The following is a 55079-nucleotide window of genomic DNA, read 5'->3' as shown; positions in this document are numbered from 1 at the left end:
TGTCGCGGTGCTCCGCACGAATTTGCAGGCGGCCCGCGACCGTTTCGAGATCGGCGACCTGACGCGGACGGACGTGGCCCAGTCGGAAGCGCGGCTGGCGCTCGCCGAAGGCGACCTGCGCGGTGTCGAGGCCAATCTGATCGCCAGTCGCGAGGCCTATGCCAGGCTGGTCGGCGAAGCACCCGTGGATCTTGAAGCGCCGCCGCCGCTGCCGGGCTTGCCGGCGTCGCCTGAAGACGCCGTGGCTATTGCGCTCGCGACCAACCCCGATATCGAGGCTGCGAACCAGCTGGTTAATGCCAGCCGCGCCGATATTGGCGTGGCGCGTGCCAGCCGGCTGCCTTCGCTCGAAGCGACGACGCAAGGCGGCTATAACAATAACCTCAATTCGATCCCGGCGGCGAACACCACGTCAGACAATGTTACGACGAGCCTGACGGCGGGCGTCACGCTGACCATTCCGCTGTTTCAGGGCGGACGCCCGGCGGCACAGGTGCGGCAGGCGCAGTCGCGTACCAGCCAGGCGATTGAAAACTATGTCGAGGTTGAACGCGGGGTGATTGCACAAACGCGCGGTGCCTTCGCCGCCTGGCAAGCGAACCAGCAGATTATTGCTGCAACCCAGCAGGCGGTCAGCGCCAACGCGCTGTCGCTGGAAGGGGTCCGCGCCGAAAATAGCGTCGGCACCCGCTCCATCCTCGATATCTTGAACGCAGAACAAGAGCTCTTGTCGACGCAGGTCCAACTCGTCAGCGCGCAGCGCAACGCCTATGTTGCGGCCTTCAGCTTGCTGGCCGCCATGGGTAAGGCCGAGGCGCGCGACCTGGGTCTGGGTGGCGGCACGCTTTATGACCCAGAGGTCAACTATCGCCGGGTGCGCGGGCAGATTTTCGACTGGAATGACGACCCCGCGCCGAAGCAGGTGGCCACTGACACGCGGGGTGTGGCTGCTGCCAACGCCGACGCGCCCTAGGCTGCTGACCTTGGGCGACCCGTCCCGTGCCGGGACAATAAGGCTTGGCAACTTCCGCTTCACGGCGATAGAAGGCCCTTTCCGGCAAGGGCCGGGCTAGAAGGGGACCCGCTGTGGGCGATATGTCGCGCGAACCATCGATGGAAGATATCTTGTCCTCGATCCGCAAAGTGATTGCGCGCGACGATACGCCGCCGCGCATGGTCAATGGCGGCAACGGCCAGCACGACGATGACGATCCCGATGTGCTGGAGCTGAGCGATGAATCGGATGACGTGCCCGATTCGGTGGCCCCTGGTGCTGACCTAGTTGCCGCCGCCGCCGCCGATGCGGCGCGTCGCTCGCTCGACGCGTTGAGCGCCGTTGTGCAGCCGGTCGAAGCGCCTGCCGTTGTGTCGGCTCCAGCCGCTGGCGGAAGCCGCACGCTCGATGATGTCGTGACCGAGGCGCTGCGGCCGCTGCTCAAGCAATGGCTTGATGCCAATTTGCCGCCGCTGGTTGAAGCCATGGTGGCGAAGGAAATCGCCCGGATTACCGGGCGGCGGCTCTAGCTTACCCAGCTTTCCAGCAGGAATCGGGCAATCGCCAGCGCGGGCGGAGCCATGAAGGGCGCGTCGGGCGCGCCGGCAAGCGCAGCCGCCACATCATCGCGCGTTACCCACATTGCCGCTTCTAATTCAGTCGTGTCGAGCGTCAGCGCCGGGTCATCGACCAGCGCCATGCAACCGATCATTAGCGACGAGGGAAAAGGCCAGGGCTGGCTGGCGGCGTAGCTTACGCTGTGCGCGCGTACGCCAGCTTCTTCCCAAAGCTCGCGCGTCACCGCCTCTTCAAGCGATTCGCCCGGTTCCACAAACCCGGCGAGCGCGGAAAAGAAGCGCGGCGGGAATTGTGGCTGGCGGGCGACCAATGCGCGGTCCCCGCACAGCGCGAGCATAATGACCACGGGATCGACGCGCGGAAAATGTTCGGCGCCGCAATCACCGCATTTGCGCCCCCAGCCACCACGAAACAGTGCTGTTCGTGCACCGCATACCGCACAGTGCCGGTGCCGAGCATGCCAGTCGACCAAGCTGCGTGCCGCACCATAGAGCGCCGCCTCGTCGCGGCTCAGCAGCGGCAAAAGGCGCATGACGGTGCGCGAGCGTGCATCAATTTTTGTACCCGCCACCGGCTCGGCGACGAAGTGCGGAACGCCCGCCGCATCGATTCCAAGCAGCATCAGCCGTTCGGGTTCGGTCAGCCCGGCCGCCTCCCACGTTAAGCCAACGCCGTCGCCCGGAACGAAATCAATGCCGTCAAGCACCAGCGCGCGCGCGCGCGGATGGCGGCGCGCTGTGGCCAGCCGTTCGGGATCGGTGCGGAGCTGGTCGGCGCGGTCCAGTGCCCCGCCAGTAAAGCCCAGCGGCCTCACGCCGCGCCAAGGTCTTGCAGGATAACTTCACCAATCCGCCGCTGGAAATCCAATGTATCCGACGGGATGTATTGGGCATAACCGGCGCCGCGCACACCGCGCAGCGGGTTTACGAACGCCAGCGTCCCGGCGGCTCCACCCCAGCCGAAAATGCCGGGACCGCCCGGATTGCCCGGCAGCGACACACGCCCGCCCGCGCCGAAGCCTTGGCCGTCGACGAACGTGCCCTTCCGTTCGATGCTGTCGTCAATCAGGTTCGACATGGCGAGCATTGCGGCCTTTTCGCTCATTAGCCGGGTCGATCCGATGGCGCCCTTGCCGGCCAGCATCATCAGAAAACGGTCGAAATCGCGCGCACTCGACACAAGTCCAGCGCCGCCAAAGGGAAATTCGGGCTTGTCGAGATAAATGCTGCTCGCCGCCGGATCGATGGGCACCAGCGCCCCGCCAAAGGGCGCATAATTGGTGGTCAGCCTCCTGACCTCGCTGGCAGGTACCTGGAAAAAGGTGCTGGTCATGCCCAGCGGGCCAAACATCTCTTCGGCCAAGAAGGCATCGAACGGCCGACCGCTTGCCACTTCGATAACGCGCCCGAGCAGATCGAGCGACACCGAATAGCTCCACTGCGTGCCGGGTTCGTAAACCAGAGGCATTTTTGCCAGCCGGTCGGCAAATTCGGCAAGGCTGGGTGCGATGGGGGCGTTGTCAACGCCGGGCAGGGGCAAGCGCGTCACTTTGCCCGGCAGCAGACCATTTTTGATATAGGCATCCTTGATCGGTCCCTTCTGGATGATCGAATAGCCAAGCCCGGCGGTGTGGGTCAGCAAATGACGCACCGTGATCGCTGTCTTCGCAGGCCGCACGTCGGTTAGCGAGCCATCGGGTGTTACTTGCACCTGCATCTTGGCAAAAGCGGGCAGCAGGTCGGCAATCGGCTGGTCGAGGCCCAGTTTGCCCCGGTCGATCAACATCATTGCCGCGATGCCGGTGACCGGCTTGGTCATGGAATAGATGCGCCACAGGCTGTCGGCATCGACCGGCACCGGCCCGCCCAGCGCAGTCGCGCCGGCCGCAACATATTGCGGCGCTGCCAGCCCGCGCCCGATACTGGCCAGGGTTCCAGCGAGCTGTTTGCGCTCGACAAAGCCGCTGATGAACGCCCGCGTTGCTGGAAATGCAGGACCGCTATCCACCAGCGCTAAAGCAGGCCGCGTTGTGGCGGCTACGCCGCTCGCGAGTGCCAGCCCGCCAAGCATTGCCCGGCGCGAAACCATCATGTTCATTCTACTTCCTTCCGCATCGCATCCACCGCTTTGCGATAGAGCGTCGGCAGACCTGCTGCGTCAAGCGCATTCAGCGGCCACCATTCGCCTTCGGCACCAAGTGGGGGTTCAGGTCGCCGCACGACGGCCAGTTCCAGATCGAAATGTGTAAAGCTGTGCCGCACCCGTACAGCAGCGTCATCGGCGCCGCTCACCGCGCGCCAGTTGTCGCCAGGCAGACCGCGCATCCCTCCCAGCATGCCTTTGTCGGCGCGGCGCTCCAACCAGATCGCGCCATCGCCTTCAATCCACCAGGCAGTGCCATGACGCTGAGGTTTGGCCTTTTTAGCCAGTTTGACGGGCAACGATTCGGCGATCCCGGCAGCCTTGGCTTTGCATACCTTGGCCAAAGGGCAATCGGCGCAGCGCGGTGCGCCTACCGTGCAAATGGTCGCCCCCAGATCCATCAATGCTTGCGCAAAATCGCCCGGCCGGGACAAAGGGACCAGCGGCGCGAGCGCTGCACGGATTGCTGTTTTCGCCTTTGGCAGCGGCTCATCAATGGCAGCTTGGCGCGCCATGACCCGCTCGATGTTGGCATCGACCACCACGGCGGCGCGGCCAAAGGCAATCGCTGCCACGGCTGCTGCTGTGTAATCTCCAATCCCGGGCAATTCGCGCAGAACCGATTCATCTTCGGGGAAGCGCCCTCCATGGCGCGCTACCACCGCCCGCGCGCAGGCGAGCAAGTTGCGAGCGCGCGCATAATAGCCTAGCCCCGCCCATGCCGCCATCACTTCGGCATCATCGGCTGCCGCCAAGTCGAAAACCGTCGGCCAGCGCGCGGTGAAGCGTTGCCAGTAGCCCGTCACCGCGGCGACCGTGGTTTGTTGCAGCATTACCTCGGCCAGCCACACGCGATAGGGATCGGGTACGGCGTCGTTGCCGGGTGGTATCCGCCACGGCAGGTCGCGCGCATGCGCATCATACCAGCGCAGCAGCCGAAACGCGAAATCATCGTTCCTCTGGACGGTCACCCCCGCGCTATGGCATGGCTAGCTTCATGGCGAAAGCGGTGAACACTGGCGATAACAAACGACCGGCTGGCGGCCGAAAAGCTGCGCCTGTGGAACGCCAACGTGGCGGCCCGGCGCGCGCCATCGCCGACCTGGTCCCTGCAATCGGCGGCGCTGCATTCCGCAAATTTGGCTTCATCCAGGCATCGCTGGTGACGCGCTGGCGCGACATTGTCGGCGACCGGCTGGCCGACGTTACCGAACCCGCGATGATCCGCTTTCCGGTGGGACAAAAGGCGGGCGGCACGCTGCACCTGACCATATCGGGCGCGCACGCGCCGATGCTGCAGCATGTCGAGCCCGATCTTATTGCGGCGGTTAACCGCTTCTTCGGCTATGCCGCCATCGCAAGGGTGAAGATGACGCAGGGTCAGGTGTCGCCCGCGCCGCGTCCGGTTCAGCCCGCAGTCATCTCACGCCCGGTACCCGCCGAACTCGGCGATTCGCTGCGCGCCGTGACGGACCCCGAACTGCGCACCGTGCTCGAACGCATGGCGGCGGGACTTGGTGAGCGCCCGCGCCTGCCGAAAATCAGTTGAGACCAACCATGACCTTTGATCCCGCCCGCCGCACTTTGCTTGCCGCGCTTGCCGCGACGCCGCTGGTTGCAGCGACGAAGGCGGCACCGCGCCTGTCGGCCAAAATGACCGAAACGGGAATCGGCGCCTATCTCGCTGGCAACCCTGATGCACGGCTGCGGCTGGTGCAATATTTCAGTTTTACCTGCGGCGCTTGCGGGGCCTTCGCGGCTGCTGGCGATGCGCCGCTAAAGGCCGGCTATATCGACAAGGGTCTGGTGGCGTTCGAATATCGCAATCTGGTACGCGATCCGCTCGATATGACGGCCGCGCTGCTGGCGCGGGCGAGCGGTCCGGCTGGATTCCCCGGACATTATCGGGCGATCATGGCGGGGCAGTCGCAATGGCTGTTGGGGGCGACGAAGCTGCCGGAAACGGTTCGCCAGAAATGGTTCGAAGGCAGCGTGGCCGAGCGCGCCGCCCGCATTGCCCGCGACAGCGGGCTGGGGGCATTGATGCGCGCGCGCGGGTTGACCGCCGTTCAGATTGAAGCGGCGCTCAACAGCGAGGTTGCCCAAGCCGCGGTCACATCCATGACCAATTTGGCGCGCGGCGCCGACCGTATCCATTCCACCCCCGGATTTGTGCTGCAGGGCAAATCGCTCGACCATGTGCACGACTGGGCAGCGCTGAAATCGCAACTCGACCAGGCGCTGCGCCCCGCCTAAAGAGCGGCCAACACCGACTAATCCGCACAAAGGAACCTTAGCAATGGCATTTCGCTTGGCTCGCAACTTCGCCCTGACTTCGTTTATGGTGCTCGCCCTTTCGGCATGCAGCGGTGGCGGCACCGGTGACGCCACGGCCGAACAACCGGTCGCGGCTAAGGTTGCGGCCCCGGCGGGTAAGGTTTGGTCGGATGTGGCGGTGCGCACCGCCGATGGTGGTCTGTTGATCGGCAATGCCGATGCACCGATCAAAATCATTGAGTTTGCCTCGCTGACCTGTGGGGCCTGCGCCCAGTTTTCAGCCGATTCGGGTGAGGAGTTGAAAAAGGAATTTATCGACAGCGGACGGGTTTCGTTCGAGCTGCGCCATTTCCTGCGTAATCCCATCGACTTGCTTGCCGCCTCGATTGTCCAGTGCGCCCCCGTGGATCGCCAATATGCCCTTTCGGCTAATATTTTGGCGACCCAGTCAGAGCTGTTTGCGGGTGCCGAAGCCGGCGGTCAGGCGGCGCAGACGGCCATGGCCAACGAAGCCGACCCAACCCGCTTTGCCAAAGCGTCGGAAGCGTTGGGCATCAGCGCCATGTTCCAGTCGCGCGGCATGGCCGCTGACCAGGTTCAAGCCTGTCTCGCTACCCCCGCCAATGCCGAAAAGCTGGTCGCGGACAACAACAAGTGGAACGAGGCTTTCCAGATCAGCGGCACGCCCACCTTTGTTATCAATGGCCAGGTTGCCGATGGCGTTGTTGGCTGGCCGTCCTTGCGCGACCGGCTGCGCGCCATGGGTGCGCGCTAAGGGGCGCCGCAGCCCCTTGTGCCGCCGATTGCTGCGCGGCATGACGAGCCAAGGGGTTTGCTTTGGCGCAATGTGATTCTTCTGTGACAGGCACGGCGCGCGGCGGGGTTATGCCGTGCAGATAAAGCGCCTGCGCCTTACTGGTTTCAAATCCTTCGTCGAACCCACCGAATTGCGCATTGAGCCTGGGCTGACCGGCGTTGTCGGCCCCAACGGCTGCGGCAAATCCAACCTGCTCGAAGCCATTCGCTGGGTGATGGGCGAAAGCTCACCCAAATCGATGCGCGGCGGCGGCATGGAAGATGTGATTTTTGCGGGCACCGCGTCGCGCCCGCCGCGCGACTTTGCCGAAGTCGCGCTGGTGGCGGAGGTGGCGGGTGAACAACTTGCGACAGTGCTGGGCGGCGAACGCGGCGGCGAGCTGGAAGTGGTGCGCCGTATCGAACGCGGAGCGGGGTCGGCCTATCGCGCCAATAGCCGTGATGTGCGCGCGAAAGATGTCGCGCTGATCTTTGCCGACGCTGCCACCGGCGCGCACAGCCCGGCGCTGGTGAGCCAGGGCAAGATCGCGTCGGTGATCGCCGCCAAACCCGCCGAGCGGCGCGCGATGCTGGAGGAGGCAGCGGGCATCGCCGGGCTGCATGTCCGCCGCAAGGACGCCGAGCAAAAACTGCGGGCCACCGAGGCCAATCTGACGCGCCTGTCCGAATTGACCGCCGACATGGAGTTGCGCGCCGGGGCGCTCCGGCGGCAGGCGCGCGCTGCCGAGCGTTATCGCAAATTGTCCGATGATATCCGCACTGCCGAAGCGCGGCTGATTTTTGCCCGCTGGCGCGATGCTGCGGCTGCAGCAGATATAGCGCGAGCCGAGGCAGTGGCGGCCGAGGCGGCCGTGCGCGACGCCCAGCTTGCCGCCGAAGCTGGAGAGGAAGCGCAGCGCAGCGCCGCTGGCGCTCTTGCCGCTGCGCGCGCGGCGGCGCAGGCAGAGCGCGAGGCGCTCGGGGCACTTGCCACCGAACTTGCGCGCATAACCGGCGAAGAACAGGCCGCGCGCCAGCGGCTGACTGATTTGCAAGCGCAGGCGCAGCGGGTGGCCGATGACCGGGCGCGCGAGGGCGAGCTGGCGCGTGACGCGCATGACGCGCTGACCCGGCTCGACGCAGATAGCAAGACGCTGGCGGCAGAGCTTGCGTCCCATCAAGCCGGGCGTGCAGCGCTCGAAGTTGCCGATCTGGCCGCGCAGGCGGCGCTGCGCGATGCTGAAGTGGCGCTGGCGCAAACGCGCGCCGCCGCTGCCAGCGAAGCTGCCGAGCGCCGCGTCGCGCAATCGGCGCGTGACAGTGCCGCCGCCGCCAAAGCGCGCGCCGAAGCCGAAGGCGTGCGCGTCGCAGCCGATTTGGCCGCGCTTGGCGACATTGCCGCCCTCGAAGGCGAGGTCGCCGCCGCCAATGCCAAAGTTTGCGAGCAGGAACAGCATATTGCCGCGGCCGAAGCGGCGCTCGCCGATGCCGATGCTACGCGCGCTGCTGCCGAAACGGCGCTCGCCACCGCCGATATTGACCTTGCGGAGGCACGGGCCGCGCTGGCAGCCCTTGACGGCGAAGTGGCAAGCCTGACCCGCGCCCTATCGTCCAGCAATGGCGGCGGCGCCCGTGCGCTTGATCAAATGCGCGCTGCACCCGGCTTTGAGGTCGCGCTCGCCGCTGCCTTGGGTGATGATCTCGATGCAGAAATTGGCACAGCGGTGACGCGTGGCTGGCGCGGTAGTCTGGCAGAGGCAGGGGATCCGGCCCCGCCAGCCGGTACCACCACGCTTGCCGATCATGTCACCGCACCACCAGCGCTGTTGCGGCGATTGCAGCAAATTCTGGTGGCCGATAGCGACTCCGGCCAGCCGCTCAGCGTCGGCCAGCGACTCGTCACGCGCGCAGGAGCGTTGCGGCGCTGGGACGGCTTTGTGTCGAGCGGTGACGGTGCCGTGGCCGCCGAGCGATTGGCGCGCCAGAATCGTCTGGACGAATTGGCAGCGCAGCGCCCCAACGTCGAAGGTGAATTGCAGCGGCTCAGTGTGGACCGCGAGCGCGTGGCACGCCAGTCAGCCGCCGCTCGCGAAGCGATCGCCACCGCCCGCGCCGCGCTGGCCGCCGCTGACGACGGCCGCCGAAGTGCACTGCGAACATTGGATGCCGCGCGCGGTGCGGTCGAACGTCATACCGCCGCCAGCGCGCTACATTTGCGGCGCCGGACTGAATTGGCCGACGTGCTTCGCGCCGCGAGCGAAGCGCTGACCGAAGCCGAAGCGCGTCTGGGAATGCTTCCCGCCCAGTCGGTCGCCGATGAGGCCCAGCGCATTGCGGAGGATCGGGCGGATCGCGCCCGCGCCGATGCGTCGACGGCACGGTCTGCAATCGCCGATCACGACAGCCAGTTGGCCACCTTCAAGGCGCGGCAAGCTGTCGCCGCCAGCGAAATCAAAAGCTGGAAGGATCGGGCGGGCGAGGCGGCGCGCCGTGTGAGCGACATGGACAAGCGGGCGGCTGCGCTTGGCAAGGAAATCGACCTGCTGACCGACGCGCCCGGTCAGTTGTCCGCCCAGCGCGACGCCTTGGAAGCACGCCGTGCGGCTCAACAGGCGGCTACTCTGGCTGCGGAAACAGCCGAAGGCAGTGCCACGCGCGCAGTCGAGGCTGCTGATGCTGCCCTAGCTGTTCACCGCGAGGCGCTGGCATCGGCGCGCGAGAATCGTGCCGGTGCGGCGGCCCGCGCCGAGAACGCTGAGCTGCGCCGTATGGAAATGGGACGCCTATCTGGCGAGCGTTTTGAATGTCCGCCGCCCGTCCTGCCCGAACGCGCGGGTTTTGATGGTGCTCTGGTCGGCAGCGCCGCGGATGAATCGGCGCAGCACGACCGGTTGATCGCCGATCGCGAGCGGCTGGGTCCGGTCAATCTAGTCGCCGCCGATGAACTCGCCGAGCTTGAGGCCGAACAGGCGCGCAGCGCGGCTGAAATCGAGGAATTGAGTCAAGCCGTTAACCGGTTGCGGGGGTCCATAGGCAATCTCAATCGCGAAGGCAGGGTCCGGCTGCTCAGCGCGTTCGAGGCGGTTAACGGCCACTTCGAGCGATTGTTCGGCACCTTGTTCGGTGGCGGGCAGGCGCATCTGGAATTGGTCGATGCCGACGACCCGCTGGAGGCGGGGCTGGAGATTATGGCGCAGCCTCCGGGCAAGCGGCTCGGCACCCTGACTCTGCTGTCGGGTGGCGAACAGGCGCTGACTGCCGTTGCGCTGATCTTTGCATTATTCCTGACCAACCCCGCGCCGATTTGCGTGCTCGACGAGGTCGATGCGCCGCTGGACGATGCCAATATCGAGCGCTTCTGCGACCTGCTCGACCGCATGGTGCGCGAAACCGACACCCGTTATCTGATCGTCACACACAACGCCGTCACCATGGCGCGCATGCACCGCCTGTTCGGCGTGACGATGGTCGAGCAGGGGGTGTCGCGGCTCGTGTCGGTTGATCTGGGCGGCGCTGAAGAACTGCTCGCGGCGGAATAGTCAGGCCGAGCTGCCGACTACCAGCATCGCTGCAAACACCAGCAAGCCGGCAAAGCGGTTGCTGCGGAATTTGGCCAGGGCATCATGCCCATCGGCCGGGTCCAGCGTCACCACTTGGCCAGCGAAGTGGATGGCGGTGGGAAGCAGCGCGACTAGCACCAGTGGATCGGGGCGTAGCTGCCACAGCGCGAGCCCCCAGCCGCCAAGTGCTGCCGAATAGCAAAGCGCGATCCCGCCGCGCACGGCGCGACCCAACGCGCGTGCGCTAGACCGGATACCGACGAGCGCGTCATCCTCGACGTCCTGAAGCGCATAGATGGTGTCATAGCCGACCACCCAGGCAATGGTGCCCAGATAGAGCCACAAAAGCGGCACCCCGCCACTTTCCGCTATCGCCACCCAGCCGACCAGCGCGCCCCAACTGAAAACGAGCCCCAGCCACAGCTGCGGCCACCAGGTGATCCGCTTCATGAAGGGATAGGCGGCAACCGGTAACAGGCTGCCCAGCGCCACCATTTGCGCGGCAAGCGGCAATTGCAGAAGCACGATGAGACCAATCAAGCACAGCGCCGCCATCCACAGCGCTGCAGCGCTGCGCGATACCGCGCCGCTGGCGATTGGCCGCATCGCTGTCCGCGCTACCCGCGCGTCAAGGTCGCGATCGATGATATCATTATAGACGCACCCTGCGCCGCGCATGGCGATCGCGCCCAGCAACATCCAGACGACCAAATCCCATCGCTGCGGCAAACCGCCCGCCAGCGCCATGCCGAAGCAGCACGGCCAGAATAGCAACCACCAGCCAATCGGCCGATCGAAGCGGGCGAGCAAAGCATAGGGCCGCACCGAATCTGGCAGCAGTGCGACGAGCCCGCGATGCTGGCTGTCAGGCGGTGGGGCGGCGGCAGCGGTCATAAAATGCCGCTGGCACTCCACGCCCTGACTTTGCAAGCGCTAAATGATCAGGTGCAGGTCCGCACGGGCGCAGCCGGCGACGGGTTATAGATTTGGCTGAGGTCGCGCGATTCGCGCACCGTGAAGGCTGCGGTCGAGCGAATGGTTTGTGAGCCGAGCCATGACCCGAACAGCAGCGGCTGATAGGTATAATAGACTTCGACAAACATCACGGCGCTGCCCGCCGCGGCCTTCACCTCGCGGCCCGCTGGGCCCATGCCGGGAAAGGCCGTGCCGGTCGCGCCATTGCCCGCGACGCCATAGGATGAAGGGCTGGACGGGCGGTTGCCATAGCACCGCTGCCAACGGATCCACTGGCCACCCTCGGCGTTGGTTTCGAGGCTGGACAGGATCATCCGTCCGTTGGCGAGAAAATTGAGATCGCCGCTCTGTAACTGGACACCGGTGAACACCTCGTTGATGTCGACTTCGCGCACCTGCGGGGTGACAAGATTGCTGCCCGACGCGATGCGCGCTGCACCGTCGGCGGCGCTAAGCGCAATCTGGCTGATACGCGTGTTGGCCAGCGTCAAACTGGCGATTTCCATTCCGCCAAAGCCCAATAACATCAGAAAGGGCATGGTGTAGGCCAGCTCAACAAAAACCACGCCGCGATTGTCGCGGACGCTTGCCAGCAGGCAGCGCAATGCAGAGATACGAGACCGGATCATGTGCAAATCTCGGTATTGTTGATGTCGTTGGTGTTGAACGGTTGGTTCCGCAAAACGGTTGAAGCCGTGATGGTGGATTCCTGTGGCTGGCCCATAAATTTCCACCCAGGGAATATGCGGTTGATGCGCATTTGCGCCGTGTAGAGCACCACTTCGTCACCGCCGCCCTGGCCGCCCTTGCCCCGATCGGCATCCCAGCTGCCACTGCCATTGGTGTCGGTGAAGCATTCGCCGGGGTCGCGGGTGCCGTTGTTGTTGCTGTCGGTCAGCGGCTCGGGTTTGCTGACGCCGCTGAAATTGTCATAGGCCAGACGCGTATAAGTCAGCGTGGCATCTTGAAACACGGTTTTGACGTTCTCGGAAACCGCTGCGTCGATCGCGACTTGTGAAGCATTGTTCCCTTCCAGCGCCGAATCGCGTGCCGCCCGGTTAACCGCGCCCGACAGCACCGATTTGGCATAAAGCTGCATCGAAAAGTCGTAGATGCCAAATAGCAAGAGAAAGAACACAGGGCAGGTAATCGCAAATTCGACTGCCGAAATAGCCCGCTTATCGCCGATAAGGCGTGCTAGTAGGGGGCGAAGCCGCGACATCATTGCGAAATCCGCAGTTTGGAAATCTGCCGCGCGATGGCCTGGAACTGGGTGTTGAGCGTAGCGGCGTTCGAGGCCGTGAAGGCCTTGTCATTGCCGCTGGCACAAGTGACCAGGGATGCCGTTGCCGTCGTATCGAAATCGATGGTCCAGATCGTAATGCCCTTGGCTTTGGCGGCCGCGCAGATTTGCAGGAAGCGATTTGTGTGACGAGCGTTGCCGTCGCTGTCGCTGGTCGAACCGATCCGCTGCATGGTGTTTTCATGCCCCTGGAAGCTCAGGTTGCCGCGACCAGTGACGATTTCACCGTCGGTCATGAAGATCAGGTGGCGCTGAATGGTGCGGCCATTGGGGGCCACCTGATTTTCGCTGGCGAACAGGCCGTCGGGCGAAATCAGACGCGCCCCCCAAGTCATCCCCGCATCGTGATAGGTGTTGCCGTTGGCGGTGAGCGACTGGATATAGCTGTTGAATGTCGAGCGGTCTGCCGACGTCATGGTCGTCAGCTTCGACGCCGCAACCGGGCAGCTGTTCCAGCCCCAGCTATTGCGATCCGATGTGGTCAGTTCCGAAGCCGTGCCACTGCGGGTGAACGCCAGGTCCCCCATTTGCAACCGCCACTGCGTATCTGCGTCGGCGGTGGGCACCAGGTCGATGTCCATGTCAAGAGCATCCGAAGGCGCCGCCGCGTTGCTGGCAAACGGCTCGGTCTTGCGCTCGATGATGCAACCGCTCCACGAAGCGCTCAAATCGGCGCCTTTGTCGCCAACATCGTAAGTGACGCTGCCACCGCTCTTGGCGGAGGAGACATCAAACACCCGGTCCTCATAACGATAACGCGAAAAGACCGGGATGGGCGGCTGCGTAACCGTCGAAGGTGTCGTGCGGGTGAAGGTGCCTGTGCGCCGCTGACGCCGACATTGGCCGCCAGTCCAGACGTGCTGGTAGTTGAAGAACTGGAAGTTCTGCCGGTCTTCATAGGTCGTAACGCGATTGCCGTCGGCGTCGATATACTGCCCGGTCTGCGTTCGCGTGACCCCCCCCGATGAAGTGGGCGGCGTGTCCGCAGGATTGGGTGTTTCCGGGCAGGTTGTGCTGTCTTTGCCGCTCGGATGCGGGCTATTGTTTGACCAACTTCCCCAAGTTACCGGCCCGTCAAACGGGGTCCCATAGGTGGTAACACCTGTGCCCCATGTAGTGGTATAGACGGGAGTGCGCGAAGGCAGTGTTACTTCATCGGCCAGCCAGCTGCTGTTGGCCGCGGTCAGCACGCTTCCTATATTCACGTTTAAATTATAGGGTACGACGCCAAAACGAATGCGCCCGTCGCCTACCGCTGCACTGGTCAGCGTGTCAAAGAAGTTCATCGTTGCATTCTTGAGTGCGTCGAGGCGCGAGATGGTATCGCCGCCGTTGACACTTGCCATCGATCCTGTGACGTCGAGCACGAGCATCACGTCGACGTTCGACACTTCCAGCTTGGCGGTGCATTCTACCGACAAGTTAAACTCGGTCTGGCCCATCAGCCGCGTGAGTGTTGTGGGCACCTTGGCCGATGCTGTGCCCTTTACGTTCGACGGACCATCCTGCACCGAATTGAAAGCGATGTTCGTCGAACCGTAGAGCCCGGTGTCATAGTTGATGTTGAACATCTTGGTGGCTTCGGCCTTGTTCGCGGTCGTATAGGTCCCGCCCACCATCATGCGGCGTCCGGCCAGAACGCCGGCATCGCAGGCCTGCTGCAGCCGCAGATCCGCCATATATGCTCGGCCAATATCAATTCCCGAGCCAACGATGAGGATGATTGGCACAGTGGACGCTGCAACCATAACAAGGGTGATGCCGCGCTCGTCACGGGCAAAGCGCGTTATCGCGTCACGCAAGCGCCGCTTAACATTGTTCTTGTTCGCCACCGGACTGCTCCCCTGCCGCGCGCAAGGCGGCATTGCGGATGAAATGATGGCGGAGATAGCGCTGCAAAGGTTACCAATTCCCTAAACCCACAAGTGCTTGTCCCGTTTCGGGGCAGGGCAGGTTTCCGGGCTTTAGAGCCTAGTGCCGGAAGTGGCGCATGCCTGTGAACAGCATGGCAATGCCCGCTGCGTCGGCAGCGGCAATGACTTCATCATCGCGGATCGACCCGCCCGGCTGGATGACGCAGGTTGCCCCGGCCTCGATTGCAGCCAGCAATCCGTCAGCGAAGGGGAAAAAGGCATCACTGGCAACCGCGCTGCCGACGGTGCGAGGGGTCGCCCAGCCGTGACTCTCGGCAGCCTCGCGCGCCTTGGCCGCGGCAATGCGCGCGCTGTCGCGACGGTTCATCTGGCCGGCGCCTATGCCTGCCGTTGCGCCGTCCTTGGCATAGACGATGGCGTTGGATTTGACATGCTTGGCGACGGTCCAGGCGAACAAGGCGTCGGCGAGCTCGCTTTCGGTGGCCGCGCGGGCGGTCACGCGTTTGAGGTCGGCCGGGTTGATGCGGCCATTGTCGCGACTCTGCGCCAGCCATCCGCCGGCGATGGTCTTCATCATGATGCCGCCGCGCGCCGGATCGGGCAGGTCGCCAGTCAGCAGCAGGCGCAGATTCTTCTTTTTGGCAAACACCGCCAGCGCGTCGGCGTCGGCGTCGGGCGCGACGACCACTTCGGTAAAGATGCCGCTGATTGCTTCCGCCGTTGCGCCATCAAGCGCACGGTTGACCGCGATGATGCCGCCGAATGCCGACACATCGTCGCACTTCAGCGCGGCATCATAGGCCGCAGCGATGGTCGCAGCGCTGGCGACGCCGCACGGGTTGGCGTGTTTGACGATGACGCAGCTGGGGTCGGCGTCGCGAAATTCAGCAACCAGTTCCAATGCCGCGTCGGCGTCGTTGATATTGTTGTAAGAGAGCTCCTTGCCCTGGACTTGGCGTGCCTGCGCAATGCCGCGCGCGGCGGGGCCGACCGGCAGATAAAGCGCGGCACGCTGGTGCGGGTTTTCGCCATAGCGCAGCTCGCTTGCCAGCTTGGTGGTGACGGGCAGGGTAGCCGGGAAAAACTGACCCTGGTCGGCAAAGGCGAACCACTGCGCAATCATGCTGTCATAGGCGGCGGTGTGGGCAAAGGCGGTGGCTGCAAGGCGCTTGCGTAAGGTGAGGCTGGTCGCGCCATTATTTGCGTCCAGCTCGGCGATCAGCGCGCCATAATCCTGCGGCTCGGTAACAATGGCGACAAAGGCGTGGTTTTTTGCTGCGGAGCGGACCATGGCTGGGCCGCCGATATCGATATTCTCGATAATGGCGTCGCGGTCTGCCCCCGCCGCCACGGTCTGGGCAAAAGGATAGAGATTGACCACGACCAGATCGATGGCGCCGATACCGTGCATAGCCATTGCTTCGGTATGTGCGGCGTCGTCGCGTACTGCCAAAATGCCGCCATGCACTCCAGGGTGCAGCGTCTTCACCCGCCCATCCATCATTTCGGGAAAGCCAGTGAGGTCGGCGACATCGCGCACCTCATGACCGGCATCACGAAGCGCGCGTGCAGTCCCGCCGGTCGATACCAGTTCCACTCCGTGACGCACCAGCGCGGCGGCCAATTCGGCAAGCTCCGCCTTGTCGCTGACCGACAATAGTGCGCGGCGGATAGGAATCAGGTCGGTCATGGAGGGGATTCTCGCGCTGTGGGATTGTTGCCGCGCGCTCTAGGTTGACCCTTCCCAAAGGGCAAGCGCGTCAACCGATGTGTTTCAAGATCCAGCCAATACTCGCTCCGCCGGCTGGGCTGGTGCCCGAGACAACCAGTTGTTCGATCGGGTGCGGGCGCCCGTCGCCATCGACCCACAAGCTGTCTTCGATCGCAACTTCGCCGTCGGAACAGCGGAATTGCCATAGTGGTCCCCCAGCAATGCGCAGCAGTGCGCCCTGCTTGTCCGCCGTCAGGCTGGCGCTGATGCCCAGACCCAAGTGAAAGCGCAGCGCAAAGCCGATGCTGCCGCGGCGCCGTGCGCGCGGGGCGGGGAGCAGCACATCCTCGCCGCGCAGCTCACGCCCTGAAGGCAGCAAGATCAGGCTGCGGCGATGGATCAAACCGTGCCGCCGCGCATAGCCGTCGTGGCTCATTTCCAGGCGACTGCCCGCCTCATTCTCGCGCCGGTCAATCTCGACCTCGGTAACCCCTTTGCCCAGCGTGCCGTTGGGCAGGATTGCGGTCGAATTGGTGTCGGCGAGTACCAGCGTCGAATGCGCGGCAGTGGTGCGCAGGCCCCGCGCCAGAGCGACCGGAATGGTCGCCCCGGCCAATCCTGCACCGCCGCAATTGACGACGATGCGCGTGGGCCCATCGGACAGTTCGAACGCCAGCGTCGATGCGCAGCCAGCGTCGGTGACGCGCGCCACCGGCGGTGGGGCGGCATCGGCGAGCAGGATGAGCTTGCCTGCGGTCAGGCGCTGATAGCCCCAGTCGCGCGCCTGTTTCAGCGGGCGGGTGCGCACGCCGCTGGCATCTGTAACGGCGCGAACTTGTTCGGCCGAAGCCGCGCCGCTTCCTTGCCAGCAGCCAAGCCCGCCGTCGCCGTGCGTTACCCCCAGCACGGCCGGGACAGCGCGGGTCTGAACCTCATGCAGATACTGCGGCGGGGTGACCGAGCGCATCGCATAGATGCGCTGGAGCATGGCGATGGCCATAATCGCGTCAAGCTGAACCAATGGCGAGCGCGAGATATTGCCGCCATCGGCATAGATGACCGCCTCAAGGGCCTTTTTCAGCCCGGCCTCGCCAAAGATTCGGCGCGGTTCGCCGCCGGGCAGCAGCAGTGAGGCGGCGACAATGCCAATCCACGCCACCAGTTGCGGCAGGCCGGGCCGCATGCGGTCGGCGGTCTGGTCGAGGTGGCGTGCCGCGCGCGCGATGTGGTTGAGCACGGCGGACCGATAAACCAGATCGCTCGACGACAGGATCAGCGGTGCGTGAGCGGCCCAGAACAGGATGCGCCACCCGCAATTGTCTGGCCGCCAAGCGGGTTCGCCGACCAGTTCACCATGCGCGGCTAGCCAATCGGCGACAACACGCTCAGCAATCGGTGCGCCATCTGCCCGGGTTGCGCTGGCAGAAAGGTCGCGCAGCCAGGCAAAGCTGTGCAGATAGTCGGCAAAGGGCGGCGCCACCGCCAGATTGCGAAAGTCGAGATCGGCCAGCGGCTGTTTCAGCCCGCGGTGCAGGAAATGCCCGGCGCGGATGGCCGTGCCCGCGCGCGTGTCGCCCCCAACGGGATCTTCGGGCACCCCGAGCAGCTTCAACGGGAAGCGGCCCTTGAGCCGAAAATGGTGCAAGGGGGTGCGCCAAGTCAGGCGCGTAATCTGGTTCACCAGCCTTTCGCCCAACGACAGGCCGCGCTCGCTCGGCAGGCGGATTAGCCGTTTGCCGGGTTCGATGGTGTCGATGGCGTCCGATGGTTCGGCCGCAACCGGCGCATGTGCGGGGTCATTGCCCCCGTCGGCCGTCTTTGCCGCGGTGCCCAGTTCCACCGGCTCAGCCCCCCCGCAAACCGGCGATATTGGCGGCATAGGCCGACGGACCTCCGCGAAATGTTGCTGTCCCAGCCACCAGGACGTCGGCCCCGGCGGCGATGGCGAGGGGCGCAGTTTTGGCGTCGATGCCGCCATCAACCTCCAGCCGGATGTCGCGACCCGATTTGTCGATCATCTTGCGCACAGCCTCGATTTTGCGCAGCTGGCTGGTGATGAAACTTTGTCCGCCGAACCCAGGATTGACGCTCATGACCAGCACCAGATCGATATCGTCGATGAGGTAATCGAGCATCTTGGCGGGCGTCGCAGGATTAAGCGAAATACCCGCCTGCTTGCCCAGTGCCTTGATGCGCTGGACGGTACGGTGGACGTGCGGCCCGGCTTCCGGGTGTACGGTGATGATGTCAGCGCCCGCGTCGGCAAAGGCATCAAGGAAGCCGTCAACCGGCGAAATCATCAGATGGACGTCAAACGGCAGGCTGCTGTGCGGGCGCAGCGCCTTCACCACGGCTGGGCCGATGGTGAGGTTGGGAACGAAATGTCCGTCCATGACATCGACATGAACCCAGTCGGCCCCGGCGGCCTCGATCGCCGCGACTTCTTCGCCCAGCCGCGCGAAATCGGCAGATAGAATCGAAGGCGCGATACGGACGGTGGATGGGGCTGTCGGTGACATGACAAGCCCTTAACTATGTCGGGGGACAGGGGCAAGCGCGGTGAACATTCACGCCTTATCGACGGCGTTTGGGCTTATCCTCCTTGGTTGAATTGCCCCAACGCCAGCGCCACCCGCCCTCGGTGCGGGCGGCATAGAGCGGCATTGGTGCCAAAGCCACCAGAATGACCAGAGGCAGTAACACAAGCGGGCGATCCTGCAGGACGACCCCAAGACCGACCATCACCGCCACATGCACCGCCAGCAAAACCCAGCCTTGCCATTTGATCGGCAACCCTGCGCCGAAGCCGTGCGATTTGGCGCTAAACCAGGGACCTTTTTCCAGAAACAGGTGCAACATTACATAACTCCTTGCGGCCTTGCCTTATTCATAACCCGATCCTTCCTTTATTGGCGGACGTCCGCGCCGTGCAGCCTCGCCCAGCGCCACCTTTACCCCGCGTTGCGCCAACGCCTCGCGCAGCAGCACCTCGATCTGCGCATTGGCGCTGCGCAGATCGTCGGCGGCCGCACGTTCGATCGCCGCGTAAAGTGCGGGGTCGAGGCGCAGGGGAAAGGCTTTTTTGGCGGACATCGAGCAAAAGCGGGCTCAGTAGAGCGAGCCCGCATTCACCACTGGCTGCGTGTCGCGTTCGCCGCACAGCACAACCATCAGGTTCGACACCATAGCCGCTTTGCGTTCGTCATCCAGCTCGACGACATTTTTCTCGCTCAGCTGGGTCAGCGCCATGTCGACCATCGTCACCGCGCCTTCGACCAGCTTCTTGCGCGCGCTGATTACGGCTTCGGCTTGCTGGCGGCGCAGCATCGCGCCCGCGATCTCAGGGGCGTAGGCGAGGTGGGTGAGGCCGCATTCATCGACGGTGATACCCGCGACTGACAGACGCTCAATCAGCGCAATACGCAACTCGGCACCAACCTCTTCATGGTTGCCGCGCAGCGTAACTTCCTGATGCTCAATGTCGTCATAGGGATAGCGCGAGCCAATGGAACGCACCGCCGCCTCAATCTGCGCATCGACAAATTCTTTATAGTCATCGACGTCGAACAGCGCTTGCGCAGTGTCGGTGACGCGCCAAACGACCTGCGCTGCCATTTCAATCGGGTTGCCGCGCGCGTCGTTGACCTTGATCTTCTCGCTGATGACATTGTTGGCGCGTACCGCGATTTTCTTTCGGCTTAGCCAGGGCAGCACCCAACGTAGCCCCTCTTCGCGATCGGTGCCCTTATAGGCGCCAAACAACTGAATCGCTGCGGCCTCGTTGGGGTTGATAAGGTAAAACCCGGAAAGGATGAGCGTACCGAAAATGGCGCTGAGAATAACCACGCCCCATTTCCAGCCGACCTCGTCGCCGCTCACATTGCTGATACCCGCCCAAAGCGCGAGGCCAAGCAGCACAAACCAGACAAGCAGCATGAAATAGCCGCTTTGTGTCGCCGCGCGCCCCTCGCGGCTGCGGTTGAGGGCAGGGGTATCCATGGACATGACAAGCCTCCGATTCGATATAATTGTGATATCATATTTATATCAAAACAGGCGACCGTCAACTATGGTCGTCAGGCCGGCAATGGATCGCCAAAATGTTTCAGAGCGGCGCGCGCGATGGGCTCGCCCCATTCCTGTACAAAATGGCCACCGCCTTCGATTTCCATCGGCGGCGGGCAGCCGCGGATCAGCTTGTGCAGGCTCATCATTGCGGGCGGACCGAGCACTGGGTCGGCCATGCCGATCGCCATGAAACTGGGGCCGCTAAATTCCGCAGACCAAAATTGCGCCGCCGCCTGGCTTACATCGACGCCCTCCATATCGGGCTCGACGGGGACGAGCGCGGGAAAGACCTGCGCCCCTGCCTTATATTCGGGGCCGGGATAGGGCGCGTCATAGGCGGCGACTTCGGCGTCGGTCAGGTGGGGCGTGCCGCGCTTGATCAGCGGGCCGATCGGCAGGTCGGGCGTGGATAGGGCGTAGGCCTTCCACGCCTTAAACCCGTCGGTCATTCCGCGCCCCAGTCCCAGCCCGGTGTTCATAACAATCAGCCGCGACAGCCGCGCGCGAAATGCCGGATCGACCGGCAGCGTCAAGCCTAGCAGGCCGCCCCAGTCCTGCACCACCAGCGTGATATTCGAAAGGTCCAGCCGCTCAACTAACGCCAGCAGCGAATTGCGGTGAAAATGGAAGCTGTAGTCCGACTGATTAATCGGTTTGTCGCTGCGGCCAAAACCGAATAGATCGGGCGCGACGACGCGCGCGCCGCTTGCCAGAAACACCGGAATCATCCGGCGATAGAGGAAAGACCAACTGGGTTCGCCGTGCAGGCACAGGAAGGTGCGGTCGGCATCGGCAGGCCCCGCCTCCACCCGGGCCATCCGCAGCCCTTCGTAGCCCGGCAAGTCATCGATGTAGTAAAACGGGTAGTCAAAATCGGGCACATTGGCGAAGGCAGAGTCGGGGGTGCGCAGGGCAGCGATAGTCATCGGGGCCGTACCTTTCCTAGGTTGATTCGGCCCCGATGATGCCGGTCATTTCCCGGTCGGGAAACCCCGCTTCTTGAGGAGCGCGGTCACATCCGGATCGCGCCCGCGGAACGCGCGATAGGCCTCGATCCGGTCGGTTTCGTTGCCGGTCTCCAGCAATATGGTGCGGAAGCGGTCGGCGACCTTGCGGTCCCACGGGCTGCCCGCCTCTTCGAACGCGGCCCAGGTGTCGGCATCCATCGTTTCGGACCAGAGGTAGCTGTAATAGCCCGCCGAATAGGCGTCCGAGCTGAACAAATGGCCGAACTGCGGCAAGCGGTGGCGCATCACAATTTCGCGCGGCATGCCCATGGCGATCAGCGTGTCGCGCTCGAACGCGTCGATGTCGGTCACCGGCGTCGTGCGGTTGTGCAGCTTCATGTCGACGATGGCGCTCGACAGATATTCGACCGTGGCAAAGCCCTGGTTGAACTTGTCGCTGGCGCGGATCTTGTCGACCAGCGCCTGCGGGATGGGCTTGCCCGTCTGATAATGTAGCGCAAAGCGCGACAAAATTTCGGGCGTCAGCAGCCAGTTTTCGTGCACCTGGCTAGGATATTCCACAAAGTCGCGCGGCACGCCGCCAAGCGCGGGATATTTGACCTTATAGAGCAGGAAGTGAATGGCGTGGCCGAATTCGTGGAACAGCGTCGTGGCATCGTCGAGGCTGATCAGCGTCGGCCCGCCGTCCGCGCTGGCGGTGAAGTTGTTGTTGTTTGACGCCAGCACATTGCGCTTGCCGCCAAGCTCGCGGTAGCTGCGGTACGTGGTCATCCACGCGCCCGAGCGTTTGCCGTCGCGCGCGAAATTGTCGAGGTAGAAGACGCCGATATTCGCGTTGGTTTTGAGGTTATAAACCTCGAACGTCCGCACCTTGGGGTCGAACACGGGGATGGTGCCGGTGTTTTCGCGGAAGCCCATGTCGTAAAGCTGGCCCGCCATCCAGAACATGCCGTCGACCAACTTGTCCAGTTGCAGGTACGGTTTGATCTCGCTTTCATCGAGGTCGTATTTCGCCTTGCGCACCTTTTCGGCGTAATAGCGGTAATCCCACGGTTCGATGGTCAGCTTGGGGCCCTTGCCCGCCTTTGCTTCGGCATCGGCGATCGCCTGCATGTCGGCGACCTCTTCCTTCACGCGCGCGACGGCGGCGGGCCAGACTTTCATCATCAGCTCCATCGCCTTGTCGGGCGATTTGGCCATGGTGTCGGCCATGCGGTAATGCGCGTGGGTGGGAAAACCGAGCAGCTCGGCGCGCTGTTGGCGCAGTTTCAAAATGTCGGCGATCAGCGAATTGGTGTCATTGGCATCGCCATTGTCGCCGCGCCCCACAAACGCCTTGTAGACGCGCTCGCGAAGGCCCCGGTTGGTCGCATATTGCAGCACCGGCTGCGCCGCCGAACGGGTGTTTTTGATGGCATATTGGCCAGGCTTGCCATTGGCTTCTGCGGCCGCCTTGAACGAGGCAATCAGCGCAGGTTCGAGGCCATCCAGTTCGCTGGCACTGGCGAAAGTATAGAGTTTCTCGTCGGCCAGCAGCTTGGACGAGAATTGCGAAAACAGCCCCTCGAGCTTCGCATTGATAGACACCAGGACGGCGCGATCTTCCTCTGACAGATTGGCGCCGTTGCGCACCATTTCTTCATATTCGCGCTCGACGATGCGCTGCTGCTGCGCGTCGAGGCCGCTGGTTTTGCGTGCGTCATAGACCGCTTTGTAGCGTGCAACCAATTTGGGCTGGAGCATCAGTTCGGTGTAGAAGGTGGAGATTTTGGGGCTCCACTCGGCGTCAATTTCCTCGACGCGGGCGTTCGACACGTTCGACGTCTGCACGCCCCACAGCGAAAAGACGCGGTCCATCGTCGCGCCCGCCAGCATCATCGGGACATGGGTGTTTTCAAAGGTGGGCGGCGCGGGGTTGTTGATAATGGCGTCCACATCGGCCTTCACTTCAGCCATGGCGGCGGTGAAGGCATCGGGGAACAGGTCGGGCCGCATCTTGTCCCACGGCGGCACCCCGCCATAGGGGCCGGTCCAGTTGGCGGTCAGCGCATTGCCCGCCGGTTTGGCGGCTTCGGCAGCAGGCGGCGCAGTTTCGGTGGTGGCGGTGTCAGCCATAGTCGCACATCCGGTGAGCATGGAGGTGGAAGCAAAAAGGGCGGTCAGCGGCAAGCGCATGGCATATCTCTCCGTGGGGGTCGTTGCTGGTGCAACTATATGACGTTGGATTAACCGCAAATGGCTTGGGGCTGCAAGGGCCCCCGCCCCCGCCCCGACAACTGGCCGCTCCCCGGCGAAAGCCGGGGCCCAGCTGGCGCGGCGCTAACCCGCATGGACCCCGGCTTACGCCGGGGAGCGCAAGGATTATCGGCACACGCCGCCAAACTCGCGCGCTGCCATGTCGAAATGGAAATGGTCGCGGTGCGCGGCGTTGAAATCGGGCGACAGGGTGGTGGCGAAAATGGCGCACGCGCCGTCGCGCACTTCGCGCAGGAAGGCTTGCTCGTCGGCCTTGCCGGTCCAGCCGTCGATCAGCGAAACGCGCCGCCCGCTGGCAAGGCGAAAGGCGGCGATGTCATAGGCATTGCCGCTGGCGTGCTCGCTCATCCGGCTGCCCCCTGCGATGCGGCGGCAGTTGGTGGTGCCGAGGTGCTCCATGCTAATGACGCGCTGGCCAAAGTGGCGCTGCGCGGCGGGGGCGACGACTTTGCGCTGCCACAGGATCAGCCCGGCGGCGACGGCGCAGGTCGAATTGGGCTGGTCGGGGCGCAATCGCATTGCGGAAACGTCCAGGCGAGTGCGGTCGTTCAGGCGGCATTCGCCGGTGCCGATGGCTGGATCGGCGGCAAAGCGCACGCCGCCGTCGCTCAGGATCGCGCGGCAGGCGAAGGGCGTGTCGACCAGCGCGGTCAGCTTGTCGCTGGTGGCCCAGCCGATGGGGTGCGCCAGGCTGAACGGCGCATAGGGGTTGTGCTGCGGGTGGCGTTCCAGCCAGCGCCAGCCCGCGAACGCGCCGCCGATCAGCAACAGCAGCAGGACGATGGCGCCCGCGCGCTTCATCCGGCGAAGGGCGGTGCAATCAACCCCGGGACTTGGGCGCGGAAGGTGAAGAGGCCGCCAGCGTGCGGCTCGCGCGCCAGTTGCTCGTCGGACAATCCCTTTCGCGCGCTGGTGACAAAGGTGGTGCGGCCATCGTCGCCGCCAAAGCCGATCATGGTCGGGCGGCTGACCGGCAAGTCGATAGTGGCGAGCAACTCGCCGCTGGGCGACAGGCGCACGACGCGGCCGCCGTCGAACAGCGCCGACCACAGGCACCCTTCGGCATCGACCGCCGCGCCGTCGGGGCGGCCAGTGCCATGTTCGAACTGGTGGAACAGGCGCGCGTTCGCCAGCGTGCCGGTGGCGGGGTCATGGTCGAAGGCGCGGATCGCGTGGGTGGGCGTGTCGGCGTGATAGAAGGTGCGGCCATCGGGGCTGAAAGCCGCGCCGTTGCACGTGGTCATCCCGCCAATGATGCGCGCCGCGCTGCCGTCCGGCGCGATACGATAGAGCGCGGCGTCGTGGGTCGCCTTGGCCTCGTCCACGCTGCCCAGCCACCAATTGCCCGCCGCATCGGTGGCGGCGTCGTTGCAGCGATAGTCGGGCTGGTCGGCGAGGAAGGGGGTGCCGAGGGGGCGTAGTGGGGCGTCCCAATCGTCGATGGTGGCAATGCCATCGCGCAGGCCGAGCACGAGGCCACCGCAGGCGCGCGGGGCGACGCAGGCGACGGGCTGGTCGAACTGGCGGGTCGCATTGGTCCCGGTGGCGGGGTCAAAGCGGTGGAGGCGCTGCGCGGCGATATCGACCCAATAGAGGCAGGCATCGCGTACCGACCAGCGCGGCGATTCGCCGAGGCTTGCGCGGGCATCGAGGAGGAGAGTGGGCATGGGGTGGGGATAGTCGGACGCGCGGGGAAGCGCAAAGGATACAAAAGATACGGTCGGTTTCAGTGAGGATGTATCTTTTGTATCTTTAGTGAATTTGGCTTGTGGGGGCGGAAAAAGACTTGAGGTCGGTTCGCCATGCATCTGCTCAGTTGAGACAGATTGAGCGCATGTAGGACAGCGAAAAATGAGATTCGCGCGGAGACGCGGAGGTCGCGGACGCTGAAGTTAGTGAGCGCTTCTCCTTCGTCGTCCCGGACTTGATCCGGGACAACGCGCGAGCTTGGGCTTGTTGTCCCGGATCAAGTCCGGGACGACGATGGAAGGGTAAGGGGGCCAAGTCTCCCACCACACGGGGGGAGGGCTATGGAAAGACCCTCCCCACTTTTGACTTGACGTGCACGTAAACGTAAGGTCACAAACTTGCCGCCGCCGTGCGGCACATAATGTCTTGGAGAGGACCCGCCCCCATGTCGCTCGATGTCATTCCCCGCACCGCCTATAATGACGATCATGAGGCGTTTCGGCGCACCGTGCGTCAGTTTATGGAAACCGAAATCGCGCCCAACGCGGCCAAATGGGCCGAGGATGGGATTGTCGACAAGGCGATCTGGCCCAAGGCGGGTGAACTGGGCCTGCTGTGCCCGACGGTGCCTGAGGAATATGGCGGGCTGGGGCTCGACTTTGGCTACAACGCCATCGTTGACGAGGAAGCGGCCTATTATGGCCGCGCCGCGACGGGTTTCTCGCTGCAGTCGGACATCGTCGTCAATTATCTCGTCACCTATGGCAGCGAGGAACAGAAGCAGCAGTGGTTGCCCAAGCTGGTGTCGGGCGAGGTGGTCACCGCCATCGCGATGACCGAGCCGGGGACGGGCAGCGATTTGCAAGGCATTCGCACCACCGCCAAGAAGGACGGCAACCACTACGTCATCAACGGGTCGAAAACCTATATCACCAACGGCCAGACCGCCGATCTGGTGCTGGTGTGCGTGAAGACCGACACCGAGGTGCAGCCGGCGTGGAAGGGCGTATCGATTGTGCTGGTCGAGGCTGACCGCGAGGGGTTCCAGCGCGGGCGCAACCTGGACAAGATCGGGCAGGATGAGGCCGATACGTCGGAGCTGTTCTTCAACGACGTCCGCGTGCCGATCACCAATTGCCTGGGCGAAGAGGGCAAGGGCTTCATCTATCTGATGAGCGAGCTGCCGCAGGAACGGCTGTCGATTGCCGTTTCGGCGCAGGCGGCGGCGCAGCGCGCGTTTGACGATACGGTTGAATTTACGCGCGAGCGCAAGGCGTTCGGCAAGCCCATCCTGGATTTCCAGAATACGCGCTTTGTGCTGGCCGATCTGAAAGCCAAATTGCAGGTCGGCTGGGCGCATCTCGATTGGGCGTTGGCGCGGCATCTGAAGAAGGAATTGACGCCCGAGGAGGGCGCGGCGGCGAAGCTGTGGCACACCGACCTGCAGTGGGAGGTGATGGACAAATGCCTGCAGCTGCATGGCGGCGCGGGCTATATGAACGAATATCCCATCGCCCGCATGTGGCGCGGCGCGCGCGTGACGCGCATCTTTGGCGGCACGAACGAGATTATGAAGGAATTGATCGGGCGGAAATTGTAACTCCCCTCCCGCTTGCGGGAGGGGTAGGGGGTGGGCCTGTCGTGCCCATGCTCGCTTCGCTCGCGCCCACCCCTAACCCCTCCCGCAAGCGGGAGGGGAACCAAAGAAGGACTTACCCCATGCCCACAGCCTATATTGTTGACGCCGTCCGCACCGCCGGGGGCAAACGCGGCGGCAAGCTCGCCGGCTGGCACCCCGTTGATATGGCCGCCGCGACGCTGGACGCCATTGTCGAACGCAATGGTTTTGACGGCAAACGCGTCGACGATGTCGTGATGGGCTGCGTCATGCAGGGCGGGCAGCAGGGCTTGCAGGTCGGGCGTAACGCGGTGCTGGCGACCAAGCATCTGGGCGAAAGCGTGCCCGCGGTGACCATCGACCGCCAGTGCGGATCGTCGCAGCAGGCGATGCAGTTCGCTGCGCAGGCGGTGATGTCGGGAACGCAGGACATGGTGATCGCCGCAGGCGTCGAATCGATGACGCGCGTGCCGATGGGTTCGACCGTGATGTTCCATATGAAGGAAGGGCTGGGCGGCTATAAATCGCCAGGGCTGGAGGAGCGTTATCCGGGCATCATGTGGTCGCAGTTCATGGGCGCCGAGATGATCGTGAAGAAGCACGGCTTCACCAAGGAACAGCTCGACCAGTTTAGTTTTGAAAGCCACCAGAAGGCCAAGGCGGCGACCGAAGCAGGTGCGTTCACCGGCGAGATTTTGGCGCTGGAAATCGACACGCCCGACGGCAAGGTGATGCACAGCGTGGATGAAGGCATCCGCTTTGACGCGACGCTGGAGGGCATTGCCGGGGTCAAGCTGCTGCAAGAAGGCGGCACCATTACCGCTGCATCCTCGTCGCAGATTTGTGATGGCGCTTCGGCGGTGCTGATCGTGTCCGAACAGGCGCTGAAGGACCATGGGCTGACGCCGTTGGCGCGCATCCACAATCTGACCGTGACCGCGGGCGACCCGGTGATCATGCTGGAAGAGCCGCTGTTCGCAACCGACCGCGCCTTGCAACGTGCGGGCATGAAGATTGGCGACATTGATGCCTATGAGGTCAACGAGGCGTTTGCGCCGGTGCCGCTGGCTTGGCTCAAGCACACCGGCGCCGACCCCGCAAAGCTGAACCAGCATGGCGGCGCGATTGCGCTGGGGCATCCGCTGGGCGCGAGCGGCACGAAGCTGATGGCGACGCTGCTGGGCGTGCTCAAGGCCAAGGGCGGCAAATATGGCCTGCAGACGATGTGCGAAGGCGGCGGCGTCGCCAACGTCACGATTGTTGAGCGTTTGTAATCAATTGTGCTCCGGCGAAAGCCGGAGTCCAGGGCGGCGTAATCCGCCGTCGGCTTTTTAAACCCTGGACCCCGGCTTTCGCCGGGGTGCGGAGGTTCTTTTAGGGAAGGAATGTCCATGAAACTCGATTCCAGCGTAGCCGCCGTCATCACCGGCGGTGCATCGGGCCTTGGCGCCGCCACCGCGCGCGCATTGGCGGCGAAGGGCGTCAAGGTCGCCATCTTTGACCTGCAGACCGAAAAGGGCGAAGCCGTCGCTGCCGAAATCGGCGGCGTTTTCTGCGAAGTGAATGTCACCAGCGACGAAAGCGTCGATGCCGGTTTTGAAAAGGCGCGCGCCGCGCATGGACAGGAACGCATCCTGGTCAACTGCGCGGGCACGGGCAGCGCGATGAAGACCGCGAGCCGCAGCAAGACCGACGGCACGATCAAGCATTACCCGCTCGACGCGTTCAACTGGCTGATCCAGATCAATCTGGTTGGCACCTTCCGCTGCATTGCCAAATCGGCGGCAGGGATGCTGACGCTCGACCCCATGGAGGATGGCGAGCGCGGGGCGATCGTCAACACCGCCAGCGTTGCGGCCGAGGATGGCCAGATGGGTCAGGTCGCCTATTCGGCATCCAAGGCGGGCGTGGTCGGCATGACGTTGCCCATCGCGCGCGACCTGTCGGGCGAGGGCATTCGCGTGAACACCATTTTGCCGGGCATTTTCGAAACGCCGCTGATGCTGGGCGCGCCGCAGAATGTGAAGGATGCGCTGGCCGCGTCGGTGCCGTTCCCCAAGCGGCTGGGCAACCCCAATGAATATGCGCACCTTGCGCTGACGATGATCGAGAACAGCTATTTCAACGGCGAGGATGTCCGTTTGGATGGCGCCATCCGCATGGCACCGCGCTGATATGCCGCGTTTCGACCCTGCCCGGCTGGATGCTGCGAACTATCCTTATGCCACCAGTGTCGAAACGCGCTTTCAGGACCTGGACCCGCTCGGCCATATCAACAATGTCGCGATGGCGGCCTTGTTCGAAAATGGCCGGGTGCGGTTCAACCGCGAATTGCTGGTCGAACGCAAACGGCGGGTGAAGGGGCAGCGCTGGCTGATCGCGCGGGTCGAAATAAACTACATTGCCGAAGGGCACTTTCCCGATCCGATCACTGTGGCCAGCGGCATCGGCCGCATTGGCACGTCCAGCTGGGACATTGTGTCGGCGGCGTACCAGAATGACCGTTGCATCGGGCTGTGCGATACAACGATTGTTAGCACCGATGCGAATGGGGCGCTGGCGATCAGCGATGAATTTCGCGCAGAGCTGGAAAGCTTCCGGTTCCGCGGTTAACCCTCGCCCACACTCCGGATCAGATCGCGCGCGAACCCGATCAGACCCACTTGCCGCCGGCGCTTCAGCCGCTCGGCGCGCAATATCGCCTTCACCTCGTCAAAACAGGCATCGACGCTTTCGTTGATCAGCACATAGTCATAGCCGTCCCAGTGGCTGATTTCGTTGGCGGCGCGCTCCATCCGCGCGGCGATCACTTCGTCGCTGTCGGTCCCGCGCGCGCGCAGGCGGCGTTCGAGTTCGTCCATGGTCGGCGGCAGGATGAAGACGCGCACAACATCGGGCCCGGCCTCTTGGTACAGCTGCTGCGCGCCCTGCCAGTCGATGTCGAACAGCACATCGCGCCCCTCGGCGAGCACGGCATCGACGGGTGCGCGCGGGGTGCCATAGCGGTGGCCGAAGACATGCGCCCATTCGAGGAATTCGCCTGCTGCGACCATTTCCTTGAAGCGCGGGGTGTCGACGAAATGATAGTCGACCCCGTCCACTTCGCCGGGCCGCATCGGGCGCGTGGTGGCGGAAACGGACAACGCCAGGCTGGGATCGTCGGCCAGCAGCATGCGCGAAATGGTGGTTTTGCCCGCGCCCGATGGCGAGGACAGGACAAAAAGGACGCCGCGACGGGCCAACTGGACGCTCGAAGACATGGGCGCTATTCGCGCGGTAAGCTCCCTTGGTCAAGCGTTAGGGTTGAGTGAACAACGGCTCCCCAAACTCCGCCTGTCCTGAGCTTGTCGAAGGACTGTCCTTTTCTTCTGACAATGCCAAAAGAAAGAACGGCCCTTCGACGAGCTCAGGGCGGACAGGAAAGAGAGAGAAGGGGGCGCGATGACCGTGAGTGTTGGACATAGAGGCTGGATCATTGCCGCAGGGCTGTTCATCCTTCTCACCATCATCCTGCTCGCCATGGGCCGCCCGCCGATCTGCGAATGCGGCACAGTCAAATTCTGGCACGGCGTGGTGGAATCGTCGGAAAACAGCCAGCATCTGGCCGACTGGTACAGCTTCAGCCATGTCATCCACGGATTCATTTTCTATGGGCTCGCGCGTTGGCTAATCCCCGGCAAGCCCGCGTGGATCGCGCTGGCGGCGGCGATTTTTGTCGAGGCCGCATGGGAGATTAGCGAAAACACGCCGATGGTGATCAACCGTTATCGCGAGGCGACGATGGCGTTCGGCTATGCCGGTGACAGCGCGATTAACAGTATCGCGGATACGGCGTGGATGGTGGTGGGCTGGCTGGGCGCGCGGTCGATGCGCTGGTGGCAGACGGTCGCGCTGGCGATCGCGTTCGAGCTGTTCACGCTTTGGACGATCCGCGACAATCTGACGCTGAATGTGCTGATGCTGGTGTCGCCGGTCGAAGCGATCAAGGATTGGCAGGCGGGGGCGTAGGCGGCGCTGGCGGGGCGTCGGGTGGCGGGTCCATCGGCGCGCCCATGGCGGCGGCAGCGGCCTCGGCGGCCTTTTCTTCCTGCTTCTTGTCATACAGCCATTTGGCGACCATCGCGCCGCCGACAAACACCGCGCCGGGCAGCGAGCGCCGCGCGATGCGCGCTGCAACCAGGCCGAGTCCGGCGCCAATCAGCCCTTTGCCCAGCGAGCCCTTGCCCGCCGCGCTGCCGACCGCCGCCGGAATGATTTTGGTGATCACCTTGCGCATCAGATCATCCTCTCTGGCTTAACGTGGGCGTCGAAGGTCGCTGCGTCAACCAGCCCCGATGCCAAAGCCGCTTCGCGCAGCGTTGTTCCATCGGCGTGCGCCGATTTGGCGATTTTGGCGGCATTGTCATAGCCAATGACCGGTGCAAGCGCGGTGACGAGCATGAGCGAGCGGTCGACCAGCTCGGCGATGCGCGCGCGGTTCGGTTCCAGCCCCTCAATGCAATTTTTCGCGAACGTCTCCATACCGATGCTGAGCAGCTCGATCGAGCGCAGCACATTGGCCCCGATCAGCGGCTTGAACACGTTGAGTTGCAAATGGCCTTGCAGCCCGCCGATGGTGATCGCGGTGTGATTGCCCATCACCTGCGCGGCGACCATCGTCAGCATTTCGCACTGCGTCGGATTGACCTTGCCCGGCATGATCGAACTGCCGGGTTCGTTCTCGGGCAGGATCAGTTCGCCCAGCCCCGCGCGCGGACCGGAGCCGAGCAGGCGGATGTCGTTGGCGATTTTGGTGAGGGACACGGCGAGGATGTTTAGGTGACCCGACAACTCCACCAGCGTGTCGTGGCTGGCGAGCGCCTCGAACTTGTTGGGCGCGCTCACCCACGGCACGCCGCCCGTGATTTTAGCCAGCTCGTCGCAAAAGGACGGCCCGAAATCGGGCGGCGCATTCAGTCCGGTGCCGACCGCGGTCCCGCCCTGCGCCAGCCGGGACAGGCGCGGCCAGATGCCGACAATCCGGTCGGCGCTATCGTTCAGCATCGCCGCAAAAGCTGACATTTCCTGTCCCAATGTGACCGGTGTCGCATCCTGCAAATGCGTGCGGCCGATCTTGACGATGTCCGCCCAGGCTTCGGCATGGACGGCAAAGACGGTTGCCAGTGCCCGCACCGATTTGAGCAGCCGGTCGCGCGCCGCTAGCGCCGCCGCCACATGCATCGCCGTCGGAAAGCTGTCGTTTGACGACTGGCTCATATTCACATGGTCATTGGGATGCACCGGCGCCTTGCCGCCGCGTTGGCCGGTCAGCATTTCATTGGCGCGGCCCGCGATGACCTCGTTGACGTTCATATTGGTCTGCGTGCCGCTGCCCGTTTGCCAGATGGTCAGCGGGAATTGATCGTCGTGGCGGCCGTCGATGACCTCCTGCGCGGCGGCCTCGATGGCGTCGGCGACTGCACTGTCCAACCCATGCTTTCGATTGACCCGCGCCGCCGCCAGTTTGACCATCGCGAGGGCATGGATGATGCCGATGGGCATGCGCTCGTGCGGCGGGAAGGGGAAGTTTTCGATGCTCCGCTGCGTCTGCGCGCCCCAATAGGCGGCGGCGGGAACTTCGATGGGGCCGAAGCTGTCGGTTTCGGTGCGGGTGGTGGTCATCTACAACCTTACTTTCGTCGTCCTGACCTTGTTTCAGGACAACGGGCGGACTGTGGCTTGTTGTCCTGAAACAAGTTCAGGATGACGAAAACGGGGGTGAAAGAATCTCACCGTTTCTTGCCGAAATCCACCGTGACCACGTTGGAGCCATCGTCCGCGCCCACTGGCGGGGCGTCATTTTCCGCCGCTTCGTGCGGTTCGGGGGCGAAGCCCGTGTCGGCGACGTGGAATTGCAGCCCGAAATCGACCGAAGGATCGACGAAGGCGGTGATCGCCGAATAGGGAATGTCGAGTTGTGACGCGACCTGGTTGAACGACAGCTTCACCGAAAAGCCATCGTCGCCGACGACCAGGTCCCAGAAACGGTTCTGGAGCACGATGGTCATTTCGTCGGGAAATTTTTCAATCAGATGCGCGGGTATAGTGACGCCGGGCGCCTGCGTTTTGAAGGTGATATAGAAATGATGCCCGCCGGGCAGGCCGCCGTCCTCTATCTGTGATAGCACGCGGCCGACGACCGCGCGCAGCGCTTCCTGCACGATCTCGTCATAGGGAATCAGGCTGTCTTGAACATCTTCGGCCATGCCCGCTGGATTAACGGGCGGCGGTGGCGGGTCAAGCCCCTTGCCTAGCGGCGGGTGCGGCGCATAAAGGCGCGCATGCGCACCGCCACCATCAGCCGCGATACCAAGGAAACCGCAATCGCCGTGACCGTCAACCTCGACGGCACCGGCGAATATGCCGTGTCGACCGGCATTGGATTCCTCGACCATATGATCGAACAATTGTCGCGCCACTCGCTGATCGACATTGCGTTGACCGTGAAGGGCGATCTGCACGTCGACCAGCATCATACGGTGGAGGACAGCGCGCTGGCGCTGGGTGAGGCGCTGGCCAAGGCGCTGGGCGATAAGCGCGGCATCGCCCGCTATGGCGAGGCGCATGCACCGATGGACGAAACGCTGACGCGCGTCGCGCTCGATATTTCAGGGCGGCCCTATTGCGTGTGGAAATCGGGCTTTTCACAGCCGCGCCTGGGCGAGATGGACACCGAGCTGTTCTCGCACTGGTACGCCAGTTTCGCGCAAACGGCCGGCATCACGCTGCACCTCGAGACGCTGTATGGCGAAAACAACCACCATATCGCCGAAAGCGGGTTCAAGGCGCTGGCGCGGGCTTTGCGGCAGGCGGTCGCGATTGACCCGCGCAAGGGCGATGCCATCCCCAGCACCAAGGGGGTGCTGTAAGCGGCCATGACGCTGGCGCTGATCGATTATGGCGCGGGCAATCTGCGCTCGGTCGCCAATGCGCTGAAGGCGGCGGGGGCGGGCGATGTTGCCGTGACGGCTGACCCCGATGCGGTGGCGCGTGCCGATCGGATTGTGCTGCCCGGCGTCGGGGCCTTTGCCGCGTGCATGGCGGGGCTGACCGCCATCGACGGGATGGTGGCGGCGCTGGAGGCGCGGGTGCGCGGTGATGGCGCGCCTTTCCTTGGAATTTGCGTCGGCATGCAATTGCTGGCCGACGAGGGCCGCGAGCATGGCGTGACACCGGGGCTTGGCTGGATCGGCGGCTGGGTCGAAGCGATTGCACCGGCCGCCGGTCTGCGCGTGCCGCACATGGGTTGGAACGATGTCGTGCCGATGGCCGAGCACCCCGTGCTGGAACAGGGCGAGGCCTATTTCCTCCACGGCTATCAATTTCGCGCCAGCGACCCGACGGATATCGCGGCGGGGACACATCATGGCGGGCCGGTGGTGGCGGCGGTCGCGCGGGACAATATCCTGGGCGTGCAATTCCACCCCGAAAAAAGCCAGCGCTATGGCATCGCAATGCTCGAAAGGTTTCTTGCATGGCGGCCCTGACGATTTTCCCGGCCATCGACCTCAAGGCCGGCCAAGTCGTGCGACTGGCCGAGGGCGATATGGACCGCGCGACCATCTATGGTGACGATCCTGCCGCCCAGGCGCGCGTCTTTGCCGCTGCCGGGGCGGAGTGGCTGCATGTCGTTGATCTGGACGGCGCGTTCGCGGGCGAAAGCGTGAATGGCGGTGCAGTGGAAAGCATAATCGCCGCCTTTCCGGGCAAGGTGCAAGTCGGTGGCGGCATCAGAAGGCGCGCGCAAGTCGACCACTGGCTCGGGCTGGGCGTCGAGCGGGTGATTATCGGCACCGCGGCGCTGAAGGACCCCGAGTTCGTTCGCGCGGCTGCGCGTGAACTTCCGGGCCGGATTATCGTCGGCGTCGACGCGCGCGATGGGATGGTGGCGACCGAGGGCTGGGCCGATGTGTCCGATGTGCGCGTCGAAGATCTGGCGCGGCGGTTCGAGGACGCGGGAGTGGCGGCGCTGCTGTTCACCGACGTCGGGCGCGACGGGCTGCTGAAAGGGTGCAATGTTGCTGCCACGGTCGCGCTGGCCCGCGCAGTCGATATCCCGGTGATTGCCAGCGGCGGCGTGGCCGACATAGGTGACGTCCACGCGTTGCGGCCGCATGTGGCCGAGGGTATTGCAGGCGTAATCACCGGCCGCGCGCTTTATGACGGGCGGCTGGATTTGGCCGAGGCGATCGCGGCGGGGCGCGGCGCATGACCGTCCGCGTTCGCGTCATACCCTGCCTTGACGTCGCCGACGGGCGCGTGGTGAAGGGCGTTAACTTCGTCAATTTGCGCGACGCCGGCGATCCGGTCGAGGCCGCGCGCGCCTATGATGCCGCGGGGGCCGACGAGCTGTGCTTCCTCGACATTTCGGCGAGCCATGAAGGTCGCGGGACCTTGCTGGATATGGTCGCGCGCACGGCGGAGGTATGTTTCATGCCGCTGACCGTCGGCGGCGGCGTGCGCAGTGCCGATGACGCGCGCGCGCTGCTGCTCGCCGGGGCCGACAAGGTCGCGGTCAATTCGGCGGCGGTGGCACGGCCCGAGCTGGTCGCTGACATCGCCGACCGCTTCGGAAGCCAGTGCGCAGTGGGCAGCATCGACGCCCGCGCCGTTGTTCCGGGGCGGTGGGAGATTTTCACGCATGGCGGGCGGCAAGCGACGGGCGTCGATGCGCTCGCCCATGCCGTCCGTTTGGCCGAGTTGGGCGCCGGCGAGCTGCTGGTCACCAGCATGGACCGCGACGGGACGAAGGACGGCTATGATCTGGCGCTGATCCGCGCGATTGCCGATGCGGTGACGGTGCCAGTGATTGCCAGCGGCGGGGTAGGCAATCTTGGTCATTTGGTCGACGGCGTGACGCGCGGCGGGGCAAGCGCGGTGCTGGCCGCCAGCATCTTTCATTTTGGGGAGGCGACGGTTGCCGACGCGCATGTGGCGCTGGCCGCAGCAGGACTGGCGGTGCGTTCGCACTAGCTAAGGCAAGCGGCAGGTGCGATAGGCTGCGGTTCATGCAGATTTTGCGCGCCCGTGCCTCTGACATTGCGCCGATCGTCGGGTTGGTGCTGGCGCTGCTGGCATTGTCAGCGGGGCTGCCCGCGTTGCTCGCCGCCGCCGCGTTGATCGTCATGGTGCTGGGCGCGGTGCATCACGCCGAAGTTGTCGCGCACCGGGTGGGTGAGCCCTTCGGCACGCTGATCCTGGCGCTGGCGGTGACTATCATCGAGGTCGGGTTGATCATGGCGCTCATGCAGGCGGACCCCCAGGATACCGAGACGCTGGCGCGCGACACGGTGTTTGCCGCCGTCATGGTGATTATCAACCTGCTGATGGGGCTGTGCTTGCTGGTCGGCGCGATCCGCCACCACGAGCAGCGCTTTCAGCGCACGGGGATCGGCGCGGCGCTAGCGACGCTGACGGTGCTGACGGTGGTGACGCTGGTGCTGCCCAATTTCACCTCGAGCGCGCCGGGGCCGCGCTATTCGGAAACACAGCTCGCCTTCGTCGGTGGGGTCTCGCTGATCCTCTATGCCACCTTCGCGCTGGTGCAGACGGTGCGCCACCGCGATTATTTTTTGCCCGACGGCGATGACGAGGACGAAGCCGAAGTTCATGCCGAGCCGCCGACGGCGCGGCGCAGCTGGCTGTCGCTCGGGCTGCTCGTTGCCTGTCTGGTGGCAGTGGTGCTGCTGGCCAAGACCCTGTCGCCCGTTATTGGCGACGCGCTGGAAGCAGCCGGCGCGCCAGCAGCGGTGCTGGGGATAATCATCGCGGCGCTGATCCTCGCCCCGGAGAGCCTGGCCGCAGTCCGCGCGGCGCGCGCCAACCGGCTCCAAACCAGCCTCAATCTGGCTTTGGGGTCGGCGCTGGCGAGTATTGGCCTGACTATCCCGGCGGTGGCGGTGCTGTCGGTCATTACGGGCATGCCGATTGTGCTAGGGCTTGACCGCAAATCGTCGGTGCTGTTGTTTCTGTCGTTAATAGTGGCGTCGCAGACGCTGGCAAACGGGCGAACCACGGTGTTGCAGGGCGTCATTCACCTGATGCTGTTTGCGATTTATCTGTTTACGACCTTCGTGCCTTAGGATCGAGGGGCGCTCACCTCTGCCTTCGTCGTCCTGCACTTGTTTCAGGACAACGCACGACGGTTGGCTTGTTGTCCTGAAGCAAGTTCAGGACGACGAGAAGTCGGGGCTTGGCGCTAAACCTTCCGCACAAACACGCTGCCCGCGCTATAGCCTGCGCCGAAAGAGCAGATGAGGCCGGTATCGCCGGACTTGAGGTCGGCGCTATGCTTGTGGAAGGCGATAATCGAGCCGGCGCTGGAGGTGTTGGCGTAGGTGTCGAGCACGGTCGGACTTTCATCTTCATTGGCTTCATGGCCCAGCACACGCTGCGCGATCAGGCGGTTCATGCCTTGATTGGCCTGATGCAGCCACAACCGGCGCAGCGCCGCAGGATCGAGGTCGAGGGCAGCGGCGTGATCAATGATCATCTCCGCGACCATCGGAACCACTTCCTTGAACACTTTGCGCCCTTCCTGGACGAACAATTTGTCGGTTTTGGGACCGCTCTGGTCGACAGGGCCTTTGCCTTCGGCGCGGTTGAGGAAGCCGAAGTTGTTGCGGATATTGTTGCTGAATTGGGTTTTGAGGCGCGTGCCCAATATGTCCCAATGGCCAGCGGGGGCCATGTCCTTGGCCTCGACAAGGACGGCGGTGGCAACGTCACCGAAGATAAAATGGCTGTCGCGGTCACGCCAGTTAAGGTGGCCCGAAGTAATTTCGGGGTTTACCACCAGCACGCTACGCGCATTGCCGCTGCGAATATAGTCCGCGGCTGTCTGGATACCAAAGGTTGCCGAGGAGCAGGCGACATTCATGTCAAAAGCAAAGCCGCGCTCCATGCCCAGTTCGTGTTGGATTTCGACTGCCATCGCGGGATAGGCGCGCTGCATGTTGGATGCCGCGCACAGGACCGCATCGACGTCGGCGACATCACGGTTCGCCCGCGCGAGCGCATCGCGGCATGCGGCAACGCCGCTTTCCGCCATCAACGAAATCTGGTCATCGTCGCGCTCGGGATAGCGCGGTTCCATGATCGCTGGATTGACAATGGCGCGCTTGTCGATGACGTGCCGCGCCTTGATCCCGCTCGCCTTTTCAATGAACTCGACCGAGCTGTGGGTCAGCTGATCGGCGCCCGGATGCTCGGCGTTGTAGCGGTCGACATAAGCGTTGAAACTGGCGACCAACTCTTCGTTGGTGATGATATCGGGCGGCGTGAACAGGCCGGTGGCTGAAATGACCGGCTGGTGGGTGAAAGTCATGTTGGTCCTGCGACGGTCGGTTTGTTTGGCGGGCTGTTTAGGAGCGTGGCGCAGGGGACGCAATGCTGAACGCTGGCTGCCGCGAGGGTTAACCTGGCTGTAACCACGATGGTGGCAACAAGCGAACAAAGGTATGCATCCGCAGGGATCGTCCATGCGGGGCTGCCAGCGGGAGCCACGTGCATGGCATCGCGGTCCGGGCCACAGACGGGCGACTTGGCCATCGCCGAGATGAAGGAATTCGCCAGCTTTCCGGCGGCGACGCAGCGCTATATTCGCCGCTCGCTCGACATCGGGCTGGAGCGCGACGACGCCATCGCGCGCTGGTCGCGCGACATGGTTGAAGAAACCGCAATCCGCGTGCAGGCGCGTATCTATGCCCGGTTGCCCGACCTTCGCGCCACCATCCCCGACGACAGCGGCCTCGACGCGCTGGAGGCGTTCATGGCGCCGTTGGTGTCCGTCTCGGCTTTCGATCTGGGGCAGGATCGGCTGACCAGTTTCAATGCCTATCGTTTCCTCTATGAACGGCTGCTGGGTGCAGCAGCGCGTCCATGGCTGCCGGGAGCCTTTTGTGCGGCGGCAGCGTTGCCGCATCTGCATCCCGAGCGCCGTCGCGGATTGTTGCAGTCGATCAGCGAGGCGGCGGCGACGGCACCCGGCTGGTCATCGCGCGAACCCAACTTCTATCCCGAATGGGTGGAAAAGATCGACGCGACCAAACCGGCGAATTGAGCTTAGCTGCGCAGATCCGGGGGAAGATGGTCGCGGGCGTAGTCGATCAGCGCGCGCAGCTTGGGCATCACCTGTTTGCGGCTGGGATAATAGAGGAACAGGCCCGCGCTGCTGGCGGCAAATTGGTCAAGTGCGAGTTCGAGTGTGCCTTCGGCAAGTTCGTGCTTGATGATGGGTTCGGCGATCATGCCCAGCGCGACTCCGGTGCGCATCGCCATCATCATGGCAGCAAAGTCATTGACGATCACAGGCCCGCTGATCTGCACTTCCTCTTCGCGGTTGCCGACTTGAAAGGTCCAGGGCATCATTCCGCTGCTGGCAAGGCGTAGGCGGATGCAGCGATGCTGCGCCAGTTCGGCGATGGACTGCGGCTTGCCGAAGCGAGCGAAATAGTCAGGCGTGCCCGCGATCACGAAGCGGAACGGGCCTGACAGGCGCACGGCGATCATGTCGGCTTCCAGCATTTCGCCCATGCGCACGCCGGCGTCGAACCCCCCGGCAGTCAAATCCGACAGAGCGTCATCGGCAAAGATTTCCAGCTCGATATCGGGATATTCATCGATGAAGCCTGCCAGGATCGGTGCAAACAGCGGCTGGATCGCGCCGCGCATCAGGTTGATACGCAGCCGCCCCGCCGCGCGGCCGCCCAGATTGCGCGCGGCTTCATAGGCATCGGTCAGCCCGGCATAGGCGGGTGCAGCGCGCGCATGGAACATTTCGCCCGCTTGGGTCAGGCTGACGCTGCGCGTGGTGCGCATGAACAGCGGCGCGCCCACCCGTGCCTCGAGCGCCTTGATTGTCTGACTAATGGCAGAGGGGGAAACGCCGAGATCGGCGGCGGCAGCGGAGAAGCTTTTGCGCGCCGCGACCCGCAGGAACGCTTCGATACCGTCCAGAGTTCCCTGGGGGATTGTTAAATCCTGCTTCATGGCCTGTTCAGATTATACACCATTGTTGCGGCGCACAAGTCTGCGTATATGAGTTGCACACAGCAACTGAATTCTGTGGCAACGAAATGGAAGGACATAAAATGAACCGCTCTCCCCTCTCCCCCGCCGCTCACCTGTCGTCGGCTTTCGCTCTCGTCGCCGCGGCAACCCTCTCCTTCGCCGGCCTGATGGCAAGCGCCAGCCCGGCGCAGGCCATGAGCTCGACCGATTACCGCTGCACCGGCCTGGTTGATCAGGCCCGCACCGCCGCCCAAGGCGCCGATGCGAAGAAGCAGGGCGACGCCAACCGCCTGATCGCCACCGGCGTCAAGCTGTGCGAAGCCGGTAACGAGCGCGCCGCTGCCAAGCAGTTCCGCGCCGCGCTGAAGATCACCGGCGTCGCCGAACAGACCGACGCGATGCTGGCCCAGCGCTAAGCCATCCATCCCAGCCACTCCCGGCTGAAGATCTGGGGCGGGACTCGCAAGAGTGCCGCCCCTTTTTCGTGCCTGTCACCGGCGACGATATCTGAAGTACCAAACCTCATGGCCATAGACGTTGCGCGCCTTGGCCTCGTAGCGCGTTTCGGGCCAGCCGCCGGGACGGGTCAGAAAATCCTGCGGGCCTTCGCAAAGCCATTCGAATTGGTCGCGGAAGCCGCGCATCACCATCAACGCATGGGCCACATATGTGGGGTGGTCAGTGCCGAAGCGAAACTCACCGCCGGGCTTGAGCTTGTCGGCGATCATCCGCACCGGGCCGGGGTTCATCATCCGCCGCTTGGCGTGGCGTGCCTTGGGCCAAGGGTCAGGATGGAGCAGATAGACAAAGCTGAGCGTCCCGTCGGGGATACGCCGCAGCACCTCCAGCGCGTCGCCATGATGGATGCGGACATTGGCGAGTGGCGGCTTTGTGCCATGGTCGCCCGCAACATGAACCAGTGCCTGCGCGACACCGTTGATGAAGGGCTCGGCTCCGATAAAGCCATGATCAGGCAGCAAGTCGGCGCGCCCCGCCATGTGCTCGCCGCCGCCAAAGCCAATCTCGAAATGCAGCGGGCGGTCAAAGCCGAACAGGCGCTCGGCAGTAACCGGACCATCGACGGGCACCGCGATTTGCGGCAGCAGGCGGTCGACCAGATCGGCCTGCCCCGCGCGCAGCGGCTTGCCCTTGGACCGGCCATAAAGGCGGTTGATGGTCGTGGGGTCGCCAGATTTATGTGCGGTCATCGGCGCTGCCCTGCAACGGAACCGCGCGCCATTCAACCAGCGATCGCCAGAGCCATTCGGCGGGGCCATAGCGATGGCGCAGCAACCACGGGCGCGACCACAGCAACATCGCCAGCATTGGAACCAGCGCGACGGCATAAACGGTGATACGTCCCATCTCGCCCCACAGACCAAGGCCGAAGCTGTAGAAGGTCAGCGCAAAGATGATGCTGGTGGCCAGATAGTTGGTCAGCGCCATGCGCCCGGCGGCGGTCAGTCGCAGGGCAAGCCAGCTCCCAGCCGCGCGGGGCAGCCACACCATGGCGAGCGCGGCCAGCGCCAGGCTGAGCGCCAGGTCGAAGGGCGCGGACCACACCAGCGCGTTGCCAGCTACAATCACCGAGGCAAAATCTTTGGCAAAGGCCCAGCCAGCGAGTGCGGCGAGGGCCGGCAAGCCGATGAGCGCGCCCCATGCCGCGCAGCGCCGCAGCCGCGCTGCGCTCCATCCGCCGGTGAAAAAGCCGCTGCGATAAAGCGCCATGCCGGTCAGGATTTGCGCCAGCGTTATCGGCATGAAGGCTAGCGCGGTGAGCAGCGGCCCCGACCAGTTGGTCAGGCGCCAGGCGATGACATTTGCATAGGGTCCGGTCATCAGCGCGCGCTGGCGCTCGACCATGTCGGGCACTGCGCCGAACAGCCGCTCGATATAGGCAAGCGCGCCGGTCACCGCAGTTTGCCCGGTGAAGGACAGCACCTCCGCCGTCCAGCGCGCAAACAGGGCACCGCCAACGAGCAGGTGCAGCACCATGAACAGCGCAGCCACCTGCCACAACCGCTGCACGGACAGCCCGGCAAAGAGCGGCAACAGCAAACCGCACAGGGCATAGAGGCGTAGTATGTCATTGCTGGCGAGCAGGATGGCGTGGGCCAGCCCGAACAAGAACAGCCAGCCCATGCGGGAATAGTGGCGGGAAACCGGACGACCGCCGAGCAACAGGAGCGCGCTGGCCCCGAACAGCATCGCAAACAAGCCGCGAAATTTGTCTTCCACCAACAGGAAACTGGCGGTCCACACGCCCATGCTGGCAGGGTCGGTACCACCATAGGCGAGCGGGTTGAAATAGGCGGCGCCGGGCATGGCAAAGGCGAAGACGTTCATCAGCGCAATGCCCATCACCGCGATGCCGCGCACGGCGTCGATTTCGGCTATGCGTGCAGCAGGGTTCGGCTGGGTGGTCACGCGTGTAGCGCTAAACACCCTCCGCGAAGCGGGCAAGCCGCCTTCAGGCGAGCGCGGCCTTCAGCTTATCGACCAAATCGGTACGCTCCCATGGGAAGGCATCGCCCGCCGCTTGCCGCCCGAAATGGCCATAGGCGGCGGTCTGGCGATAGATGGGCTTGTTGAGACCGAGGTGGGTGCGGATGCCGCGCGGGGTGAGGCGGACAAGCGTCGGCAGCACGGCCTCGAGCGCGCCTTCGTCCACCGTGCCGGTGCCATGCAGGTCGACATAGACCGACAGCGGCTCGGCCACACCAATCGCGTAGCTCAATTGGATGGTGCAGCGGCGCGCGAGACCCGCGGCGACGATATTCTTGGCAAGATAGCGGGTGATATAGGCCGCCGAGCGGTCGACCTTGGTCGGGTCTTTGCCCGAAAATGCGCCGCCGCCGTGGGGCGAAGCGCCGCCATAGGTATCGACGATAATCTTGCGCCCCGTCAGGCCCGCGTCGCCATCGGGCCCGCCGATCTCGAAGCAGCCGGTCGGGTTGATGTGATAGACGGTGTTGTCGGTGAGCAATTCGGCGGGCAGGACGTCGGCGATGACGCCCTTCACATAGTCGCGCAGCTGGGCATATTTCGCCTCGTCGCCCGCACCATTGTGCCAATAATAATCTTTGGCGTGCTGGGTGGAGACAACAATCGCGGTTGCCTCAACCGGGCGCTCGTTGGCGTAGCGCAAAGTTACCTGGCTCTTGGCGTCGGGTTCGAGGAAGGGGGCCGCGCCCGATTTGCGATCGCGCGCCATGCGCTCGAGGATCTTGTGGCTGTAATCGAGCGTCGCCGGCATCAGGTCGGGGGTTTCGTCGGACGCATAGCCGAACATGATACCCTGATCGCCCGCGCCCTCGTCCTTCGTCTCACTGGCATCGACACCCTGCGCGATGTGGGCGGACTGCGGGTGGAGGTTGTTTTCGAAGCGGAAGCTTTCCCAGTGGAAGCCATCCTGCTCGTAACCGATTTCGCGCACGGTGCGGCGGACGGTGGCTTCGACCTCTTCAGGAACGCCGGGAGCCCAATTGCCATCCTCGTCCATGATACCTTTGCCGCGGATTTCGCCTGCCAGCACGACCAGCTGCGTCGTCGTCAGCGTTTCGCAGGCGACGCGTGCCTCGGGGTCTTTCGACAGGAACAGATCGACGATGCTGTCCGAAATCTGGTCGGCGACCTTGTCGGGGTGGCCCTCGGACACGGATTCGGAGGTGAAGAGGAAGCTGTTGCGCATGGGAAGTGTCTCTAGCGGAAAGGGATATAAAGAAATGTTTATGTCCGCGCCCCGTTAGCGCCGCGCGCGGCCCGATGCAATGGCGAAGGCGAGCAGCAGGCCCGCGAAAAGCAGCGGCAATATATTGCCGTAGCGCGCGAAGAGCGTGGGCTCGTGCGGCGGCGGCAGACGCGTGTCGATGCGGCCCGCGACGCCCATGGGGAGCGATTCGCGGATGCGCCCATCGGCGTCGATGACCGCGCTGATGCCTGTGGGGGTGGCGCGGATGACGGGCAGGCCCTCCTCGATTGCGCGCAGCCGGGCTTGGGCGAGGTGCTGCGGCGGGCCCCAACTGCCGAACCAGGCATCGTTCGACGGGTTGAAAATGAAGGCCGGGCGATTGGCGCGGTCGACCACTTGACCCGAGAAGATGATTTCATAGCAGACCTGGACGCCGACCTTGCCGAACCGGCCAAGGTCGATGGTGCGGGGGCCGGGGCCGGGCCAGAAATCCAGATCGCCGGGGGCGAGGCGCGACAGGCCGATGGCCGACAGGACCGGGCGCATGGGGAGGTATTCGCCGTAGGGGACGAGGTGTGCCTTGTCGTAGCGCGGGCCGAGGCGGCCGGTGGCGTCGATGGTCATCACCGCATTGCGCGCGCCGACAACCTCGCCCGTTTTGTCGAGTTCCAGCTTGAGCGCGCCGAGCAGCATGATGTCGTTGGGGTTCATGAGGTCGGTGATGCGCGCGCGTGCGGCGGCGGGAGAGCGGTCGTAATAGACAAAGGGGTAGCCGGTTTCGAGATAGTCGGGGATCGCCGCCTCGGGCCACAGGATGAGGCGCGGTTCGTCGGTACGCGGTGTGGTCAGGCGGGCGAGTTTGGCGAAATTGGTGTCGGCCTTTTCGCCGACCCATTTGTCCTGTTGGCCGACATTGGGTTGGACGACGGTTATGGGGGTCGAGCGTTGGCTTGCAGTTGGCCTGCTCCAATTCTCATCGACTATGGCGAATAGTGGGATCAGGAAGATGGCCGCCAAAATCCACCAGCATCCAACTAAAGAGGCGCGATTACCTCCAAAATGATTCTCGGCGCTTCGGTTCGCAAGTTTTCTAACCGCTGGCAGGAAAGCCAAAAAAAGCGCGATATACAAGATCCAAAGCCCGCTCACGCCATAAGTGCCGAGGTATTCGATCCCTCCTTTTCCGACTAATGGTGCCCCATCGGGACTGATCGCGCTGAGTGGATTCCACGCAAAGCCCGTGAAGACCCAGCTGCGCAGCCATTCGGTGACGATCCATGTCGCGGCGAAGGCGAGGGTGAGGGGGAGTATTAGCCCCTCCCCTTCAGGGGAGGGGTTGGGGTGGGGATTGTCGGTCTGGGGCATTGCGGGGGTGACACGCCCCACCCCTCCGCCGCTTCGCGACTCCTCCCCTCCCCTGAAGGGGAGGGGCTTGTGCGTAACCACCCACGCCCCCCATGTCGCCAGCGCTGGATAGACCGCCAGGTACAGCGCCAGCAGCAGCACCGCGATCCATCCCAGCCAGGCGGGCATGGCCGCCTGATAGGTGAAGGCGGTCGCGATCCAGTTGAGGCCAAGGGTGAAGTGTCCGACGCCGAAGGCCCAGCCGAGGGTGAAGGCGCGGCGCTGGGTCGGCGCTTCGGCGATTTGCAGGATGAGCAGCGCGAGCGCGATCAGCGTGACGGGCCACAGGCCCAGCGGGGCGAAGCCGCTCGCCGAGGCAAGGCCGAGGAGGAGGGCGGTGGTTTTGGGCCATGTGCGGGCAAGCGCGATGGTCTGGCGGGCGATGCGGGAGAGGGCGTCCTTCACGGGCGCGGGCATAGCGGGGTCGGAGGGCAAGCCCAAGCCCAGATATTTCGTCGTCCCGGACTTGATCCGGGACAACGAGCGGACTGTGGCTTGTTGTCCCGGATCAAGTCCGGGACGACGAGAGGGAGAGTGATAGACGAAGGGGGAGGGACGAGATAAACGCCGTTACATGCCGCTCCGCCCATTTCACCTCGCCTTCCCCGTCGATGACCTCTCCGCCGCGCGCGATTTTTATGGGCGGATCATTGGCTGTGCCGAGGGGCGGTCGTCGGACCGTTGGGTCGATTTTGATTTTTTCGGCCACCAGATTGTTACCCATCTGGTGGCGCGCAGCAGTGATGCGGGCAGCAATCCGGTGGACGGGCATAATGTACCGGTGCCGCATTTCGGGCTGGTGCTGACGATGGATGATTTCGATGCGCTGGCGGCGCGTTTCGAAGATGCAGGAGTCGAATTCGGAATTGCGCCTTACACGCGCTTCGCGGGCGAGGCGGGCGAACAGAAGACGATGTTTGTCCGCGATCCGGCGGGCAATGCGCTGGAGTTCAAAGCGTTTGCCGATGATGCAATGCTGTTTGCGACCTAAAGGTCAGGTCAGAGCATATATTTCATCTTGATGGTCTGTGCGGTCTCGCCGGTGACCTTGAAGCTCGCAGAACTGAATTTCGGCGCACCCATGCCGATGGCGGGATTGCGTGAAAAGCCAAAGCCTTCGCGCGGCAGGAACAGGCGCATGTCCATTTTGTTGTTGGCGTTTTCGTCGTGCACCAGCGCGATGGCATAGGTGCCGGGACCGGGGGCGGCGATGCTGAAGCGCGCTGCATGGTCGCCGTCGACCGCCATGCGCACCGCTTTTTTGTCATCGGTGCAATCGGGAAATTGCTTGGGATTGGCGGTGAGGCAGACAAGCACCTGCCCTTTGGTGCTGCGCAGGTTGGTCAGGCTGACATCAACCGACACCGCCGGAAGGCTCGCGCCGCCCAGCACCAGCGCCGAAGCTGCCAAGGCCGATATCCGTGCCGCAGATTTTGTCCCAGACCCTGAAATATAGCCCATAATTCCCCCGATAGGCTGAGTGATGTTTTTCATGATGCGTTGCGGTTATCAACCATTTCCCTAACGGCCCGTGAACCAGCCATTTCGGAAACATTTCCCACCCCATATGGTTGGCGATGCCCATCACGGTCATGATCGTCAAGACTAGCCCCAGCATAGGGGCATAGATTGGCACAAGAAACACCAAGGCCGGGATGACAATCGCGCCTGTCACCGCCTCTATAGGGTGAAAGCTCATTGCCGCCCAGGCGGTGGGCGGGCGGCTTTCATGGTGGACGGCGTGGGCGATGCGGAACCAGCGCGGGCGGTGCATCCAACGGTGCGTCCAGTAAAACCAGCTGTCGTGCAGGAAGAGGTATAAGAGCAAACTGACCGGCAACCACCACAGCGGATAATCGGCTACGTCGGTGTATATCCGCGTCCAGCCATGCTGCTGCCAGCCCCAGGCGACGATACCGGCGGGCACGCCGTAAATGGCGGCGCTCGCCAAGCTCCAGCCAACCTCGCGGCGGATTTGCCGGTCGAGCCCGGCATAAAGGCCCGGGCGCAGCCGCGCGGTAATCCACGCGAACGCGCCGCTGGTCACGAGATAGCGGACCCCGACGATGAGGGTCATGGCAAGTGCAGAGAGGAACAGACTGTCCATGGCGCGTGCTTAGCCCGTTCGCTTTGCCGCTGCCAAGCGGCATTGCACGATGGGCCGTGGTCGGGCCGCGATGAATGCTGGAACGTCCACACGGCGCCGCCGTTGGTTAGGGGCGTCCACCATCCCCCGGACGCCGACATCAGGAGATTTGTTATGCGTAAAGCCCTGACTTTGCGGGCGCTTCCGCTCGCCTTTGGCACGGCTCTGATCGCCGCTAGCGGCGCGTCGGCCCATTATCAGGCAGTCCCCGCAGCTGCCGCAAAGCCGCGCCCGGCAGCCAACATCGTCGACATTGCTGTCGCCAACGCGGCCTTTTCAACGCTGGTCACTGCGGTGAAAGCTGCAGATCTGGTCGCGCCGCTGTCAGCCCCCGGCCCGATTACGGTGTTCGCGCCGACCAACGATGCCTTTGCCAAGCTGCCCGCCGGGACAGTCGACACGTTGGTCAAGCCGGAAAACAAGGCGGCGCTGACGGGCGTGCTGACCTATCATGTTGTCGCAGGCGAGGTGACGTCGGCCAAGCTGGCTGAGCAAATTGCGGCAGGCGGCGGCAGCGCCAAGCTGAAGACGCTGGCGGGCGGTACGCTGACCGCCAGCATGGAGGGCGATGCGGTCGTCCTGACCGACGCAAAGGGCGGCAAATCGCGCGTGGTGGTAGCCGATGTGCTCGCCGCCAATGGCGTGATCCACGCCATCGATACGGTGGTGATGCCGTCCTAAGCCTTTTGCCCGCCCGGCATGGGGCCGGGCGGGCTGTTCGTGCCGTCGCCCAGTGTGCGCTGCATATAGATGGTGTCGAGCCAGCGGCCGTGCTTCCAGCCCATACCGGCGAGACGGCCGGCATGGGCAAAGCCGCATGCCCCATGGAGCGCGACCGAGGCAGGCTCGGCCCCGCCGATGACAGCGACCATGGTACGGAAACCTGCTGCTTCAGCGGCATCAACCAGCGCGATCAGCAGCGCTTTGCCGACGCCCTGCCCCTGATAGTCGGGGTGGATATAGACGCTATCCTCGCACGCCCAGGCATAGGCAGCGCGCGGGCGGAACTGGCTGGCGTAGGCATAGCCTGCCACGGCTCCATCGTTCACGGCGACAAGGAAGGGCCAGCCGCGTTGGAAATGGTCGCTAACCAGCCGTACGGTTGCGTCGACGGTGCGCGCTTCGGTGTCATAGCTCGCCGTGCCGTGCGCGACATGGTGCGCATAGATGGCGGCGATGGCTTGGGCATCAGCAGGGGTGGCGGGGCGGACAATCACATATTTCGTCATGCTGAACTTGTTTCAGCATAACAAGCCCCTGCCGCTTGTTGTCCCGGATCAAGTCCGGGACGACGATAAGGTGGAAGGGCGCGCAATCCGCTTTCCCTGGGGCCAGCAACATCGTAGGGCGCGTGGCGATGAATGCACCTGCCGATCTCCGCTGTGACATTGCCATCGTCGGCGGCGGGCTGGCGGGGGGACTCGCGGCGCTGGCGCTGGCGCGGCAGAGGCCCGACCTGGACGTGCGGCTGATCGAAAGCGGGAACATTGGCGGCAATCATGTCTGGTCGTGGTTCGACAGCGATATTGCGCCCGAACATCGCTGGATATTGGAGCCGCTCGAAGCGCATCACTGGGACGATTATGACATTATTTTTCCCGCGCACCGGCGCACGCTGAAAACCGGCTATAACAGCACCAGCGGTACGGCGCTGAACGCTGCCGTGCGCGCGGCGCTGGCGGAGGGGCGGATCATAGGGGTCAAGGCCGCGGCGCTGGAGCCCGACCGGCTGGTGCTGGCCGACCAACGCAGCTTTGCCGCGCGCCATGTGCTTGACGCGCGCGGCAGTGGCGATTTTTCGATGCTCGACTGCGGCTGGCAGAAATTTTTGGGCCAGCGATTGACGGTCGCGGGCGGGCACGGGCTGGCGCGCCCGATTGTGATGGATGCGACGGTGGACCAATTGGATGGCTATCGCTTTGTCTATTGCCTGCCCTTTGATGCCGAGACGGTGTTTGTCGAGGACACCTATTACGCCGACACGCGCGAAGTGGACCCGCCGCGGTTGCGCCTGCGCATTGGCGATTATGCGGCAGCCAAGGGTTGGCAAGTAACCGCGATTGATGGCGAGGAAATGGGCGCATTGCCGGTCGTCATGGGGGGCGATTTCGAACAGCTGTGGCCTGCTGACGATGGCATTGCCCGCATCGGCGTGCGCGCGGGCGTGTTCCAAGCAACCACCGGTTATTCGCTGCCCGATGCGGTGCGTTTTGCTGCCTTTCTTGTCGAGAATATCGATGTGCCTGACCTGCCGCAGCAGCTGCGCGCTTTTGCGGTCGAGGCGTGGCGGCGGCAGCGTTTCTATCGCATGCTCGACACTATGTTGTTCCGCGCGGGGGAACCGGCGGAACGCTATCGCATCTTGCAGCGTTTCTACCGCTTGCGTCCCCGGTTGATTGAGCGATTTTATGCCGGGAAATCCACGACGGCCGACAAGCTGCGCATCTTGTCCGGCAAACCTCCGGTGCCGTTCTGGCGCGCGGTCAATTTGGTCAGGGGTATGGAATGGCTGTGAAGCGCAGCGCGATTGTGATCGGGTCGGGCTTTGGGGGGCTGGCATTGGCCATCCGCCTGCAATCGGCGGGGGTGGCCACGACGATTGTCGAGGCGCGCGACAAGCCCGGCGGGCGCGCTTATTATTGGGACCGGCAGGGCTTTCGCTTCGACGCCGGGCCGACGGTGGTGACCGATCCGCCGTGCCTGAAAGAGCTGTGGGAGCTGTCGGGCAGCGACATGGCCGCCGATGTGACGCTAGACCCGGTGATGCCATTTTACCGGCTCAACTGGCCAGACGGCACAAATTTCGATTATTCGAACGACGAGGCCGCGCTCGCCAAGGAAATTGCCAAGCTCAACCCCGATGATGTCGCGGGGTACGAGCGCTTCCTCGATTATTCGAAGGGCGTTTATGAGGAAGGCTATATCAAGCTTGGCTCGGCAGCGTTTCTGGATTTCGCCTCGATGCTGAAGGCCGCGCCCGCACTGATGAAATATCAGGCTTGGCGCAGCGTTTATTCGATCGTGTCGAGCTATGTGAAAAACGAGAAGTTGCGCGAGGCTTTGTCGTTTCACACGCTGCTTGTCGGTGGGAATCCCATGAATACCAGCGCCATTTATGCGCTGATCCACACCATCGAAAAGGACGGCGGCGTGTGGTTTGCGCGCGGCGGGACCAACCGGCTGGTGGCAGGGATGGTGGCGCTGTTCGAGCGGCTGGGCGGGACCATCCGGCTCGATGATCCGGTGACCGAAATCACGACGAGCGGCGATAAGGCGACGGGGGTGAAAACCGCAAGCGGCTGGCACGGGCGTGCCGACATGGTCGCATCGAACGGCGACATGATGCACAATTATGCCGCGCTGCTGAAAGGCCACCCGCGCGGGACCAAAGCAGCGAAGGGGCTAGCACGCAAACGCTGGTCGCCGTCGCTGTTCGTGCTGCACATGGGGGTGAAGGGCGACTATCCCGATGTCGCACACCACAGCATCATCTTTGGCCCGAGGTACAAGGGACTGCTGGACGATATCTATAAGAATGGCGTGGTGGCCGATGATTTCTCGCTTTACCTCCACCATCCCAGCGCGACCGATAAGTCGCTGGCTCCGGAGGGCTATTCCACCTTTTATGTGCTTGCACCGGTCGCGCACATGGGCAAGGCCAAGGTTGATTGGGACGGTGCCTTTGGCGAGCAATTTGCCGATGCGATCATCGACGAGCTGGAACGGCGGATGGTCCCGGGTCTGCGCGCGAATATGGCGACGCGGTTCCATTATACCCCCGCCGATTTCGGGCGCGATTTGAATGCGCATCTGGGCAGCGCGTTCAGCCTGGAGCCGGTGCTGTGGCAATCGGCCTATTTCCGCGCGCACAACCGCGACGATGTGATCGACAATCTCTATTTCGTCGGCGCAGGCACGCATCCGGGCGCGGGCATTCCGGGCGTGGTGGGGAGCGCGAAGGCGACGGCCAAGTTGATGTTGGAGGGCGTTTGATGCCAGGTTTGTCGTCGTCCCGGACTTGATCCGGGACAACAAGCCGCGGGCCGTTGTCCCGGATCAAGTCCCGGACGACGATGGTTTGGGTGGTCCACCGCCATTCGCATCTCGACTTCACGCAGCTTGGGCGGCAAAGGGGCGCCATGAAACGCCTCGCAGTTTATTGTGGTTCGGCCACGCCCGCTGATCCTGTTTACATTGACACCGCGCGCGCGGTCGGCCGGGCCCTCGCAGAGCGGGGAATTGGCGTTGTTTATGGTGGCGGGCGGCTAGGGCTGATGGGGGCGGTCGCCGACAGCGCGCTCGCGGCGGGCGGCGAGGTGATCGGGGTGATCCCCGAGGCGCTGGTCGGGAGCGAGGTTGCGCACCGCGGTTGCACCGAGCTGCACGTGGTCGCGGGCATGCACGAGCGCAAGCGGTTATTCACGGACCTGTCCGACGGCTTTGTCACCATCCCCGGCGGCGTCGGCACGATGGATGAGCTGTGGGAGGCGATCAGCTGGGCGCAGCTGGGCTATCATGCCAAGCCGGTGGGCGTTCTGAATGCAGCCGGATTTTACGACCAGTTGATCGCATTCAACCGGCATATGATTGATGTTGGGTTCATCCGCGCGGCGCATGCGGGGATTATGATTGTCGATGAAGCGCTTGATGGGTTGCTCGCCAAGATGGCGGCCTATGAGCCGCACGCGCCCATTTTTGCGATGAAAGCGGATGATTTGTGAGTTTCGATAGGGCCGCACTGGTGGCCCATGCCCGCGCCAGCATTGCGCGCGGGTCGAAGAGTTTTGCCATGGCCTCGCAGCTGTTTGACCGGACGACGCGCGAGCGGGTGTGGTTGCTTTATGGCTGGTGCCGCGCGAGCGATGACCTTGCCGACGGGCAGGACCATGGCGGAGCGATGGCGGTGGTTGCCGATCCGGCGGCAAGGCTGGCTGAAATACGCGAGAAGACCGCAGCGGCCTATGCCGGGCGGGCGACCGGCGATGCTTCGTTCGACGGGCTGGCGCAGCTGCTCAGCGAGGTCGCCATCCCGCACCGTTTTGCCGATGATGTCATCGCAGGCTTCGCGCTCGACGCCGCCGATTGGCATCCGCGCAGCGAGAATGACCTCCTCCAATATTGCTACCACGTCGCGGGGGCGGTCGGGTGCATGATGGCGGTGGTGATGGGCATTGCGCCCGATGACGAGGATGTGCTCGACCGCGCGTGCGATCTAGGCCTCGCTTTCCAGCTCGCCAATATTGCCCGCGACATCAGCGAGGATGCAGCGGCAGGGCGCTGCTATCTGCCCGACGATTGGCTGACCGAGCTGGATATCCCGCCCGGGCAGGTAATGCACCCGGCGTTCCGCCCACGTCTTGCGCAGGCGGGCAAGTGGCTCGCCGAAATGGCCGAGGCCTATGAGGCGAGCGCACGCGTCGGTGCCCGCGCCCTGCCATGGCGCGCGCGCTGGGCGGTACTGGCGGCAGCGGGCATTTATGGTGATATCGCGCGCGAGGTACGGGCACGCGGGAGCCATGCCTGGGATGCGCGGGTTTTCACCACGCGGCGGCAGAAGTTGGAGCATGTCGCGCGCGCCTTGGTGGCAGCAGTGACAGTGCGCACGGTTGACCGGCCGCGTAGCACCGCCCTGTGGCAGCGTCCGCGGGGCGGGGCATCGGCGTGAGTCTGATCGAGTGGATTGCCGCGGCATTGGTGTTGACCAATGTCATGCTGGTCGCGCGGCGGAGCCTGTGGAATTACCCGTTCGGTATTGCTGCGGTGAGCGTCTATGCGGTCATATTTTTTGGCCAAAAACTCTATAGTGATATGATATTGCAAGGGTTTTTCCTGGCTCTCAATGTCTATGGCTGGGCCAATTGGCGCCGCGCGCAGGGTGATAGCGGCGTGCCGGTTGGCTGGATGGCACCGCGCGATCGGCTGGTCTGGGCGGTGGCGATAATGCTGTGCTGGCTTGCATGGAGCAGCGGCATGGCGCGCTGGACCGATGCCGCTGCCCCCTTTGCCGACGGGGCAGTGGCGATCATCAGCGTCGCGGCGCAGTGGCTGCTCGCACGGCGGCGAGTGGAAAGCTGGTGGCTGTGGATCGCGGTCGATGCGATTGCGGTGCCTCTGTTTGCTTCGCGCGGGCTCTATATCACGGCAGCGGTCTATGCGGTGTTGCTGGTGGTTGCGGCGGCGGGGTTGATGCAGTGGCGGCGGGCGGCGCAATGACGATGCATATCTGCCTGCACGGGGCCGAAAGCACCGGAAAATCGACGCTGGGGCCGAAGCTGGCGGCCCGGCTTGGCGGGACCTATTTGCCCGAATATGGCCGCACCTATTGCGAAGTGCATGGCGTCGACCTGTCACGCAATGATTTGCTGGCGATTTTTCGCGGGCATGTGGCCGCGACGCGCAATGCCTTGGCGGAGCGGCCCAAATGGCTGATTTCAGATACCGACCCGCTGATGACGCAGGCATGGGCAGTCATGCTGCTGGGCGAGCGCCTGCCCGAAATTGATCTTTGGGAGGAGGTCGCCGATTTTTATCTGGTCCCCGCGCTGGATTTGCCATGGCAGGATGACGGCACGCGGCTATTCGGGAGCCAGTTGGCGCGATTACAGTTCATGAATGTCGCCGTAGGTGAGCTCGAGCAGCGCGCGCTGCCATGGGCGTGGGTGACGGGCGATGGCGATGCGCGGCTGAATAACGCGCTGGCTGCGCTTCGGGCGGCGGGCCTCGAACCGTAACTCCCTGCCTTGAAGGGGCGGGTTAACTGGCTGCATAGGCGTCACGCAGTTCGCGCTTGAGCACCTTGCCAATAGGACTGCGTGGCAGCTCATTAACCTGCGTGATAGCCGAAAGGCGCTGGGTTTTGCCGACCTGCGCGTTGCACGCGGCGCGGACAGCTTCGGCATCACCTTCTTTCAGCACCACAAAGGCGACCGGCGTTTCGCCCCATTCTTCGCTCGGCACGCCAACGACGGCGGCTTCGACAACGCGCGGGTCGGCGAGCAGGATGGCTTCAAGGTCGCTGGGGAAGATGTTGAACCCGCCCGAGATGATCATATCCTTGGCGCGGTCCATGAGCGTCAGGAAGCCGTCCTCGTCAAAGCGGCCAATGTCGCCATGGCGGTAGAACAGGTTGCCGTCGGTATCGTGCCAGTGCATCGCGCTAGTGGCGTCAGGGCGGTTGTTATAGCCCTTCATCATCGCGGGCGAGCGCCCGACAATTTCGCCGACCGAGCCAGGGGGCAGCTCGTTCCCGTCCTCGTCGATCACGCGCATGTCATGGCCGGGTGCGGGCTGGCCGACGGTAGCGAGCTTGTGCGGATATCTATGCGCCTCGAGCAGACACACGCCGCCGCCTTCGGTCATGCCATAAATTTCGACGAGGCCGCCGGGCCAGCGGGCGAGCACATCGGCCTTGAGCTCAGCCGCAAAGGGGGCGGAGGTGCAGTATTTCATCACGAAGCTCGACAGGTCGAATACGTCGAAGTCCGGTAGCGCCATGATGCGGCGGTATTGCACTGGCACGAGCATGCAATTGGTTGCGCGCTCCCGCTGCGCCAGTTCGAGGAAGCCGCGCGCGTCGAATTTGGGCATCAGCACGACTTTGCCGCCCGATCCGAGCGTCGGCAGGAAGCTCGCCATGGTGGTGTTGGAATAAAGCGGGGTCGAGAGGATGGTTACTGCCGCCGGACCATAGGCCGGAACGCCGCGCATGATATGCTGCCAACGCATGCCGTGGGTGTGGACAATGCCTTTGGGCGTGCCGGTGGTTCCAGAAGAATAGATGATATTGAATTCATCATCGGGGGTGATGGCAACGGACGTGGGCGCGGTTCCGGCGGGGGCCATCCAGTCGGCGAGCGCTTCGCCTGCCGCCGAGCCATCCATGGCGATGCGTACGGCCGCGCTGGTGTCATGGCCGTCGAGGCTGGCCGCAGCGGCGGCATCAAGAAACAGATGCGCCGCGCCGGTGTCGCGCACCATTG

At 63.8% G+C, this 55079-nt stretch carries 57 protein-coding genes (2 of these 57 only partly in view); 26 read left to right on the top strand and 31 right to left on the bottom strand.

What is annotated here, in order from left to right; all coding sequences use genetic code 11:
- Together AC2TC0_RS00570 and AC2TC0_RS00565 are read left to right on the top strand one after the other, a co-directional pair.
- Positions 1–973: the 3' portion of a TolC family outer membrane protein gene (locus AC2TC0_RS00570; protein WP_484715545.1), read on the top strand. 488 nt of this gene lie to the left of the window's left edge; 973 of the gene's 1461 nt are visible here — the last part of the coding sequence; its start codon lies beyond the left edge, outside the window; it ends in the stop codon at positions 971–973.
- Positions 974–1086: 113 nt separating this feature from the next.
- Positions 1087–1524, top strand: coding sequence for a DUF2497 domain-containing protein (locus AC2TC0_RS00565; protein WP_484715544.1), 438 nt, complete (start codon positions 1087–1089; stop codon positions 1522–1524).
- Here the strand turns inward: AC2TC0_RS00565 and nudC are convergent.
- Genes nudC through AC2TC0_RS00550 form a run of 3 tightly spaced genes read right to left on the bottom strand, consistent with a single transcriptional unit; the run spans position 1521 to position 4686 of the window.
- The gene (nudC, locus tag AC2TC0_RS00560) at positions 1521–2387 is read right to left on the bottom strand and encodes an NAD(+) diphosphatase (protein WP_484715543.1); all 867 of its coding nucleotides are present in this window, start codon (positions 2385–2387) and stop codon (positions 1521–1523) included. The two genes, AC2TC0_RS00565 and nudC, sit on opposite strands and share 4 nt — an antisense overlap.
- Positions 2384–3670, bottom strand: a complete 1287-nt coding sequence (locus AC2TC0_RS00555; protein WP_484715542.1) for a serine hydrolase domain-containing protein — start codon at positions 3668–3670, stop codon at positions 2384–2386. The genes nudC and AC2TC0_RS00555 overlap by 4 nt, the downstream gene beginning before the upstream one ends.
- Positions 3667–4686: an A/G-specific adenine glycosylase gene (locus tag AC2TC0_RS00550; protein ID WP_484715541.1), complete on the bottom strand. Its 1020-nt coding sequence runs from the start codon at positions 4684–4686 to the stop codon at positions 3667–3669. Before AC2TC0_RS00550 ends, AC2TC0_RS00555 begins: the two co-directional genes overlap by 4 nt.
- 26 nt (positions 4687–4712) lie before the next feature.
- Here AC2TC0_RS00550 and AC2TC0_RS00545 point away from each other — a divergent pair, with 26 nt between their 5' ends.
- From AC2TC0_RS00545 to AC2TC0_RS00530, 4 genes are all read left to right on the top strand, one after another.
- Complete coding sequence (locus AC2TC0_RS00545; RefSeq protein ID WP_484715540.1) at positions 4713–5264, top strand: DUF721 domain-containing protein; 552 nt, start codon at positions 4713–4715, stop codon at positions 5262–5264.
- A gap of 8 nt (positions 5265–5272) precedes the next feature.
- On the top strand, positions 5273–5971 hold the full coding sequence (locus tag AC2TC0_RS00540) for a DsbA family protein (protein ID WP_484715539.1): 699 nt from the start codon (positions 5273–5275) through the stop codon (positions 5969–5971).
- 43 nt (positions 5972–6014) lie between these two features.
- Positions 6015–6767 (top strand): DsbA family protein, encoded by a 753-nt coding sequence (locus tag AC2TC0_RS00535; protein ID WP_484715538.1) that lies wholly within the window; start codon positions 6015–6017, stop codon positions 6765–6767.
- 115 nt (positions 6768–6882) lie between these two features.
- Positions 6883–10326 carry a chromosome segregation SMC family protein gene (locus AC2TC0_RS00530; RefSeq protein WP_484715537.1) on the top strand — a complete coding sequence of 1148 codons (3444 nt, stop codon included), beginning with the start codon at positions 6883–6885 and terminating at the stop codon, positions 10324–10326.
- Here AC2TC0_RS00530 and ubiA read toward each other — a convergent pair whose 3' ends face one another.
- From ubiA to AC2TC0_RS00460, 14 genes are all read right to left on the bottom strand, one after another.
- Positions 10327–11241 carry a 4-hydroxybenzoate octaprenyltransferase gene (gene ubiA, locus AC2TC0_RS00525; RefSeq protein WP_484715536.1) on the bottom strand — a complete coding sequence of 305 codons (915 nt, stop codon included), beginning with the start codon at positions 11239–11241 and terminating at the stop codon, positions 10327–10329.
- 47 nt (positions 11242–11288) lie between these two features.
- Positions 11289–11951: a TadE/TadG family type IV pilus assembly protein gene (locus AC2TC0_RS00520; RefSeq protein WP_484715535.1), complete on the bottom strand. Its 663-nt coding sequence runs from the start codon at positions 11949–11951 to the stop codon at positions 11289–11291.
- A complete protein-coding gene (locus tag AC2TC0_RS00515; RefSeq protein ID WP_484716446.1) occupies positions 11948–12544 on the bottom strand; it encodes a TadE/TadG family type IV pilus assembly protein in 597 nt (198 codons plus the stop codon). The genes AC2TC0_RS00520 and AC2TC0_RS00515 overlap by 4 nt, the downstream gene beginning before the upstream one ends.
- Complete coding sequence (locus AC2TC0_RS00510; protein ID WP_484715534.1) at positions 12544–14457, bottom strand: pilus assembly protein TadG-related protein; 1914 nt, start codon at positions 14455–14457, stop codon at positions 12544–12546. The genes AC2TC0_RS00515 and AC2TC0_RS00510 overlap by 1 nt, the downstream gene beginning before the upstream one ends.
- A 139-nt stretch (positions 14458–14596) precedes the next feature.
- On the bottom strand, positions 14597–16189 hold the full coding sequence (gene purH, locus AC2TC0_RS00505; RefSeq protein ID WP_484715533.1) for a bifunctional phosphoribosylaminoimidazolecarboxamide formyltransferase/IMP cyclohydrolase: 1593 nt from the start codon (positions 16187–16189) through the stop codon (positions 14597–14599).
- 70 nt (positions 16190–16259) lie between these two features.
- Entirely contained in the window at positions 16260–18050 is a 1791-nt protein-coding gene (locus tag AC2TC0_RS00500) for a heparinase II/III family protein (RefSeq protein WP_484715532.1), read from the bottom strand.
- Between the two features lie 4 nt (positions 18051–18054).
- On the bottom strand, positions 18055–18729 hold the full coding sequence (gene rpe, locus AC2TC0_RS00495) for a ribulose-phosphate 3-epimerase (RefSeq protein ID WP_484715531.1): 675 nt from the start codon (positions 18727–18729) through the stop codon (positions 18055–18057).
- A 55-nt stretch (positions 18730–18784) separates the two neighbouring features.
- A complete protein-coding gene (locus tag AC2TC0_RS00490) occupies positions 18785–19069 on the bottom strand; it encodes a hypothetical protein (protein WP_484715530.1) in 285 nt (94 codons plus the stop codon).
- 24 nt (positions 19070–19093) lie between these two features.
- On the bottom strand, positions 19094–19303 hold the full coding sequence (locus tag AC2TC0_RS00485) for a type II toxin-antitoxin system antitoxin (protein ID WP_484715529.1): 210 nt from the start codon (positions 19301–19303) through the stop codon (positions 19094–19096).
- A gap of 15 nt (positions 19304–19318) precedes the next feature.
- The gene (locus AC2TC0_RS00480) at positions 19319–20215 is read right to left on the bottom strand and encodes an SPFH domain-containing protein (RefSeq protein WP_484715528.1); all 897 of its coding nucleotides are present in this window, start codon (positions 20213–20215) and stop codon (positions 19319–19321) included.
- A 71-nt stretch (positions 20216–20286) separates the two neighbouring features.
- On the bottom strand, positions 20287–21204 hold the full coding sequence (locus AC2TC0_RS00475) for a haloalkane dehalogenase (RefSeq protein WP_484715527.1): 918 nt from the start codon (positions 21202–21204) through the stop codon (positions 20287–20289).
- A gap of 45 nt (positions 21205–21249) precedes the next feature.
- Positions 21250–23361: a M3 family metallopeptidase gene (locus AC2TC0_RS00470; RefSeq protein WP_484715526.1), complete on the bottom strand. Its 2112-nt coding sequence runs from the start codon at positions 23359–23361 to the stop codon at positions 21250–21252.
- 246 nt (positions 23362–23607) lie between these two features.
- Positions 23608–24303, bottom strand: coding sequence for an extensin-like domain-containing protein (locus AC2TC0_RS00465; RefSeq protein ID WP_484715525.1), 696 nt, complete (start codon positions 24301–24303; stop codon positions 23608–23610).
- Complete coding sequence (locus AC2TC0_RS00460) at positions 24300–25169, bottom strand: SMP-30/gluconolactonase/LRE family protein (protein WP_484715524.1); 870 nt, start codon at positions 25167–25169, stop codon at positions 24300–24302. The genes AC2TC0_RS00465 and AC2TC0_RS00460 overlap by 4 nt, the downstream gene beginning before the upstream one ends.
- A gap of 467 nt (positions 25170–25636) precedes the next feature.
- Here AC2TC0_RS00460 and AC2TC0_RS00455 point away from each other — a divergent pair, with 467 nt between their 5' ends.
- From AC2TC0_RS00455 to AC2TC0_RS00440, 4 genes are all read left to right on the top strand, one after another.
- A complete protein-coding gene (locus tag AC2TC0_RS00455; RefSeq protein WP_484715523.1) occupies positions 25637–26791 on the top strand; it encodes an acyl-CoA dehydrogenase family protein in 1155 nt (384 codons plus the stop codon).
- Between the two features lie 119 nt (positions 26792–26910).
- Positions 26911–28083 (top strand): acetyl-CoA C-acetyltransferase, encoded by a 1173-nt coding sequence (locus AC2TC0_RS00450; RefSeq protein WP_484715522.1) that lies wholly within the window; start codon positions 26911–26913, stop codon positions 28081–28083.
- Positions 28084–28200: 117 nt separating this feature from the next.
- A complete protein-coding gene (locus tag AC2TC0_RS00445; protein WP_484715521.1) occupies positions 28201–28983 on the top strand; it encodes an SDR family NAD(P)-dependent oxidoreductase in 783 nt (260 codons plus the stop codon).
- 1 nt (position 28984) lies between these two features.
- Positions 28985–29422 (top strand): acyl-CoA thioesterase, encoded by a 438-nt coding sequence (locus AC2TC0_RS00440; protein ID WP_484715520.1) that lies wholly within the window; start codon positions 28985–28987, stop codon positions 29420–29422.
- Here AC2TC0_RS00440 and gmk read toward each other — a convergent pair.
- Positions 29419–30069, bottom strand: a complete 651-nt coding sequence (gmk, locus tag AC2TC0_RS00435; RefSeq protein WP_484715519.1) for a guanylate kinase — start codon at positions 30067–30069, stop codon at positions 29419–29421. The two genes, AC2TC0_RS00440 and gmk, sit on opposite strands and share 4 nt — an antisense overlap.
- 181 nt (positions 30070–30250) lie before the next feature.
- Between gmk and AC2TC0_RS00430 the strand changes: the two genes are divergently transcribed.
- Positions 30251–30817 (top strand): DUF2585 domain-containing protein, encoded by a 567-nt coding sequence (locus tag AC2TC0_RS00430; RefSeq protein ID WP_484715518.1) that lies wholly within the window; start codon positions 30251–30253, stop codon positions 30815–30817.
- On the opposite strand, the gene AC2TC0_RS00425 is transcribed toward AC2TC0_RS00430, so the two are convergent.
- From AC2TC0_RS00425 to AC2TC0_RS00415, 3 genes are all read right to left on the bottom strand, one after another.
- The gene (locus AC2TC0_RS00425) at positions 30792–31085 is read right to left on the bottom strand and encodes a hypothetical protein (protein WP_484715517.1); all 294 of its coding nucleotides are present in this window, start codon (positions 31083–31085) and stop codon (positions 30792–30794) included. The two genes, AC2TC0_RS00430 and AC2TC0_RS00425, sit on opposite strands and share 26 nt — an antisense overlap.
- Positions 31085–32470 carry a class II fumarate hydratase gene (gene fumC / locus AC2TC0_RS00420; RefSeq protein WP_484715516.1) on the bottom strand — a complete coding sequence of 462 codons (1386 nt, stop codon included), beginning with the start codon at positions 32468–32470 and terminating at the stop codon, positions 31085–31087. The genes AC2TC0_RS00425 and fumC overlap by 1 nt, the downstream gene beginning before the upstream one ends.
- Positions 32471–32577: 107 nt before the next feature.
- Positions 32578–33054 (bottom strand): SspB family protein, encoded by a 477-nt coding sequence (locus tag AC2TC0_RS00415; protein WP_484715515.1) that lies wholly within the window; start codon positions 33052–33054, stop codon positions 32578–32580.
- 75 nt (positions 33055–33129) lie between these two features.
- On the opposite strand from AC2TC0_RS00415, the gene hisB reads away from it, so the two are divergent.
- From hisB to AC2TC0_RS00390, 5 genes are read left to right on the top strand one after another with little or no spacing between them, the layout of a single operon-like run.
- Positions 33130–33717, top strand: a complete 588-nt coding sequence (gene hisB / locus AC2TC0_RS00410; protein ID WP_484715514.1) for an imidazoleglycerol-phosphate dehydratase HisB — start codon at positions 33130–33132, stop codon at positions 33715–33717.
- A gap of 6 nt (positions 33718–33723) precedes the next feature.
- Positions 33724–34335 carry an imidazole glycerol phosphate synthase subunit HisH gene (hisH, locus tag AC2TC0_RS00405; RefSeq protein ID WP_484715513.1) on the top strand — a complete coding sequence of 204 codons (612 nt, stop codon included), beginning with the start codon at positions 33724–33726 and terminating at the stop codon, positions 34333–34335.
- A complete protein-coding gene (gene hisA / locus AC2TC0_RS00400) occupies positions 34323–35060 on the top strand; it encodes a 1-(5-phosphoribosyl)-5-[(5-phosphoribosylamino)methylideneamino]imidazole-4-carboxamide isomerase (protein ID WP_484715512.1) in 738 nt (245 codons plus the stop codon). The genes hisH and hisA overlap by 13 nt, the downstream gene beginning before the upstream one ends.
- Entirely contained in the window at positions 35057–35821 is a 765-nt protein-coding gene (gene hisF, locus AC2TC0_RS00395) for an imidazole glycerol phosphate synthase subunit HisF (protein ID WP_484715511.1), read from the top strand. Before hisA ends, hisF begins: the two co-directional genes overlap by 4 nt.
- Positions 35822–35856: 35 nt before the next feature.
- A complete protein-coding gene (locus tag AC2TC0_RS00390; protein ID WP_484715510.1) occupies positions 35857–36930 on the top strand; it encodes a calcium:cation antiporter in 1074 nt (357 codons plus the stop codon).
- A gap of 116 nt (positions 36931–37046) precedes the next feature.
- Here the strand turns inward: AC2TC0_RS00390 and AC2TC0_RS00385 are convergent, their stop codons facing one another.
- Entirely contained in the window at positions 37047–38174 is a 1128-nt protein-coding gene (locus AC2TC0_RS00385) for a beta-ketoacyl-ACP synthase III (RefSeq protein ID WP_484715509.1), read from the bottom strand.
- Positions 38175–38357: 183 nt separating this feature from the next.
- Between AC2TC0_RS00385 and AC2TC0_RS00380 the strand changes: the two genes are divergently transcribed.
- A complete protein-coding gene (locus tag AC2TC0_RS00380) occupies positions 38358–38909 on the top strand; it encodes a hypothetical protein (RefSeq protein WP_484715508.1) in 552 nt (183 codons plus the stop codon).
- 2 nt (positions 38910–38911) lie between these two features.
- Here AC2TC0_RS00380 and AC2TC0_RS00375 read toward each other — a convergent pair whose 3' ends face one another.
- On the bottom strand, positions 38912–39838 hold the full coding sequence (locus tag AC2TC0_RS00375) for a LysR family transcriptional regulator (RefSeq protein WP_484715507.1): 927 nt from the start codon (positions 39836–39838) through the stop codon (positions 38912–38914).
- A gap of 101 nt (positions 39839–39939) precedes the next feature.
- Here AC2TC0_RS00375 and AC2TC0_RS00370 point away from each other — a divergent pair, with 101 nt between their 5' ends.
- Positions 39940–40275, top strand: a complete 336-nt coding sequence (locus tag AC2TC0_RS00370) for a hypothetical protein (RefSeq protein ID WP_484715506.1) — start codon at positions 39940–39942, stop codon at positions 40273–40275.
- Between the two features lie 75 nt (positions 40276–40350).
- Here AC2TC0_RS00370 and trmB read toward each other — a convergent pair whose 3' ends face one another.
- From trmB to lnt, 4 genes are read right to left on the bottom strand one after another with little or no spacing between them, the layout of a single operon-like run.
- Positions 40351–41067, bottom strand: a complete 717-nt coding sequence (gene trmB, locus AC2TC0_RS00365; RefSeq protein WP_484715505.1) for a tRNA (guanine(46)-N(7))-methyltransferase TrmB — start codon at positions 41065–41067, stop codon at positions 40351–40353.
- Complete coding sequence (locus tag AC2TC0_RS00360) at positions 41054–42286, bottom strand: DUF418 domain-containing protein (protein ID WP_484715504.1); 1233 nt, start codon at positions 42284–42286, stop codon at positions 41054–41056. The genes trmB and AC2TC0_RS00360 overlap by 14 nt, the downstream gene beginning before the upstream one ends.
- A gap of 43 nt (positions 42287–42329) precedes the next feature.
- Positions 42330–43550, bottom strand: coding sequence for a methionine adenosyltransferase (gene metK / locus AC2TC0_RS00355; RefSeq protein WP_484715503.1), 1221 nt, complete (start codon positions 43548–43550; stop codon positions 42330–42332).
- A 54-nt stretch (positions 43551–43604) separates the two neighbouring features.
- Positions 43605–45371 carry an apolipoprotein N-acyltransferase gene (gene lnt, locus AC2TC0_RS00350; protein WP_484715502.1) on the bottom strand — a complete coding sequence of 589 codons (1767 nt, stop codon included), beginning with the start codon at positions 45369–45371 and terminating at the stop codon, positions 43605–43607.
- A gap of 157 nt (positions 45372–45528) precedes the next feature.
- Between lnt and AC2TC0_RS00345 the strand changes: the two genes are divergently transcribed.
- A complete protein-coding gene (locus AC2TC0_RS00345; RefSeq protein ID WP_484715501.1) occupies positions 45529–45945 on the top strand; it encodes a VOC family protein in 417 nt (138 codons plus the stop codon).
- 8 nt (positions 45946–45953) lie between these two features.
- Here AC2TC0_RS00345 and AC2TC0_RS00340 read toward each other — a convergent pair whose 3' ends face one another.
- Positions 45954–46364 (bottom strand): DUF2141 domain-containing protein, encoded by a 411-nt coding sequence (locus AC2TC0_RS00340; protein WP_484715500.1) that lies wholly within the window; start codon positions 46362–46364, stop codon positions 45954–45956.
- The gene (locus tag AC2TC0_RS00335; RefSeq protein WP_484715499.1) at positions 46309–47061 is read right to left on the bottom strand and encodes a sterol desaturase family protein; all 753 of its coding nucleotides are present in this window, start codon (positions 47059–47061) and stop codon (positions 46309–46311) included. The genes AC2TC0_RS00340 and AC2TC0_RS00335 overlap by 56 nt, the downstream gene beginning before the upstream one ends.
- A gap of 153 nt (positions 47062–47214) precedes the next feature.
- Between AC2TC0_RS00335 and AC2TC0_RS00330 the strand changes: the two genes are divergently transcribed.
- Positions 47215–47781 (top strand): fasciclin domain-containing protein, encoded by a 567-nt coding sequence (locus AC2TC0_RS00330; RefSeq protein WP_484715498.1) that lies wholly within the window; start codon positions 47215–47217, stop codon positions 47779–47781.
- Here the strand turns inward: AC2TC0_RS00330 and AC2TC0_RS00325 are convergent.
- The gene (locus tag AC2TC0_RS00325) at positions 47778–48329 is read right to left on the bottom strand and encodes a GNAT family N-acetyltransferase (RefSeq protein ID WP_484715497.1); all 552 of its coding nucleotides are present in this window, start codon (positions 48327–48329) and stop codon (positions 47778–47780) included. The two genes, AC2TC0_RS00330 and AC2TC0_RS00325, sit on opposite strands and share 4 nt — an antisense overlap.
- Positions 48330–48457: 128 nt before the next feature.
- On the opposite strand from AC2TC0_RS00325, the gene crtY reads away from it, so the two are divergent.
- The 6 genes from crtY (at position 48458) to AC2TC0_RS00295 (ending at position 53831) form a co-directional block, all read left to right on the top strand.
- Entirely contained in the window at positions 48458–49615 is a 1158-nt protein-coding gene (gene crtY / locus AC2TC0_RS00320; protein ID WP_484715496.1) for a lycopene beta-cyclase CrtY, read from the top strand.
- A complete protein-coding gene (locus AC2TC0_RS00315) occupies positions 49612–51093 on the top strand; it encodes a phytoene desaturase (RefSeq protein WP_484716445.1) in 1482 nt (493 codons plus the stop codon). Before crtY ends, AC2TC0_RS00315 begins: the two co-directional genes overlap by 4 nt.
- A 146-nt stretch (positions 51094–51239) precedes the next feature.
- Positions 51240–51821: an LOG family protein gene (locus AC2TC0_RS00310; protein ID WP_484715495.1), complete on the top strand. Its 582-nt coding sequence runs from the start codon at positions 51240–51242 to the stop codon at positions 51819–51821.
- Positions 51818–52765: a phytoene/squalene synthase family protein gene (locus tag AC2TC0_RS00305; RefSeq protein ID WP_484715494.1), complete on the top strand. Its 948-nt coding sequence runs from the start codon at positions 51818–51820 to the stop codon at positions 52763–52765. Before AC2TC0_RS00310 ends, AC2TC0_RS00305 begins: the two co-directional genes overlap by 4 nt.
- On the top strand, positions 52762–53313 hold the full coding sequence (gene pnuC, locus AC2TC0_RS00300; RefSeq protein ID WP_484715493.1) for a nicotinamide riboside transporter PnuC: 552 nt from the start codon (positions 52762–52764) through the stop codon (positions 53311–53313). Before AC2TC0_RS00305 ends, pnuC begins: the two co-directional genes overlap by 4 nt.
- Positions 53310–53831 (top strand): AAA family ATPase, encoded by a 522-nt coding sequence (locus AC2TC0_RS00295; RefSeq protein WP_484715492.1) that lies wholly within the window; start codon positions 53310–53312, stop codon positions 53829–53831. The genes pnuC and AC2TC0_RS00295 overlap by 4 nt, the downstream gene beginning before the upstream one ends.
- A 22-nt stretch (positions 53832–53853) precedes the next feature.
- On the opposite strand, the gene AC2TC0_RS00290 is transcribed toward AC2TC0_RS00295, so the two are convergent.
- Positions 53854–55079, bottom strand: the 3' portion of a protein-coding gene (locus AC2TC0_RS00290) for a class I adenylate-forming enzyme family protein (protein WP_484715491.1). 310 nt of this gene lie beyond the right edge of the window; only the last 1226 of its 1536 coding nucleotides appear in the window; the start codon falls outside the window, past its right edge — the gene reads right to left on this strand; it ends in the stop codon at positions 53854–53856.

This window comes from Sphingopyxis sp. sgz302558 (genome assembly GCF_057220455.1).
Note: the sequence above shows the minus strand (reverse complement) of the source record. Positions and strands in the feature narration are given on the sequence as shown.

What these genes read in the sequence shown, in the direction of transcription:
- AC2TC0_RS00555 (WP_484715542.1), bottom strand. Translation starts at nt 3,670, where the DNA reads ATGAACATGATGGTTTCGCGCCGGGCAATGCTTGGCGGGCTGGCACTC.
- AC2TC0_RS00545 (WP_484715540.1), top strand. Translation starts at nt 4,713, where the DNA reads ATGGCGAAAGCGGTGAACACTGGCGATAACAAACGACCGGCTGGCGGC.
- AC2TC0_RS00540 (WP_484715539.1), top strand. Translation starts at nt 5,273, where the DNA reads ATGACCTTTGATCCCGCCCGCCGCACTTTGCTTGCCGCGCTTGCCGCG.
- AC2TC0_RS00535 (WP_484715538.1), top strand. Translation starts at nt 6,015, where the DNA reads ATGGCATTTCGCTTGGCTCGCAACTTCGCCCTGACTTCGTTTATGGTG.
- ubiA (WP_484715536.1), bottom strand. Translation starts at nt 11,241, where the DNA reads ATGACCGCTGCCGCCGCCCCACCGCCTGACAGCCAGCATCGCGGGCTC.
- AC2TC0_RS00520 (WP_484715535.1), bottom strand. Translation starts at nt 11,951, where the DNA reads ATGATCCGGTCTCGTATCTCTGCATTGCGCTGCCTGCTGGCAAGCGTC.
- AC2TC0_RS00515 (WP_484716446.1), bottom strand. Translation starts at nt 12,544, where the DNA reads ATGTCGCGGCTTCGCCCCCTACTAGCACGCCTTATCGGCGATAAGCGG.
- purH (WP_484715533.1), bottom strand. Translation starts at nt 16,189, where the DNA reads ATGACCGACCTGATTCCTATCCGCCGCGCACTATTGTCGGTCAGCGAC.
- rpe (WP_484715531.1), bottom strand. Translation starts at nt 18,729, where the DNA reads ATGTCACCGACAGCCCCATCCACCGTCCGTATCGCGCCTTCGATTCTA.
- AC2TC0_RS00490 (WP_484715530.1), bottom strand. Translation starts at nt 19,069, where the DNA reads ATGTTGCACCTGTTTCTGGAAAAAGGTCCCTGGTTTAGCGCCAAATCG.
- AC2TC0_RS00485 (WP_484715529.1), bottom strand. Translation starts at nt 19,303, where the DNA reads ATGTCCGCCAAAAAAGCCTTTCCCCTGCGCCTCGACCCCGCACTTTAC.
- AC2TC0_RS00480 (WP_484715528.1), bottom strand. Translation starts at nt 20,215, where the DNA reads ATGTCCATGGATACCCCTGCCCTCAACCGCAGCCGCGAGGGGCGCGCG.
- AC2TC0_RS00475 (WP_484715527.1), bottom strand. Translation starts at nt 21,204, where the DNA reads ATGACTATCGCTGCCCTGCGCACCCCCGACTCTGCCTTCGCCAATGTG.
- AC2TC0_RS00470 (WP_484715526.1), bottom strand. Translation starts at nt 23,361, where the DNA reads ATGGCTGACACCGCCACCACCGAAACTGCGCCGCCTGCTGCCGAAGCC.
- AC2TC0_RS00465 (WP_484715525.1), bottom strand. Translation starts at nt 24,303, where the DNA reads ATGAAGCGCGCGGGCGCCATCGTCCTGCTGCTGTTGCTGATCGGCGGC.
- AC2TC0_RS00460 (WP_484715524.1), bottom strand. Translation starts at nt 25,169, where the DNA reads ATGCCCACTCTCCTCCTCGATGCCCGCGCAAGCCTCGGCGAATCGCCG.
- AC2TC0_RS00455 (WP_484715523.1), top strand. Translation starts at nt 25,637, where the DNA reads ATGTCGCTCGATGTCATTCCCCGCACCGCCTATAATGACGATCATGAG.
- AC2TC0_RS00450 (WP_484715522.1), top strand. Translation starts at nt 26,911, where the DNA reads ATGCCCACAGCCTATATTGTTGACGCCGTCCGCACCGCCGGGGGCAAA.
- AC2TC0_RS00445 (WP_484715521.1), top strand. Translation starts at nt 28,201, where the DNA reads ATGAAACTCGATTCCAGCGTAGCCGCCGTCATCACCGGCGGTGCATCG.
- AC2TC0_RS00440 (WP_484715520.1), top strand. Translation starts at nt 28,985, where the DNA reads ATGCCGCGTTTCGACCCTGCCCGGCTGGATGCTGCGAACTATCCTTAT.
- gmk (WP_484715519.1), bottom strand. Translation starts at nt 30,069, where the DNA reads ATGTCTTCGAGCGTCCAGTTGGCCCGTCGCGGCGTCCTTTTTGTCCTG.
- AC2TC0_RS00430 (WP_484715518.1), top strand. Translation starts at nt 30,251, where the DNA reads ATGACCGTGAGTGTTGGACATAGAGGCTGGATCATTGCCGCAGGGCTG.
- AC2TC0_RS00425 (WP_484715517.1), bottom strand. Translation starts at nt 31,085, where the DNA reads ATGCGCAAGGTGATCACCAAAATCATTCCGGCGGCGGTCGGCAGCGCG.
- fumC (WP_484715516.1), bottom strand. Translation starts at nt 32,470, where the DNA reads ATGACCACCACCCGCACCGAAACCGACAGCTTCGGCCCCATCGAAGTT.
- AC2TC0_RS00415 (WP_484715515.1), bottom strand. Translation starts at nt 33,054, where the DNA reads ATGGCCGAAGATGTTCAAGACAGCCTGATTCCCTATGACGAGATCGTG.
- hisB (WP_484715514.1), top strand. Translation starts at nt 33,130, where the DNA reads ATGCGCACCGCCACCATCAGCCGCGATACCAAGGAAACCGCAATCGCC.
- hisH (WP_484715513.1), top strand. Translation starts at nt 33,724, where the DNA reads ATGACGCTGGCGCTGATCGATTATGGCGCGGGCAATCTGCGCTCGGTC.
- hisA (WP_484715512.1), top strand. Translation starts at nt 34,323, where the DNA reads ATGGCGGCCCTGACGATTTTCCCGGCCATCGACCTCAAGGCCGGCCAA.
- hisF (WP_484715511.1), top strand. Translation starts at nt 35,057, where the DNA reads ATGACCGTCCGCGTTCGCGTCATACCCTGCCTTGACGTCGCCGACGGG.
- AC2TC0_RS00390 (WP_484715510.1), top strand. Translation starts at nt 35,857, where the DNA reads ATGCAGATTTTGCGCGCCCGTGCCTCTGACATTGCGCCGATCGTCGGG.
- AC2TC0_RS00385 (WP_484715509.1), bottom strand. Translation starts at nt 38,174, where the DNA reads ATGACTTTCACCCACCAGCCGGTCATTTCAGCCACCGGCCTGTTCACG.
- AC2TC0_RS00380 (WP_484715508.1), top strand. Translation starts at nt 38,358, where the DNA reads ATGGCATCGCGGTCCGGGCCACAGACGGGCGACTTGGCCATCGCCGAG.
- AC2TC0_RS00375 (WP_484715507.1), bottom strand. Translation starts at nt 39,838, where the DNA reads ATGAAGCAGGATTTAACAATCCCCCAGGGAACTCTGGACGGTATCGAA.
- AC2TC0_RS00370 (WP_484715506.1), top strand. Translation starts at nt 39,940, where the DNA reads ATGAACCGCTCTCCCCTCTCCCCCGCCGCTCACCTGTCGTCGGCTTTC.
- trmB (WP_484715505.1), bottom strand. Translation starts at nt 41,067, where the DNA reads ATGACCGCACATAAATCTGGCGACCCCACGACCATCAACCGCCTTTAT.
- metK (WP_484715503.1), bottom strand. Translation starts at nt 43,550, where the DNA reads ATGCGCAACAGCTTCCTCTTCACCTCCGAATCCGTGTCCGAGGGCCAC.
- lnt (WP_484715502.1), bottom strand. Translation starts at nt 45,371, where the DNA reads ATGCCCGCGCCCGTGAAGGACGCCCTCTCCCGCATCGCCCGCCAGACC.
- AC2TC0_RS00345 (WP_484715501.1), top strand. Translation starts at nt 45,529, where the DNA reads ATGCCGCTCCGCCCATTTCACCTCGCCTTCCCCGTCGATGACCTCTCC.
- AC2TC0_RS00335 (WP_484715499.1), bottom strand. Translation starts at nt 47,061, where the DNA reads ATGGACAGTCTGTTCCTCTCTGCACTTGCCATGACCCTCATCGTCGGG.
- AC2TC0_RS00330 (WP_484715498.1), top strand. Translation starts at nt 47,215, where the DNA reads ATGCGTAAAGCCCTGACTTTGCGGGCGCTTCCGCTCGCCTTTGGCACG.
- AC2TC0_RS00325 (WP_484715497.1), bottom strand. Translation starts at nt 48,329, where the DNA reads ATGACGAAATATGTGATTGTCCGCCCCGCCACCCCTGCTGATGCCCAA.
- crtY (WP_484715496.1), top strand. Translation starts at nt 48,458, where the DNA reads ATGAATGCACCTGCCGATCTCCGCTGTGACATTGCCATCGTCGGCGGC.
- AC2TC0_RS00310 (WP_484715495.1), top strand. Translation starts at nt 51,240, where the DNA reads ATGAAACGCCTCGCAGTTTATTGTGGTTCGGCCACGCCCGCTGATCCT.
- AC2TC0_RS00295 (WP_484715492.1), top strand. Translation starts at nt 53,310, where the DNA reads ATGACGATGCATATCTGCCTGCACGGGGCCGAAAGCACCGGAAAATCG.